The 56,727-nt window shown below is 72.8% G+C and carries 49 protein-coding genes and 1 pseudogene (1 of these 50 only partly in view); 23 read left to right on the top strand and 27 right to left on the bottom strand.

Annotated features, from left to right (window positions below):
- The 4 genes from ACFWAR_RS11190 to ACFWAR_RS11175 form a co-directional block, all read right to left on the bottom strand.
- Positions 1-1,040, bottom strand: the 5' portion of a protein-coding gene (locus tag ACFWAR_RS11190) for an IPT/TIG domain-containing protein (RefSeq protein ID WP_385775483.1). The gene continues 649 nt to the left of window position 1, outside the view; only the first 1,040 of its 1,689 coding nucleotides appear in the window; the start codon lies at positions 1,038-1,040; the stop codon falls past the left edge of the window.
- A gap of 291 nt (positions 1,041-1,331) precedes the next feature.
- Positions 1,332-1,913 (bottom strand): hypothetical protein, encoded by a 582-nt coding sequence (locus ACFWAR_RS11185; RefSeq protein ID WP_385775481.1) that lies wholly within the window; start codon positions 1,911-1,913, stop codon positions 1,332-1,334.
- Positions 1,914-1,954: 41 nt separating this feature from the next.
- A complete protein-coding gene (locus ACFWAR_RS11180) occupies positions 1,955-2,689 on the bottom strand; it encodes a hypothetical protein (protein WP_385775478.1) in 735 nt (244 codons plus the stop codon).
- A 79-nt stretch (positions 2,690-2,768) separates the two neighbouring features.
- Positions 2,769-4,001 (bottom strand): 2-isopropylmalate synthase, encoded by a 1,233-nt coding sequence (locus ACFWAR_RS11175; RefSeq protein ID WP_385775476.1) that lies wholly within the window; start codon positions 3,999-4,001, stop codon positions 2,769-2,771.
- Between the two features lie 481 nt (positions 4,002-4,482).
- On the opposite strand from ACFWAR_RS11175, the gene ACFWAR_RS11170 reads away from it, so the two are divergent.
- The 3 genes from ACFWAR_RS11170 (at position 4,483) to ACFWAR_RS11160 (ending at position 6,946) form a co-directional block, all read left to right on the top strand.
- A complete protein-coding gene (locus tag ACFWAR_RS11170) occupies positions 4,483-5,586 on the top strand; it encodes a hypothetical protein (protein WP_385775474.1) in 1,104 nt (367 codons plus the stop codon).
- Between the two features lie 87 nt (positions 5,587-5,673).
- On the top strand, positions 5,674-6,105 hold the full coding sequence (locus ACFWAR_RS11165; protein ID WP_385775472.1) for a DUF4440 domain-containing protein: 432 nt from the start codon (positions 5,674-5,676) through the stop codon (positions 6,103-6,105).
- Positions 6,098-6,946, top strand: a complete 849-nt coding sequence (locus ACFWAR_RS11160; protein WP_385775470.1) for a hypothetical protein — start codon at positions 6,098-6,100, stop codon at positions 6,944-6,946. Before ACFWAR_RS11165 ends, ACFWAR_RS11160 begins: the two co-directional genes overlap by 8 nt.
- On the opposite strand, the gene ACFWAR_RS11155 is transcribed toward ACFWAR_RS11160, so the two are convergent.
- Together ACFWAR_RS11155 and ACFWAR_RS11150 are read right to left on the bottom strand one after the other, a co-directional pair.
- Complete coding sequence (locus ACFWAR_RS11155; protein WP_385775467.1) at positions 6,943-7,308, bottom strand: hypothetical protein; 366 nt, start codon at positions 7,306-7,308, stop codon at positions 6,943-6,945. The genes ACFWAR_RS11160 and ACFWAR_RS11155 overlap by 4 nt on opposite strands.
- Positions 7,309-7,501: 193 nt before the next feature.
- Entirely contained in the window at positions 7,502-8,584 is a 1,083-nt protein-coding gene (locus ACFWAR_RS11150) for a cation diffusion facilitator family transporter (protein WP_385775465.1), read from the bottom strand.
- A gap of 204 nt (positions 8,585-8,788) precedes the next feature.
- Between ACFWAR_RS11150 and ACFWAR_RS11145 the strand changes: the two genes are divergently transcribed.
- The 4 genes from ACFWAR_RS11145 to ACFWAR_RS11130 all read left to right on the top strand — a co-directional run bounded on the left by ACFWAR_RS11145 (position 8,789) and on the right by ACFWAR_RS11130 (position 13,505).
- Positions 8,789-9,463 (top strand): 2-phosphosulfolactate phosphatase, encoded by a 675-nt coding sequence (locus ACFWAR_RS11145; RefSeq protein ID WP_385775463.1) that lies wholly within the window; start codon positions 8,789-8,791, stop codon positions 9,461-9,463.
- 157 nt (positions 9,464-9,620) lie between these two features.
- Positions 9,621-9,863 (top strand): hypothetical protein, encoded by a 243-nt coding sequence (locus ACFWAR_RS11140; protein ID WP_385775461.1) that lies wholly within the window; start codon positions 9,621-9,623, stop codon positions 9,861-9,863.
- Positions 9,864-10,108: 245 nt separating this feature from the next.
- The gene (locus ACFWAR_RS11135) at positions 10,109-12,451 is read left to right on the top strand and encodes a collagenase (RefSeq protein WP_385775459.1); all 2,343 of its coding nucleotides are present in this window, start codon (positions 10,109-10,111) and stop codon (positions 12,449-12,451) included.
- 460 nt (positions 12,452-12,911) lie between these two features.
- Positions 12,912-13,505, top strand: coding sequence for a helix-turn-helix domain-containing protein (locus ACFWAR_RS11130; protein ID WP_385775457.1), 594 nt, complete (start codon positions 12,912-12,914; stop codon positions 13,503-13,505).
- A gap of 33 nt (positions 13,506-13,538) precedes the next feature.
- On the opposite strand, the gene ACFWAR_RS11125 is transcribed toward ACFWAR_RS11130, so the two are convergent.
- Positions 13,539-14,543, bottom strand: coding sequence for a hypothetical protein (locus ACFWAR_RS11125; RefSeq protein WP_385775455.1), 1,005 nt, complete (start codon positions 14,541-14,543; stop codon positions 13,539-13,541).
- 390 nt (positions 14,544-14,933) lie between these two features.
- Between ACFWAR_RS11125 and ACFWAR_RS11120 the strand changes: the two genes are divergently transcribed.
- A complete protein-coding gene (locus ACFWAR_RS11120) occupies positions 14,934-15,518 on the top strand; it encodes an ImmA/IrrE family metallo-endopeptidase (RefSeq protein ID WP_385775453.1) in 585 nt (194 codons plus the stop codon).
- Positions 15,511-16,731, top strand: coding sequence for a DUF6545 domain-containing protein (locus ACFWAR_RS11115; RefSeq protein WP_385775451.1), 1,221 nt, complete (start codon positions 15,511-15,513; stop codon positions 16,729-16,731). The genes ACFWAR_RS11120 and ACFWAR_RS11115 overlap by 8 nt, the downstream gene beginning before the upstream one ends.
- 30 nt (positions 16,732-16,761) lie before the next feature.
- Here the strand turns inward: ACFWAR_RS11115 and ACFWAR_RS11110 are convergent, their stop codons facing one another.
- The 3 genes from ACFWAR_RS11110 to ACFWAR_RS11100 all read right to left on the bottom strand — a co-directional run bounded on the left by ACFWAR_RS11110 (position 16,762) and on the right by ACFWAR_RS11100 (position 20,318).
- Positions 16,762-18,090, bottom strand: a complete 1,329-nt coding sequence (locus ACFWAR_RS11110; RefSeq protein WP_385775449.1) for an FAD-dependent oxidoreductase — start codon at positions 18,088-18,090, stop codon at positions 16,762-16,764.
- 143 nt (positions 18,091-18,233) lie between these two features.
- Positions 18,234-18,950, bottom strand: a complete 717-nt coding sequence (locus ACFWAR_RS11105) for a hypothetical protein (protein WP_385775447.1) — start codon at positions 18,948-18,950, stop codon at positions 18,234-18,236.
- Positions 18,951-19,013: 63 nt separating this feature from the next.
- Positions 19,014-20,318 (bottom strand): FAD-dependent monooxygenase, encoded by a 1,305-nt coding sequence (locus ACFWAR_RS11100; protein ID WP_385775445.1) that lies wholly within the window; start codon positions 20,316-20,318, stop codon positions 19,014-19,016.
- A gap of 178 nt (positions 20,319-20,496) precedes the next feature.
- Here ACFWAR_RS11100 and ACFWAR_RS11095 point away from each other — a divergent pair, with 178 nt between their 5' ends.
- A complete protein-coding gene (locus tag ACFWAR_RS11095; RefSeq protein ID WP_385775443.1) occupies positions 20,497-21,507 on the top strand; it encodes a TetR/AcrR family transcriptional regulator C-terminal domain-containing protein in 1,011 nt (336 codons plus the stop codon).
- A 39-nt stretch (positions 21,508-21,546) separates the two neighbouring features.
- A pseudogene (locus ACFWAR_RS11090) lies at positions 21,547-22,113 on the top strand (transposase).
- Here ACFWAR_RS11090 and ACFWAR_RS11085 read toward each other — a convergent pair.
- The 5 genes from ACFWAR_RS11085 to ACFWAR_RS11065 form a co-directional block, all read right to left on the bottom strand.
- Positions 22,105-22,587 carry a hypothetical protein gene (locus tag ACFWAR_RS11085; RefSeq protein ID WP_385775441.1) on the bottom strand — a complete coding sequence of 161 codons (483 nt, stop codon included), beginning with the start codon at positions 22,585-22,587 and terminating at the stop codon, positions 22,105-22,107. The pseudogene ACFWAR_RS11090 and the gene ACFWAR_RS11085 sit on opposite strands and share 9 nt — an antisense overlap.
- 126 nt (positions 22,588-22,713) lie before the next feature.
- On the bottom strand, positions 22,714-23,277 hold the full coding sequence (locus tag ACFWAR_RS11080) for a dihydrofolate reductase family protein (protein ID WP_385775439.1): 564 nt from the start codon (positions 23,275-23,277) through the stop codon (positions 22,714-22,716).
- Positions 23,278-23,350: 73 nt separating this feature from the next.
- The gene (locus ACFWAR_RS11075) at positions 23,351-24,646 is read right to left on the bottom strand and encodes a hypothetical protein (RefSeq protein ID WP_385775437.1); all 1,296 of its coding nucleotides are present in this window, start codon (positions 24,644-24,646) and stop codon (positions 23,351-23,353) included.
- A complete protein-coding gene (locus ACFWAR_RS11070; RefSeq protein ID WP_385775435.1) occupies positions 24,646-25,968 on the bottom strand; it encodes an MFS transporter in 1,323 nt (440 codons plus the stop codon). Before ACFWAR_RS11070 ends, ACFWAR_RS11075 begins: the two co-directional genes overlap by 1 nt.
- A 45-nt stretch (positions 25,969-26,013) precedes the next feature.
- Complete coding sequence (locus ACFWAR_RS11065) at positions 26,014-27,282, bottom strand: B12-binding domain-containing radical SAM protein (protein WP_385775433.1); 1,269 nt, start codon at positions 27,280-27,282, stop codon at positions 26,014-26,016.
- A gap of 608 nt (positions 27,283-27,890) precedes the next feature.
- Between ACFWAR_RS11065 and ACFWAR_RS11060 the strand changes: the two genes are divergently transcribed.
- From ACFWAR_RS11060 to ACFWAR_RS11045, 4 genes are all read left to right on the top strand, one after another.
- Positions 27,891-29,552 carry a hypothetical protein gene (locus ACFWAR_RS11060; protein WP_385775431.1) on the top strand — a complete coding sequence of 554 codons (1,662 nt, stop codon included), beginning with the start codon at positions 27,891-27,893 and terminating at the stop codon, positions 29,550-29,552.
- On the top strand, positions 29,549-30,664 hold the full coding sequence (locus ACFWAR_RS11055; RefSeq protein ID WP_385775429.1) for a Gfo/Idh/MocA family oxidoreductase: 1,116 nt from the start codon (positions 29,549-29,551) through the stop codon (positions 30,662-30,664). Before ACFWAR_RS11060 ends, ACFWAR_RS11055 begins: the two co-directional genes overlap by 4 nt.
- A 138-nt stretch (positions 30,665-30,802) precedes the next feature.
- On the top strand, positions 30,803-31,918 hold the full coding sequence (locus tag ACFWAR_RS11050; protein ID WP_385775427.1) for a Gfo/Idh/MocA family protein: 1,116 nt from the start codon (positions 30,803-30,805) through the stop codon (positions 31,916-31,918).
- A 216-nt stretch (positions 31,919-32,134) separates the two neighbouring features.
- Positions 32,135-34,918 (top strand): LuxR C-terminal-related transcriptional regulator, encoded by a 2,784-nt coding sequence (locus ACFWAR_RS11045; RefSeq protein WP_385775425.1) that lies wholly within the window; start codon positions 32,135-32,137, stop codon positions 34,916-34,918.
- A gap of 78 nt (positions 34,919-34,996) precedes the next feature.
- Here ACFWAR_RS11045 and ACFWAR_RS11040 read toward each other — a convergent pair whose 3' ends face one another.
- On the bottom strand, positions 34,997-35,506 hold the full coding sequence (locus ACFWAR_RS11040; protein WP_385775423.1) for a DUF2199 domain-containing protein: 510 nt from the start codon (positions 35,504-35,506) through the stop codon (positions 34,997-34,999).
- Positions 35,507-35,615: 109 nt separating this feature from the next.
- On the bottom strand, positions 35,616-37,715 hold the full coding sequence (gene ligA / locus ACFWAR_RS11035) for an NAD-dependent DNA ligase LigA (protein ID WP_385775545.1): 2,100 nt from the start codon (positions 37,713-37,715) through the stop codon (positions 35,616-35,618).
- A 178-nt stretch (positions 37,716-37,893) separates the two neighbouring features.
- On the opposite strand from ligA, the gene ACFWAR_RS11030 reads away from it, so the two are divergent.
- The gene (locus ACFWAR_RS11030; RefSeq protein WP_385775421.1) at positions 37,894-38,235 is read left to right on the top strand and encodes a HopJ type III effector protein; all 342 of its coding nucleotides are present in this window, start codon (positions 37,894-37,896) and stop codon (positions 38,233-38,235) included.
- 102 nt (positions 38,236-38,337) lie between these two features.
- Here the strand turns inward: ACFWAR_RS11030 and ACFWAR_RS11025 are convergent, their stop codons facing one another.
- From ACFWAR_RS11025 to aspT (ACFWAR_RS11010), 4 genes are all read right to left on the bottom strand, one after another.
- A complete protein-coding gene (locus ACFWAR_RS11025; protein WP_385775418.1) occupies positions 38,338-38,751 on the bottom strand; it encodes a GNAT family N-acetyltransferase in 414 nt (137 codons plus the stop codon).
- A complete protein-coding gene (gene purB / locus ACFWAR_RS11020) occupies positions 38,738-40,075 on the bottom strand; it encodes an adenylosuccinate lyase (RefSeq protein ID WP_385775416.1) in 1,338 nt (445 codons plus the stop codon). The genes ACFWAR_RS11025 and purB overlap by 14 nt, the downstream gene beginning before the upstream one ends.
- A 41-nt stretch (positions 40,076-40,116) precedes the next feature.
- The gene (locus ACFWAR_RS11015) at positions 40,117-41,781 is read right to left on the bottom strand and encodes a bifunctional aspartate transaminase/aspartate 4-decarboxylase (protein ID WP_385775413.1); all 1,665 of its coding nucleotides are present in this window, start codon (positions 41,779-41,781) and stop codon (positions 40,117-40,119) included.
- A 70-nt stretch (positions 41,782-41,851) separates the two neighbouring features.
- On the bottom strand, positions 41,852-43,555 hold the full coding sequence (aspT, locus tag ACFWAR_RS11010; RefSeq protein WP_385775410.1) for an aspartate-alanine antiporter: 1,704 nt from the start codon (positions 43,553-43,555) through the stop codon (positions 41,852-41,854).
- Positions 43,556-43,827: 272 nt separating this feature from the next.
- On the opposite strand from aspT (ACFWAR_RS11010), the gene aspT (ACFWAR_RS11005) reads away from it, so the two are divergent.
- Together aspT (ACFWAR_RS11005) and ACFWAR_RS11000 are read left to right on the top strand one after the other, a co-directional pair.
- Positions 43,828-45,519 (top strand): aspartate-alanine antiporter, encoded by a 1,692-nt coding sequence (gene aspT, locus ACFWAR_RS11005; protein WP_385775408.1) that lies wholly within the window; start codon positions 43,828-43,830, stop codon positions 45,517-45,519.
- Between the two features lie 270 nt (positions 45,520-45,789).
- Positions 45,790-47,115, top strand: coding sequence for a peptide MFS transporter (locus ACFWAR_RS11000; protein WP_385775406.1), 1,326 nt, complete (start codon positions 45,790-45,792; stop codon positions 47,113-47,115).
- 34 nt (positions 47,116-47,149) lie between these two features.
- Here ACFWAR_RS11000 and ACFWAR_RS10995 read toward each other — a convergent pair whose 3' ends face one another.
- Positions 47,150-47,905: a GntR family transcriptional regulator gene (locus ACFWAR_RS10995; protein WP_385775404.1), complete on the bottom strand. Its 756-nt coding sequence runs from the start codon at positions 47,903-47,905 to the stop codon at positions 47,150-47,152.
- A gap of 189 nt (positions 47,906-48,094) precedes the next feature.
- Here ACFWAR_RS10995 and ACFWAR_RS10990 point away from each other — a divergent pair, with 189 nt between their 5' ends.
- From ACFWAR_RS10990 to ACFWAR_RS10980, 3 genes are all read left to right on the top strand, one after another.
- Positions 48,095-49,942, top strand: coding sequence for an FUSC family protein (locus ACFWAR_RS10990; RefSeq protein WP_385775402.1), 1,848 nt, complete (start codon positions 48,095-48,097; stop codon positions 49,940-49,942).
- Positions 49,943-50,041: 99 nt separating this feature from the next.
- Positions 50,042-50,167, top strand: coding sequence for a hypothetical protein (locus ACFWAR_RS10985; protein ID WP_385775401.1), 126 nt, complete (start codon positions 50,042-50,044; stop codon positions 50,165-50,167).
- The gene (locus ACFWAR_RS10980; protein ID WP_385775399.1) at positions 50,164-50,607 is read left to right on the top strand and encodes a pyridoxamine 5'-phosphate oxidase family protein; all 444 of its coding nucleotides are present in this window, start codon (positions 50,164-50,166) and stop codon (positions 50,605-50,607) included. The genes ACFWAR_RS10985 and ACFWAR_RS10980 overlap by 4 nt, the downstream gene beginning before the upstream one ends.
- Before the next feature lie 19 nt (positions 50,608-50,626).
- Here ACFWAR_RS10980 and ACFWAR_RS10975 read toward each other — a convergent pair whose 3' ends face one another.
- The 3 genes from ACFWAR_RS10975 to ACFWAR_RS10965 form a co-directional block, all read right to left on the bottom strand.
- Positions 50,627-51,832 carry a hypothetical protein gene (locus tag ACFWAR_RS10975; RefSeq protein WP_385775397.1) on the bottom strand — a complete coding sequence of 402 codons (1,206 nt, stop codon included), beginning with the start codon at positions 51,830-51,832 and terminating at the stop codon, positions 50,627-50,629.
- Entirely contained in the window at positions 51,829-53,268 is a 1,440-nt protein-coding gene (locus ACFWAR_RS10970) for a hypothetical protein (protein WP_385775543.1), read from the bottom strand. Before ACFWAR_RS10970 ends, ACFWAR_RS10975 begins: the two co-directional genes overlap by 4 nt.
- Positions 53,269-53,460: 192 nt before the next feature.
- Positions 53,461-54,081, bottom strand: a complete 621-nt coding sequence (locus ACFWAR_RS10965) for a TetR/AcrR family transcriptional regulator (protein ID WP_385775394.1) — start codon at positions 54,079-54,081, stop codon at positions 53,461-53,463.
- Positions 54,082-54,145: 64 nt separating this feature from the next.
- Between ACFWAR_RS10965 and ACFWAR_RS10960 the strand changes: the two genes are divergently transcribed.
- The gene (locus ACFWAR_RS10960) at positions 54,146-54,631 is read left to right on the top strand and encodes an SRPBCC family protein (protein ID WP_385775392.1); all 486 of its coding nucleotides are present in this window, start codon (positions 54,146-54,148) and stop codon (positions 54,629-54,631) included.
- Between the two features lie 45 nt (positions 54,632-54,676).
- Here the strand turns inward: ACFWAR_RS10960 and ACFWAR_RS10955 are convergent, their stop codons facing one another.
- Both ACFWAR_RS10955 and ACFWAR_RS10950 read right to left on the bottom strand, forming a co-directional pair.
- Complete coding sequence (locus tag ACFWAR_RS10955; protein ID WP_385775390.1) at positions 54,677-54,943, bottom strand: hypothetical protein; 267 nt, start codon at positions 54,941-54,943, stop codon at positions 54,677-54,679.
- A gap of 187 nt (positions 54,944-55,130) precedes the next feature.
- A complete protein-coding gene (locus ACFWAR_RS10950) occupies positions 55,131-55,637 on the bottom strand; it encodes a hypothetical protein (protein ID WP_385775388.1) in 507 nt (168 codons plus the stop codon).
- Between the two features lie 238 nt (positions 55,638-55,875).
- On the opposite strand from ACFWAR_RS10950, the gene ACFWAR_RS10945 reads away from it, so the two are divergent.
- Positions 55,876-56,616: a class I SAM-dependent methyltransferase gene (locus tag ACFWAR_RS10945; protein WP_385775386.1), complete on the top strand. Its 741-nt coding sequence runs from the start codon at positions 55,876-55,878 to the stop codon at positions 56,614-56,616.
- The last annotated feature ends 111 nt before the right edge of the window (positions 56,617-56,727 follow it).

Raw genomic sequence — 56,727 nt, 5'->3', positions numbered from 1 at the left:
GCCGTGCCCACGCTCAGCACCTCGAGGGTTTCGCTGCCGTTGTTGACGACGTAGACCAGGTTGCCGTCCGGGCTCACCCCGGCGTCGACGGGGCCGCCGCCGACCGACGCGTTCTTGGTGACGGTGTTCGTCGCGGTGTCGATCAGCGACAGGGTGTTGCTGCCGATGTTGGGCACGTACGCGGTCGCGCCGTCCGGACTGACGGCCGCGCCGCCCGGGTTGCCGCCGGTGGTGATCGTCGCGGTGACGGCGAGCGTGGCCGGGTCGACCACGGACACGGAGTCGCCGGCGCCGTGGCTGGCGTACACCGCTCCGCTCACGGGGTTGACCGTGAGCGCGTACGGCTGCGCGCCGAGCGCGACGTTACCGGTCACGGTGAGGCTCGCGGTGTCGATGACGCCCAGCGTGCTGTTGCCGACGTTGGAGACGTAGGCACGGGCGCCGTCGGGGCTGAAGGCGACGTCGCGCGGGAACGGACCGACCGGGACCGTCGCCGCGACGGTGTTGGTGGCGGTGTCGATGACGCGGACCGACCCGTTGGAGCCGCTGGAATCGACGACGTAGGCCCGGGTTCCGGCCGGGTTGACCGCGACCGACTTCGGGTCGCCGATCCCGCCGATGGTGGCCGTCACCGTGTTGGTGGCGGCGTCGACGACGCTGACCGTGCCCGCGCCGCGGTTGACGACGTAGAGGTGCGCGCTGTCGGGGGTGACCGCGAGCGCGGTCGGGCCGTTGCCGACGGGGATGGTGGCGCCGACGGTGTTGGTGGCGGTGTCCACCACCATGACGGTGTTGCCGGGGTTGCCCCCGAAGACACCGGCGTTGCTGACGTAGACGTGCTTGCCGTCCGGTGCCACCGAGAGGTTCTCGGGGCTCGCGCCCAGGGGGACGGTGGCGATCGGGGTCGGCCCGTCCACCGCCGCCGCCGGTGTGGCGCCCAGGGCGGACAGGCCGGTCGCGGCGAGGGCGAAGGCGGCGACCAGCGCCGTGCGGCGTCGGCCGCGGAGGCGGTGCGGGCGTAACAGGGTGCTCGTGGACACGATGGTTCCCCCCTCGAAGGCCGCGGCACGACGGCGGGAAGCGGAGGCCCCCGGGAACCGGCTGTGGCGCGGTCACACAAGACGCGTCCGGCCGTCGGCGTCAACCACCCCGGCAGACGACGGGCGCGTCCCTCGCATGCTCACCGAAATCCAGCCACGGCGAGTCGCCGACATCGTGCCAGCGGGGGATCACGTACCGGGCAGAACTTTCGCAGTTGTCCATTTCAGATCAGGTGATGACCGATTCAGTGAGCGGGTTGTCTGCTTGGACCACCCGCTCCCGGAGCGACATCAGACGTAACGCACGGGGCGGGTGTAGCGGATCGCATGCTCGGCCGCCCCCAGGTACAGCGCCGTGCAGAAGGCCGCGTCCACGGCCCGCGCCCAGGGGCCGGGGTGGGTGGCGGCCGCGTCGGCGACCGCCGGGCCGTCGAACCAGTTGGTGAGGGCGAGGTTGCCGCCGTGCAGGGGGACCTGCGGGGGCAACGCGATCCGGTCGGCCAGGCGCCGGGCCGCCGCGCGCGCGGCGTGCGCACCGCGGACGGTGGTGACGTCGTCGTACGGCGACGCGACCGGCAGTTCGAGGGCGCCCTCGAAGGCGACCGGGACGAGCAGGTCCCAGCCCAGGAGCGCGTCGTAGCACTCCTCACCGGCCGGGTCCTGCCGGCACAGCTCCTCGAAGGAGCCCAGCGGCCTGTTCAGCTTCTCTTCGAACGGCGCTCCGGAGCGCGCACGCGGATCCCGCGGGGACGGCTGCGGGCAGGGGTCGAGCCCCCGTCGGCGCAGCTCGGCGGCGAGGGCCCGCGCGGTCGGCCCGAGCACCTCTTCGTCCGCCCAATCGTCGGGGCCGACGTCGCACACGTAGATTCCCATGCGGAGAACCTACGATCCAGCACTGACATCCGGCGGGCCGCTCAGGCCCCCGCGGCGCGCAGTCGTTCGAGGTAGAGCGCCGGATCGGGGCCGTGGGCCCGGTCCTGCGCACCACCGCGTACGTGGGCCAACTCGCCCTCGCGGGAGATGCGCAGCATGGTGGTGGCGGCATGGGGCGCACCCGACTCCCGCAGGGCGTCCGCGTCGACGACCGCCACGCCCGGCCCGAACATGGCCGTCGCCTCCGCGGCGGTGGCGGCCGGTGGCCCGCCGGTGCGGTTGGCGCTGCTCACGTACAGCCGGGGGAAACCTTCCAGCAAGGGGGCCAAGGGCTGCCAACGGGCGCCGAAGAGCAGCAGGTGGCCGTCCCGCAGCGCGGGCCCGGCCCAGGCCGGACAGGGGGCGTCGGCGCTCACGGGCACCAGCAGGGTGACGCGTTCGCCGCGCAGCAGGTCCAGCGCACCGCGCCGGGCCGCCGGTGAAAGGGACAGGGCCGGGGCCAGGTCCTGCCAGACGGCGTCGGCGTGCACCCACAGGGCGACCTCCTGGTCGGCCGGTCTGCCCTTGGCCCGGTTGACGGCGCCGGGCGTGGTGGCGGCGACGACGTAGGTGAGCGGGCTGGGGTTGGGCAGGACCGCGGCGCGCCCGTCCCCCAGGGCCTCGGAGGCGGCGGCGATGTCCAACGGCGCCTCGGGCGCCGCGTCCGACGAGGCGTCCGGCGCGGCGTCCGGAAGGGCATCCGACGGGGCGTCCAGCGGGGCGGAGTCGTTCGGCATGGTCCTGTCCGTTCGAAGGGCGTACTCGGTGCGCGGGGGGGGTGCGACGGCGACGATACGTGCCTGCGCGCGGGGCGTTTCAGAGCGGCTGCGCGGTGGCGGTGAGGCCGTCGAGGTAGGCGGCGAAGTCGGCGTCGGCGATGACGGCCCGGCCGTCGCGGTAGGCGCGGTCCTTCACCCAGTCGAGCGCGGTGCGCGTCTGTGCGGGATCCAGCCGGTGCCCGAGCCGTTCGGCGACGGCGCGCAGCACGCGACGGCTCGCCAGGTGGGTCAGGACCACGGTCGGGGCCAGGCCGAGGTGCCGCTGGGGATCGTAGGGCTGGAAGGTCTGCGGGTGCGTGAAGGGCGTGCCCGTGGAGATCGTGGCGACGCCCGTACCCACGACGGGGGTGGTGACCGTCAGCGGAACCCCGGTCTGCTCCGACACCATCCGGGCGATCCCCGGCAACCGGGTCAGGTCGGGCGCGGTCCACCACGGCTCGGCTCCGCGCCCCAGGACCTGCTCCGCCTTGGCCGGATCGTGGCCGAGCAGGAAGAGCAGCTGTTCGGTGGCCACCATGCCGCTGCGCTCGGCCATGCCCAGCCAGGAGCAGGCCGCCACCCGGACCCCGCTCGCCAGCGCCGCCAGGGTGTTGGCCAGCGCGAGACCGAGGTCGTTGTGCAGGTGCGAGACCAGGACGGTGTCCGGTCCCGCGCCCGCGGCGACGCGCTCGAACAGGGCCCGCGTACGGTCGGGCAGGAGGTCGCCGACCGTGTCCGCGAGGACGACCGTACCCGCGCCCTGGGCCGTCATCGCCCCGGCGTACTCGGCCAGCAGGGCGGGGTCGGCGCGGGGGGCGTCCACCAGGCACACGTCCACGGCGACGCCGTCGGCCCGGTGCACCGCTTCCTTGACCACCGTCAGGCCCTGTTCGAGCGCCTGGCGGGCGTCGGTGTGCACCAGGGCGTGTGCGGTCGCCTCCGAAGCCGCCACGATCACCATCACCCGGGCGTGCAGCGCACCGCGCACCGCGCTCAGGGCCAGCCGCACGTCGGCCTGCGTGCCGCGGCAGATCGCGGCCGGACTGACCGACTCCTGTGCTTCCAGGGCGACCTGCCGCGTCGCTTCGAACTCCTGCGCGCACACCGAGGGGAAGCCCGCCGCGAAGACCACGTGGCGCGGGCCGTCCGCCCCGAACACCGCCCCCTGTTCCCTGGCCAACCGGACCCGGAAGGGTGCGCTCATCAGCGTCTTGGCCTGCGCCCCGTCCCGCGCCGACTCCTCGAAGAAGACCACCCGGCCCGCGCCGGCCGACTCGCGTACCACGTCCACTGCGGACACCCTTGCAACCCTCTTCCTCCGTGCGGCACTTGTTCGCCACGCCGTGCGACGACCTTCTCACGCGGAGTGCCGCCGGGAGGGGTGATCGACAAGGGCGGACAACCCTCGACCCGTATCGACTCGTATCGACGCCTCTCGCGTTCCGTCGGCCGCGGGCGTCGAAGGAGCCGGGACGGGGGTGCGCGGGGGTGGTTTCGGGACGGGCTGGAACAGTCGATGATCTTGCCGCTCGCACCGCCGGTCCGGATCCCGCCGGATGCGCGCGGACACCACCGCAGGCCGCCGCATGGACAACTCCCCCGATCGCCGCGCGCCGACAGCGGAAGCGGTCGCTCACACAATGGCCGAAACCGCACCTCTGCACATCTCTCGGGCATGTGACCCCATTGACCCCACAGCGCCGCCACGGTTGCATGCTCGTGTTCCTCCGGTAGGGAACCGGGGGAGAAAACCTGTCCTACTTGGGGGGAAAATGAGGGGAAAGACGAACGGGAGCACCACCAGACGATTACGGGCCGTCCTGAGCACGGCGGTCGCGGTCTGCGCCGTCACGGCGGTCATGCCCGCAGCCACGGCGGGGGCCTCGGGCAGTCTCACCAGCACCGTCGAGAGGATCAGCGTCGCGCCCGACGGCACCCAGGGCAACGGGAGTTCCACCGGCGCCTCGATCACGCCCGGCGGCCGGCACGTCGCCTTCACCTCGTCGGCGACCAACCTGGGGACCGGCGCCGCGTCGGCCGCGGACCGGCCGTACCTGCGCGACCTGCAGACGGGACAGACCAAGCGGGTCTCGGACTACACGCCGCTGGGCCCCGTCGCGGTCAGCGGCAACGGAGGGTACGTCACCTACCCGGTGCAGTGGATGCGCAACGTACGGGTCCGCATGGAGCAGATCTCCTCGGGAGCGGCGATCCAGGCCAACTGCTCCGCATGGAGCTGCAACCAGTCCTCGTTCAGCACGGACGGACGGTACCTGGCCCTCGCCATCCTCCACACCCAGCGCGGGTACGAGTACCAGACCATCGAGGTCCAGGACGCGCAGACCAACACCACGCGGGTGGTCATCAACCTGCCCCACCTCGCCGCGTCCCGCCCGTCCATGAGCGGTGACGCCCGGTACGTCGCCTTCCAGGACGGCGAGTCGAAGGACGTCTTCCTCCGGGACCTGATCGGCGACACCATGGTCGGCCCGATCGAGGGCCCGTCCGTGGCGGCCTCCCTGGTCCAGTTGAGCGACGACGGCAGCAAGGTCGTCTACCTCGCGGGCTCGAACACCTACGTCTACGACGTGGCCACGGCCACGTCCCAACTGGTGGCGAACGTACGGGGCGTGGCCATCGATCCCACGGGCCGCCACCTCCTGTACGCCCCGGCCGGCTCGACCGGCGCGTCCACGCTCACGCTCCGCGACCTGCAGACGGGGACCGACGAGATCGTCTCCACCCAGCCCGCCTCGGCCGGGACCAACGCGGTCAGCACCGGTGGGCACGACGTGGTCTTCCAGTCCACGGCGTCCGACATCGTCCCCGACGACACCAACGGCACCTCGGACCTGTTCGTCCGCCACTTCTCCTGACCGTCCCCGCCCCACCGCCGGAGCCCCGGCCCACCAGCGGGTGGGCCGGGGCTCCGGTGCGTCGACGGCGTGGGTCAAGATGGCTCCATGACATCGAGGACGGACGACGTGACCGGGACGGTGGCCGAGGTCGTGGCACGGGAGCTGGAACTGATGGCCCCCGAGGTCCGCACGTCGAGGGAACGGGCCCGCCGGCTCCTGGACCCCGCGTTCGTCGAGGTGGGGGCCTCGGGGCGGACGTGGGACCGGGAGGCGATGCTCGCCGCGCTGCCGGAGATGGAGGGCGGCGGCGAGGACGGGCCGCGCTACGAGCCCGTCGGCATGACGGGGACCGTGTTGGCCCCGGGCGTGGTGCACCTGACGTACGAGACGACGATCGACGGTCGACGGGCCCGCCGCAGTTCGATCTGGCGGACGTCCCAGGACCCGCTGGACGCTGCCGCGCCTTCCGCGTGGCGGATGTACTACCACCAGGCCACGCCCGTGCCCTCCGATCCGCCCGGCCCGACGCATGGCTGAGGTTCCGGTGGAGACGCGGGACGTGCGGGGGCCGGGCGAGCCGACCGACGCGGACCTGGCGACCGCGCGATGGCCGATCGCCGACTCCCCGGACGTCGATTGGCTGCGGGAGCTGACCGACGACGACGGGCTCACCGGATTCATGCCGCCGCCGCTGCCGGACGCGGCCTGGGTGCTCCATCCCCTGTACGCCCACGAACTCGGGCCGTTCGACATGACGTACACCGAGTACCACCGGGCCGTGCTGATGGGCGGCGGCCCCGAGATCGTCCCGGGCCTCGACCCGGCGGAGGTGGTGGGCCGCGACCCGGGCGAGCGGCCGGGACCCCGTTGGCACCGGGTGCGCTGGCAGGAGCTGGCCCGCCGCAGCGGGGATCCCGTGGTGCCCGAGGGCTCGCCGCCGTACCTCACCTCGTTCCCGCCGACCGGACAGCGCCACTGGCCCGTCGGCGTCACCTCACCGCGCGAGGGCAGCATGGACCGGACCTCCTGGAACCGGCTGGCCGAGATCCTCTCCGCGCACAGCGTGACGGGTCCGGCGGCCCGCTGCCTGGCCTACTACAACCCGCTGCTGCTCGCGGCCGAGGACTTCGACAACCTGCACGTGCGGGCCGGCGCCCTCGCGGACGCGAAGGTGCTGTACGAGCACCCCGAAGAAGACGGGTGGAGTCCCTCCAACTTCTGGGCCGAGGACCGCTCGTGGGTCGTGTGCACGGACTACGACCTGATGGCCACCAAGGTGGCGGGCCCCGCTGCGCTCATCGAGGCCCTCCTCGCCGACGAGGAGATCGAGGCCGTACGACTGCCCTGGCCGCCTGACGCCGCCTCTGCCTCTGCCTAGGAGGACCTGCTGCGCAGCGCGCGGCGGACCCCGTAGAGGATCACGAGCAGCACGATCACGACCACCAGGCCGATCAGGAGCTTCTTGAAGAGTCCGCCCTTCTTCTTGCTCTTCTTGCTCTTCTTCGTGCCGGTGACGGCCTCGACCCGGGTGGGCACCGACGCGCGCACGCCGGTCGTCGCACCGGTGCCGCTCGCCGGGGCGGTGTGCGGGAGGGCCGCCACGGCGGAGGCCTGCCGGGCGGTCGGCACGGCCGCGGTGGCCGTTGCGGCCGGACCGAGCAGGAGCCCGGCGATCACGAAGAGCGGTACGCATGCGGCGGCCCGTGCGGGGCGCTTCCCTGGCCTGCTGTTCCTCGTCACTGTCTCCCCTGTTCCCTGTGTTTCTCGGTGTTTCTCGGTGTGCTCGGTGTTCTCGGTGGCGTTCTCCGAGACTTCCGGGTTCCCCCGGTTCCCCGGCCGAACCGCTGTGTTCCGGCCAGACGGGGCTGCGGAGCATCGTCGACGAGGGGGGCCTCCCTGGCAAGGGCACGGGGCGCACGGAGTCCGGCGCCCCCTACGCCCCGGCGCCGGAGACGGAGACGGAGACGGGGGAGGTACGTACGGACACGGCGGTCAGCCGGGGGATCGCGCGCACGAGGACGCCCTCGGCAGCGGCGGTCACCTCGTGGGCCTGCGCGACGGTCAGGCGGCCGTCGACGACCACCTCGGCCTCGGCCCGCAGCGCGTGGCCGATCCACCGCATGCGCACCTGACCGACGTCCAGCACTCCGCCCACACCGCGCAGGGCCCGCTCGGCCGTGTCGACCAGGGCGGGATCGACCCCGTCCATCAGACGTCGGCAGACCTCGCGGGCGGCGTCCCGCAGGACCAGCAGGATCGCGGCGGTGATCAGCAGGCCGATGACGGGGTCGGCCGCCCGCCAGCCGAGCGCCGCGCCCCCGGCGCCCAGCAGGACGGCCAGGGAGGCGAAGCCGTCGGTGCGCGCGTGCAGGCCGTCGGCGACCAGGGCGGCGGAACCGATCCTCCTCCCGGTGCGGATGCGGTAGCGGGCGACCCACTCGTTGCCGACGAATCCGGTCAGCGCGGCCGCGGAAACGGCCCGCAGGTGGGTGACGTCGCGCGGTTCGAACAGCCGGTCCACGGCGACCCAGGCGGCGAGTACCGCGGACGCCGCGATGGTCAGCACGACGAGGATCCCCGCCAGGTCCTCGGCGCGGCCGTAGCCGTAGGTGTAGCGGCGGTTCGCGGCCCTGCGCCCGAGCACGAAGGCGATCCCGAGCTGGACGGCGGTCAGGGCGTCGGCGGCGTTGTGGATCGCGTCGCCGAGCAGGGACACCGAGCCCGACAGGACGACGACCCCCGCCTGGACGGCGGTGGTCACCCCCAGGACGACGAGGGACACCCAGAGCGTGCGCATCCCCTCGCGGGAGGCCTCCATCGCCGTGTCGACCCGGTCGGCGCCGTCGTGCCGGTGGGGCCGCACCAGGTGCCGGAGCCGGCTTCGGTGCGGGTGCGGGTGCGGGTGCGGGTGCGGGTGTCCGTGCGGGTACGGGCGGTCGTGGACATGATCCTGATCGTGGACATGATCGTGATCGTGGGCGTGGACGTGCGCACGAGGTTGCGGCTTCGCCTCCATACGGCCCACCGTGGCACACGGATCCCCTTGCGGCTACGGCCGACGTACACGCCCTGACCAGGTGCGACGCACTGGCAATTGGGGCCCCTGGGCAACTGCTCCGCACGCCCTGGAGCGCCGGGCACCGCCGCCCGTCCGGCCGGGTCCGTGTGATGCGCGACACGGGACGGGCGTTCCGGGGCGGGCGTCCGTGATCATGGCCGGATGGATTCCCTCTTCCTCGGCATCGACGAGTTGACCGATACCCCGTCCGTGGCCGTCGTGGTCGACGTCATGCGTGCCTTCACGGTGGCCGCGTGGGCCTTCGGCCAGGGTGCGGAACGGATCGTTCTGGCCGGTTCGTTGGACGAGGCCCTGGCGCACAAGGAACGCCACCCGGATTGGGTGGCGCTCAAGGACGGCGCGCCCGCACCGGGGTTCGACACCGTCAACTCGCCCGGCCTGCTGAGGTCCATGGACCTCGACGGACGCACCGTCGTGCAGAAGACCACGGCGGGGACGGTCGGCGCCCTCGCGGTCCAGGACGCGTCGCTGGTGCTGTGCGCCGGTTTCGTGGTGGCCGAGGCGACGGCGCGGCTCCTGCGCACGCGGGGGTGCGACCGCGTGACGTTCGTGGTCACCGGTGAGGACGGGCGGGCCGAGGAGGACCTCGCCTGCGCCCAGTACATCGCCCGGCGGGCGGGCGGGGCCGAAACGGACGCGGCCGGTTTCCTGCGCCGCGCCGCCGACTCGCGGGCCGCCACCGAGCTGGCGGAGGGCATACGCGAGGGCGCACACCCCGATGACGTCCAACTCTGCCTGGAAATGGACCGGTTCCCCTTCGCGATGGTCGCCCGCCGGGAGGGCCCGCTCATGACCTTGCGCCCCTGCGCGGTGTGATCCGGTAGCGCCCCGATCACCGGGCGCGCGCTCCCTGCGCCCCCCATGCTCCCCCGCCAATGGGGTGAGCTGCCGTTTCCCGTGATCGTTCCCCGGCGTTGAACGGCCCGACGCGACCGCTTCCCGGCGCGTTGTCCAGAAATCCTTGGGAGTATCCATGCGTATGCGCTCTGCCCTCACCGCCTCGGTCCTCGCCGCCGGAATCCTGCTCGGTGGCGCCGGCGCCGCTCTCGCGAACGACGGTGGCGGGCTCGTCCAGGGCACCGGTTCGCAGGGCGCCGGCCGCACCAGCGACTCGTCGTTCGCCGGTGTCGTCGACCACGTCGGCCCGATCTACACCAACACCTCGTCCACCGAGTTCGAGTGGGACCGCGGCACGTTCCTGGGCATCCACTTCTAGTACGACGCCCCGGCGCCACGACGTACGGCTTCCACTGGGAGCGGCGGTTCCACCGCCGCTCCCAGTGGCATGTCCGGGCCCGTTGATTGACAACGTTTCAGTTGCGGCGGCCGATGAATCTGGCCGAAACCCTTCCGGCGGGATGCGACATGTGAAATTTTACATGTCACATGCCAACCAGCATGCCTACTGCCTGGCCCGTGCCACCCAGCACGTGGCCTCAACGGCCCCGGAGGCCCCCGCAGATGCATCCCTTCCGGATATCCAAGGCCAACGCGCGCAGGCTTCCTGCGCTCGGCGCGGCCGTCTTCATCACGCTCGGTCTGTTCACACCGCCGAGCCAGGCCGCCGTCTCCGTCGGCGCCACCCCGGCCGGCACCACCGCGCGCGGCGCCGCGGCCCCGGCGCCCCGGTCGATCCCGGTGCCCAGGTCGCCCGACGCGACGAACAAGAACGCGCGGTTCCGGATCTCCGCACAGGACAGCGCCCTGGTGTCCGCCCCGCAGCCCGCCCCCGCCGTCGAGTCGGCCGCCCCCGCCACGTCGCCGCGGCCCGGCGCGCGGCCCTCCGCCGCGGCGGCGGACGCCTGCGGCGACCTCTCCGGCGTGATCAACTCCACGGGCGGCGCACTGGTCCAGCAGCTCAGGACCCTCCCCCGGATCGACTGCACCTACCCGCTGTTCAACCTCACCGGGGAGAACGCGCGCAAGGCCTTCGGCGAAGCCCAGATGGTGACCGTGGCCAACGCGCTGCGCGACGCCTCCGCCGGTTACTCGGGCAACAACAACGCCTCCGTGGGCCAGTTGGTGCTGTTCCTGCGCGCCGGCTACTACGTGCAGGAGAACAACGCCGACGCCGTGGGCCCTTACGGTTCGGCGCTCGACGGCGCGGCGCGCGGCGCGCTGGACGCCTTCTTCGCGGCGCCGCACAGCAAGGACGTCACCGACGCCAACGGTGAGATCCTCAACGAGGTCGTCACGCTGATCGACAGCAGCCACACGGCCGGCCGCTACGCCGGCGTCGTCAAGTGGATGCTCGGCGCCTTCGACGCCACCTGGCCCGGCCAGATGAACCTCGCCATGCAGCACGTGGAGTGGGTCGTCCAGAACGGCTTCAAGGCCAAGAACGACGACCGCGGTTGGCGGGCCGCCCTCAAGGCCGACCCCGGCATCCTGAACACCTGGGCCGGTTTCATCACGCGCAACGGCGCGCAGCTGAACCGCTTGGACGTCGTCAGCAACGTCGGCCGCTACCTCGGCTACGCCCTGGACGTCCCCGAGCTCAGGGACCGGGTCCGGCCGCTGCTGAAGGACCTGATCAACCGTTACCCGAACGTCGGCCCCACCGCGCCGATCACCATGAACCTGGGCTGGTACACGCGCCAGTACGACAGGAACAACTGCGCGGCCTACTCCATCTGCGACCTGGGCGACCGCGTGCTTCCCGCGATCCTGCCGATCCGGCACACCTGTACCCCGGGGCTGAAGATCCGCGCCCAGGACATGTCCCCCGGGCAGTTGGAGGGCACCTGTACCAGCCTGGTCAACGAGGACGCCTACTTCCACCGGGTCATCGGTGACAAGGGCCCGATCCCGGGTGACGTGAACACCGACCTGGAGGTCGTCGTCTTCGACGACTACACCCAGTACTCCCTGTACGCCTGGGCCATCTACAACATCGACGTCGACAACGGCGGCATGTACGAGGAGGGCAACCCGGCCCTTCCCGGCAACCAGGCGCGCTTCATCGCCCACGAGGCCGACTGGCTGCGCCCGGACTTCCAGATCTGGAACCTCAACCACGAGTACACCCACTACCTCGACGGCCGCTACAACATGGCCGGCGACTTCGACGCCGGCATCACCACGCCGACCATCTGGTGGGTGGAGGGCATCGCCGAGAACATCTCCTTCGGCTACCGGGGCGAGCGCAACGCCGCCGCGATCGCCGAGGCCGCCAAGAAGACGTACAAGCTCAGCGACCTGTTCGACACCGTCTACAACCAGGACGCCGACCCCGACGTCAACGCGAACCGGGTCTACCGCTGGGGCTTCCTCGCGGTCCGCTACATGCTCCAGGCCCACCCGGCCGACGTCGAGACCGTGCTGGCCAAGTACCGCGCGGGCGACTGGAACGGCGCCCGCGCCTTCCTGAAGCAGACCATCGGCACCCGCTACGACGCCGGTTTCGAGACCTGGCTCACCACGACGTGCGCGACCGACGACTGCGGCGCCCTTCCGCAGGCCCGGACCACGCCGCTCTGCACGATCGCCGACGCCCGCCAGTTCGACAAGAACTGCCGCCGCGACAACCTCGCGGCCGCCGCCGGCAACTACAGCTACCACTTCGTGTACCTGCCGGCCGGCGTCAAGCAGCTGACCATCACGAGCAGCGGGGGCGCCGGCAACGCCGACCTCTACTACAACGGCCCCACCTGGGCGACCACCAACGGCTACCAGGCGAAGTCCACCCGGGTCGGCAACGAGGAGACCCTGACCATCGACGACCCGCCGTCCGGCTGGGTCTACTTCAGCCTCGCCGCCGCGCAGGACTTCAGCGGGGTGAGCCTCTCCACGCAGTCCAAGTGACCGGCTCCGCCCCACCCACGGCGCCGCCCTGCCGCCCGATGCCCGGACGGCGGGGCGGCGCCGTCGCGCATCCGGTGATGCCGGTGCGCCCGAGCTGATCTTGCGCATGCAAACCGGCCCGACCGGCCGTTCGCACCGTCGGGCTCGCCGGCCGCACAGCCGTGCGCCGCCCGGTGGCTTCAGGGTTGTCACCGGATCTCACAAGGGATCCGATCCCCATGCGACCCTCCCCCGTGGGGGCCGCAACCGTCGGGCGGCGCACAGCCGTACCGGGCTCCGTTTCGCAGCAGCGAAAGCGAAGCTCCGGTGGCAATGCCAAGATCTTGCGCCACGCACCCCAACCATGTCAACAATAGTTATCACCAGCACGCACCTACACTTGCACTGCCGGAAGCGTGGCCGGGAGATCCCCGGGTAGCCGGGACTGGAGCGGCTCCAGTACGGCAGGAAGGTGGCGGCCATGAGCGACTCCGTGGACGAGCGGGCGGCGCTGCTCGCGGAACGCCTGAACTTCCTCTTCGCCCACATCCACCCGCGCGGCGGCGCCCCGCAGTCGAACGAGGCCGTCGGCCTCGCGACCGGACTGCCGACGGCCGACATCGCCGACCTGCGGGCCGGGGTCCCGCTGGATCGGCCGCCGGGGACCTGCCCGTTCGTGAGCAGGCTGGAACACCTGCTCAGGACCCGGGTGACGGAGTCCGGAGTGCCGTACCTGCTCGGGGACGTCGCCAAAACGTGCGGGAAGTCCCGGGTGTGGCTCTACAACCTGCTGGCGGGGAAGAGCAAGCCCACCCTGGAGTCGACGATGGCCATCTGCCGGATGTTCCAGGTGGACCCGTCGTTCTTCACCGACGACCCCCCGCAGGCCCTCGCCCGGCACTTCGGCGTGGCGGCCGGGGCCGCGTTCTTCAGCCTGCCGCCCGACGACGTACGGGTCCGGGACACGAAGGCGTCGGTTGAGCTCCTGGTGGAGCTGCGCGAGGCGGGCGTACCGGCCGTCATCGGCCGCTACCTCGGCGCCCTGCCCCCGACCGGCCACGCGGCACACGGCTGAGCGCCGCGGGCGGCGGGCGCCGAGGCCCCGGGCTCACCCCAGGTCCTGGTCCCGGTCGGGAGAGGTCGCCCACCATTCGCCCAACGCCATCAGGTTGTCGGTGCCCGTGGCCCGGTAGATCCGGCCGAGCAGGCTCGTCAGGCTCCGCTCGCTGGTGCCGAGCGTGCGCGCGATCTCCGAACGGGTCCTGTTCTCCCGCAGCATGCGGATGAAGTCGCGCATCTGCGGGGTCGTCGCCAGCTCTCCCGCCTCCTGGCGCCGCTCCCCCCGCCACGGCCTGGACCGCTCCCACAGCTGCTCGTAGAACGACACGACGATCGCCACGACGACCGGCTGGGTGATGAAGAACGCCTCCGTCCGCCCCTCGAACTCCGGCGGCGCCGCGATCATCACGGCCCTCCTGTCCACGACGATCGTCCTGAGGTAGTCGGGGGCCCGCGTGCGGACCGCGGCGCCCGCGTCCGTCATCGCGGCCACCCACTTGACCTCGGCGTCACGGGCCCGCGCCGTGTGCGGATAGATCGTGCGGTACTCCAGACCCCGGCGGACGATGGCCAGGTCCCGCTCCAGCGAGGCCTCCAAGCTCCACGCCGGCCGGTCGACGGGGTGCGCACTCCACAGGCACGCCTCGACCCCCGCGACCATCCGCGTGAGCACGTCGTTCGCCTCCCCCTTGTCGGCGAGCCTTTCGATGCCCCCGACGGGCTGGGCGCCCGCCTGCGCGGCGAGGCCCGACAGCACCTCGGGCACCCGGCTGAGCCGCTGCAGGCGGTCCATCAGCTCGCCTATCTCCGCCTGCACGACCGACCGTTCCACCTGAGCCAGGTCCTGCACCGCGTACCGCCCCCGGGAGAAGGGCGAATCGGCGATGAGCCCACCGGCGAGCAGCTCGGACAGGGCCCGCTCCTGGCGGTCGCGCGCGGGTCCGCTCCCGGGGTCCGACAGCGGCCTTCCGTCCGACAGGCGCAGGAAGACCTCCCGCGCCTCGGCCGACAGGTCCAGCCGATCGAGTCGCCCGCCCGCGTCCGCTGCTCGCACGAACCCTCCCCATCGGGGCTTCCGATCCGGGAAGTGCGCCGACCGGAAGCCGCTCCTACTTGATCTCCCCCGCGGGGAACGTACAGGCTGCCGAGTGTGATTATCCAGGCACGGGCGCACCGCCCCGTCGGCCCTTCTCCGGCCGACCAGACCCGTGTCGGGGACGGACCCGGTCGCGCGCGGCCCCCGCGCCCGCCGAGAGTCAGTGCCCGCGCGGCCCTCTCGCCCGCCGCCGCCCACGCCCCCGCACCGTCCGACTTACGGTTCGGCTCGCGCCTGGACTAGTCCGTCACCGTCGGCGGTCCGGCACACAGGGGATCGTCCGCGCGTGGTGCGGACGATCCGTCGCACGCTTCCGCCGACACGCAGGTCATGTGGGGAGAACGATCCATGCAGGCAGTCCGCCGGACCCTGGGTCTCGTCGCGGGCACGGTCAGGGAGATCCGCACCCTGCGCAAACTGCGCAAGGGCTTCTCCGCCCGGCTCGGGCTGTCCGCCCACCCGACCCTGGAAGAAGTCCGCGCCGCGGTCGCCCGCAGCTGCGGCACGCCGATCCGGATCGTCCACCTGCCGCTGCGGCACCCCTTCACCGGAGGGCTGCTCCACACCCCCACCGAACTGACCCTCGTGGTGGACAGGAACTCGCCGACCGTCCTGCAGCACTTCGTCATCGCCCACGAGCTCGCGCACGCCTTCCTGGGCCACGACCCGCAGACGGTGGGCCACGAGCTGCAGTCCGTACTCCTCGCCGGGCTCGCACCGGCGCTCGATCCGCGCATCGGCCGCATGATGCTGGCACGGTCCTACTTCGACGGACCGCACCCCCACCGGTCGCACGGCGGATCCCTCCCTGAACGGGAGGCGGAGACCCTCGGCCGACTCATCGTCAGCATGATCACCGACACGAGTGCGGGCGCGGGAGAGGGAGCCCCCGCCGCGTCGGCGCTGCGCCACAGGGGGACGAGCGGTGTCTGAGGGCGCGGCCGACGTGGTCTACCTGGTCATCGTCGTGGTGGCGTCGTGCACCACCCTCGGCAAGTACGCCGCCTGGCGCCGCGAACGGTCCACGGCCCTGCGCCTGATCACCACCTGCTCGGCGGTCGGCGTCGTGGCCTTCCTGGTGGCGACACCGCTCGTGTGGCGCGCCGTCGCCCGTCTCACCGGGTCCGCGAACGCGGCCGAGCCGGTGGTCTTCGCCTGCATCCTCGCCTTCTTCGCCCACACGCACGTGATGTCCCTGATGTGGTGGCCCGACCCGACCGCGAAGGCACCCGGGCGCGGGCGGCTCGTACGGCCGTTGGTCGTCTACTGCGCCGCGACCGTCGCCATGGTGGCCGGATTCGCCGCGGGCGACCTCGACGACGCGCCCCGGCCGCTGGACTTCAACATCGCCTACGGGCAGGACCCCGGAGCCCTGGTCATGTTGGCCGCGTTCCAACTCGGGCTCGCATACGCCTCGGTGTCCACGGCCGTCCGCTTCCGCCGCAACGCGCACTCCTCCCACAGCGATCCACGGCTGCGCCGGGCCCTGCGGCACATCTCCCTCGCGACCTGGTTCATCGCCGGATACGTCGCCTGCGTGATGCCGGCGACGCTCGCGGGCGCCCTGGGTTCGCACGCCCTGGACCCGCTCCACAGCCTGGGACCCGTCTCCGGCACGGTGGGGGCCCTCGTCATCAACTGGGGCTTCTCCGGGGCGGCGATCTCGCTCTGGCGCGCGGACCGGCGGGACTACCTGGCCCTCACCCCCTTGTGGGAGCTGACGCACCGGGCCGATCCCCGCATCGCCCTGGACGCACGCAACCGGGTCACCGACCTGGGCCTGCTCCACGTGCGCGACTGGCACCTGGTGACGCGGACGGCGGACATCCTGAGCGCGATCCGCGGCCTCTACCCGTACTTCGACGACGAACCGGTGGTGCGCGTCCACCTCCTGGCACGCGCGAGGGGCTGGCCCCTGGCGGACGAGCGGGCCGCGGCGGCCGCGGCCCTGGTCCTGCGGGCGGTCGCCCTCACCGGGAGCGGCGCCGAACGGGACGGCGAGAGCGGCCTGGTCCTGCCCGGCGGGAGTCTCGAACCCGCGGCGCAGCGCGCCCACCTGGTGCGCGTCGCGGGCTACCTCGACCATCCCGACGTGCTGGCCGCGGCCGGCCTCGACGGGGCGAGGCGGCCGGTCCCGGCGCCCTAGCCACCCCGGCCCGGCCCGCCCCGGCCGGGGCTACCGGACGCGCACGGGCGCCGCCTGGGCGCGCAGGGCCAGTGCCACCCGCCACCAGAACCGCGGGGTCTTCAGGTCCGCCGGCCGCCTGCGCATGTTCACCACGTCGAGGAACCGCTCCTGCACCCAGGCGTCCGTCACCGAGGCCCGGGCCATCAGCTCCGACATCCGGCGCGCCAGCGCGTATCCCGCGGGGTAGGGGCCGCTGACGTGCGGCTGGGCGAGGTCGGCGAGCGTGGAGACCTCCCAGGCCGCGTCGACCACCACCGCGACGTGGTCGAAGTACCCGCGGGCGGGGGCGTGGAGGTCCGCTCCCCCGCGCAGGTGCGCCGCGAGGCAGGAGGCGTGGAGCAGGGCGCTGGTCATGCCCTGCCCGTAGACCGGGTTGAAGGACGCCACCGCGTCCCCGACGACGAAGAGCCCGCCGGGCAGCCGCTCCACCGCCCACCACCTGCGGCGCGAGGAGTGGCCCATGGTGTACGTCCGTACCTCGCCGACCATCTCGCAGGCATCGGCGACGACCCCGAAGGGCTCGGCCATGGCACGCATCCGCCGCAGAAACTCCGCGCCGTCGCGCGTCGGACGCCTGTCCGCGTAGGCCGCGATCACGGCCATCCACAGGTCGCCCTCCACCGCCGCCATGGCACCGGTGTCGGCCCGCGGGTCCGTCAGGGACGGCAGTTGATGGGCCACGACCACCCCGGGGAGTTCGTTCCCCCGGCGCAGGAGCGCCGTGGCGTACCCCAGATCGATCCGCATCCGGTCGACCGGCGGGGCCTCCCAGCCCGCCTCGGTCAACCACGCGGAGAGTCGGCTCGACCGGCCCATCGCGTCGACCACGGCATCCGCCGTGAGCGTCCGCTCCGGCTCCTGTCCCGGCCCCGCGGGGCGCAGCCGGACGCCGGTGATCCGTGCGCCACGGGTGACGAGCCCGACGGCCCCGGCGCGCACCACGTCGACGTGGTCGTCCGCGAGGGTGCGCCGACGGGCGTGCTCCTCCAGCAACGCGCGGCTCACGCCGATCAGTTCGTTGCCGGGCACGTCGACCTTGCGCACCGTGTCCGCGAACATCCGGATCTCGTCGCCCGACCCCAGGACGGCGCCGTCGGCCAGCAGTTCCTCGCAGAGCCCGGGCCACCAGCGGTCCGCTTGGCGCCGGCCCATGTCGAGCAGTGCGTGGAGCTGACCGCTCTGCGGCACACCCGCCCTGGCGCCGCCCGCGCCCAGTGCGTCGGGTTCGACGATCGTGACCCGATGCCCCTCGCCGCGCACCGCCCGCGCGGCCGCGAGGCCCGCGATGCTTCCCCCCAGGACGACCACGTGCTTCACGCGCTTCTCCTCCATCGGCTCACGACACCCCCGCCCGGCCGCGCCGGACGCGGTGGGAGCAGCCTAGGCGTGTCGCGCAAGTCCCTCCCCGACCACCGCCGGGAGGTGCCCCGGGGCGGCGGCGGGGGGTGCGGCGGTCCGGCTCAGTGCAGGATGCTGACCGCGCGGGCGATCACCAGGAGCGAGGTCAGCAGGGCCGCCACGCTCTGGACGGCCATCATGAGCTTGGCCCGGGAGGACAGCGGCATGGTGTCCGTCGGGCTGAAGGCGGTGGAGTTCGTGACGGACACGTACAGGTAGTCGACGAGCGTGGGCACCCAGTCCGAGGACTTGCTCGCTCCGTCCGCGACCTCGCCGACGGCGTCGTCGTTCTCGTCCTGGGAGAACCGGAAGTCCGCCAAGGGCAGTTCGGAGCGGGGCAGTTGGGTCCTGCTCACCGGGCCGCCCCGGTCGAGTTCCCAATAGCCGAGTCCGAAGACGATGACGTTCGTCAGCCAGACCTGGAGGGCCGCGATCAGCAGGGAGCGGCCGTCCTCGGCCCGCGCGTGCACCAGCTGGTCGACGAGCAGGCCGAGGGCCACCAGGTTGCTCGCCGCGATGAGGAACACCAGGGACAGGGACAGTACGCGAAACGTCCTGGTCTGGCGGGTCAGCCGTCTCGGGTTGATGGCGATCAGCGGCAGCAGGAGGAGCACCTCCAGGGCCGGGAGCACGTACCGGGGCGTGACCAGCAGCTGCTGCGGCAGGGCCAGGTACAGGCCGATCGCCGCCAGGGTCGCCGCGACCGCCGGGAGCCGGGCCTCGCCGCGGCGTTCGTGGCGGGGATGGTGCGTGGGGGCGCTCGCCCGGCTGCGCGTCATGGGGGTGCCGCCTCTCGGTCTCCCGAACGGGGCACGTGTGGACGTGGGGCCCGTGCTCCCCGTCTACCCGACCCGCGGCGTTCCATGGCTGCCGGTCGGCGCCCGGTCCGCGGCGCCGGGCGATCGGTGCGGGGGCGCGGCGAGACCGTAGTGCGGCAGGGCGATGTCCCCCGCCTTGGCGAACTGCGCGGCGAGCAGGTTCCGCATCGGCCAACGGGTCATCGACCGCATCGAGAGGTCGCGCATCCGGATGCCGAGGCGGCTCGACGGCGCGTACCCGGCGGCCCCGCCGGGAGGCAGCTGGTGCGCCTGGTCGACGTAGGGGCGCATCACCTCGTCGTAGCGGCGGAAGGCGACCGCGTGGTCCCCCGCGGCCGCGGCCAGCTCACCGGCCAGTACGTACGCGCCGACCAGGGCGAGGCTGGTCCCGAGGCCGGTCAGCGGGGTCGCACAGTATCCGGCGTCGCCGAGCAGGGCCACGCGGCCGCGCGACCAGCTGTCGAGGCGCACCTGGCCCATGGAATCGAAGAAGAAGTCCGGGGCGGTGCGCATCGACCGCAGCAGGGCGGGGGTCTTCCAACCGACCCGGGCGAAGCGGCGGGCCACGAGATCCTGCTGGGCGGCGACGTCACGGCGGTCGTAGGAGAGCGCCGGCGAGCGGAAGCTGAAGCCCGCCTTGATCTCTCCGGGCAGGCGACCGGGCCGGGCGGAGACGACCAGGCCGCCGGGCGCGTTGTGCATGAGGAACCAGCCGTCGAGGTCGATGTGGTTCAGGTCCGGGCCGTCGAAGGCGGTGAACCAGGCGGTGTAGACGTCGATGGGGCGGACGAAGTCCCGCTCCGGGCCGAAGGCCAGCGCGCGCACCACGGAGTGCGGGCCGTCGGCGCCGATGACCAGCGCGAACCGGCGCGGCGCGGCGCGCTCGAAGGTGACGGTGACCCCGTCCGCCCGACCGTCGCCGCCCGCTCCCTGGTCGATGCCGGTGACGGTGTCGTCGAAGAGGTACTCCGTGTCCGCCGCGGTGGCGTCGTACAGGAGGCGGGCCAGGTCGCCGCGGAGGATCTCGATCTCGGAGACGATCCCCTCACCGCCGAAGCTGTCGGCGCCGACCCTCGCGGTGACGCGGCCGGTGGTGTCGACGAGCGCGAAACCGTGTTGGTCCACGCTCTCGGCCCTGGCCCGGTCCATCAGGCCCATCCGCTCGATCACGGTGCGCCCGGCGCCCCGCAGGTCCACGGTCTGCCCGCCGGGGCGGGGCGCCGGGGTGCGTTCCACGATCGTGACCGCGAAGCCCGCCTTGCGTAGCCAGTACGCCAGCGCGGGTCCCGCGATGCCGGCGCCACAGATGAGTACCTCGTTGTTCTCCATGCCGCGAATGTACGCCGTACGCGCAGTAGTGCACAAGCGTGAAATCCCTGTCAGGTACAGTAAGTTGCACCGCACTGCACTAGTGCGGAGAAGCCAGAAACCGCCCACGACCGCCGCTCGACCGGCGTCGGCGGCTAGGATGGCGCGCGTCGTGGTGCACTAGTGCGGAGGAGTGTTGGTGAGCGAACGGGCGGTACCGCGTTACAGCCAGATCGTCGGCGAACTGCGGCGGCGGATCGAGGCCGGTGAACTGGCGCCCGGCGATCGCGTGCCGTCGACCCGCGAGATCACCCGGCAGTGGGGCGTCGCGATGGCGACCGCGAGCAAGGTGCTCGCCGAACTGCGCCGGGACGGCGCGGTCCGCGTCGTCCCGGGCGTCGGGACGGTCGTGGCGGCCCCGGCCGACCCGCCGCGGACCGGCCGCCCCACGGCCCCCGCCCGGCCCGCGCCCCCCACGCCCCCCGTACGCCCCGACGGGACGCCCGACAGCGCCCCCTCGCTCCCGACGGGACTCGCACTGGGCCCGATCGTCGCCGCCGCCGTCGCCATCGCGGACGCGGAGGGACTGGCGGCGCTCTCGATGCGCCGGGTCGCCTCCGACCTCGGGGTGGCGACCATGTCGCTGTACCGGCACGTGGCGGACAAGGACGACCTGCTCACGCGGATGATGGACGCCGTCATGGCCCGGCGCCCGCTGCCCGCCGATCGGCCGGAGGGCTGGCGGGAGGCGCTCGAACTGGCGGCCCGGCTGCTCTGGGACCTCTTCCGCCGCCACCCCTGGCTCGCACCGGCCCTCTCGGTGACGCGCCCCCAGGTGATCGTCTCGGGCCTGTCGTACAGCGAGTGGATGCTCGCGACCCTGCACGCGCACGGCCTCGACCTGCGGACCGCCTTCACCGCACACCTCACCCTCTTGAACTACGCCCGGGGCATCGCGGCCAACCTGGAGTCGGAACGGGAGGCCGAGGCCGACAGCGGGCTCGACAGCGAGCAGTGGATGGACACCCAGGAGCCCGCGCTGCTGGCGGCCATGGACAGCGGCCGGTTCCCCGCGCTCTCCCGCCTCGCCACGTCCGGGTACGACCTCGACCTCGACGCCCTCTTCGAGTTCGGCCTCCAGCGCCTCCTGGACGGCCTCGCCACCCTCCTCGACGAACCGACCCCCGAACCCCCGCGATCGGAGGCTTAGGCGTCGTTTCTTATGGCGTGATCGTTCGTTGCACCGTGCATGACGGATCTGGCTGAGCGGCTGGTGCCGGACGAGTTGTGGGTGCTGTTCCGGCGGGTGGTACCGCCGACGGAGGTCATACGTCCGCAGGGCGGCGGCCGACGCCGGGCGGGTGACCGCGAAGCTCTGGCCGCGATCATCTTCGTGGCAACCTCGGGCGGACTGCCGCTGTCGCTGGGTATCTCCGGTGCGAACATGCATGACAGCCAAGGCCTTGAACCGCTCGTGCGGGGCATCCCGCCGATCCGCTCACGCCGCGGCCCACCGCGGCGACGACCGGCGAAACTACACGGCGACAAGGGCTACGACTACGATCACCTGCGTCGATGGCTCCGCAAGCGCGGCATCCGCCACCGCATCGCCCGTAAAGGAATCGAGTCGTCACAGCGGCTCGACCGCCACCGATGGGTTGTTGAGGCGACCGTGTCCTCGCTCGCTGGCTGACGGCGGCTCCACCGCCGCTACGAGCGCGAGGCCGAACACTTCCTCGCCTTCGCCGGCATAGCCGCAGCCCTCATCTGCCACCGCAGACTCGTCCGTGTAGACGGGCAGGAACAGTCAGCGTGAGGCCCCGACACTGGCGACCCAGACACCGAACGGCATGATCTCCGGGTCGGTCCCGGTCTTCGTCGAGACGCTCTGCACGTCGTTCGGATCCGACCAGACGATGGAGCCTGGCCCGCTGTCGGCCAGAAAGCCCTCGACGACCGGAGCGAGGTCGTCGGAAGCGATATAGGTACCGCTGAACGGCAACGCATCCGGGGGCACGGAACCGGTTGAGCACCGAAGCTGCCCGGCCTGTTCGTCGTGCCACACGTAGAAGGTCGCCACGCCGGGAAAGCCCAGATCGCGAATGCGTTCCCGGATGGCAGCAGCAGTCCGCTCGAAGGCAGCCACCACCGCGGCGACGGACAACGAACTCCTGTCCTCGTCTCCCGTACTCAGCGACCAGGTGTTGGTCTCCCACTCGACCTGCCGGTCAGCCGGCTCCAGGACCAGGGGTTCGGCCGCCACCTCAGCAATCCACTTCAACAGCACCACAGCAGTATCCTGCACAGCTCGGCTCGCGAATCACCAAAAGAAACGACGTCTCAGGAACGACGGAGAAGGCGGCGTTCACGCGCCCCGGGTCACCCCCCGGACCGGGGCGCACCCGACGGCGACGGCCTAGCGGACCACGACGTGGCGGAGGTGGACGACTCCGGAGGGGAAGGTGCGGACATCGGCGAGTTCGAGGTCCACCCGGCGCTCGGCGCGGGGGAAGAAGGGGAGCCCGCCGCCCACCAGCACGGGGTGCACCCGCGACCGGTACTCGTCGATGAGGCCCGCCTCGGCCACCGCGGCGGCGAGTTCGGCGCCGCCGATCGCGATCTCGCCCTCCCCCGGCTCGGCCCGCAACCGCTCGATCTCCTCCACCACGTCGCCGGAGGCCAGCCGGGCGTTGCCCCGCACCGCCGTCAGGGTTCTGGAGAAGACCACCTTGGGGAGCGGGTTCCAGAGCACGGCCCACTCGCGCATGACGTCGTCCAGCGACGGATCCTGCTCGGCGGTTTCCCAGTACAGCATCGTCTCGTACAGCCGTCGGCCCATCAGGTGGCAACCGACCGCGCGGAACTCTTCCGTGATGAACCGGAAGAGTTCCGTGTCGGGCTCCGTCCAGTCGAAGCCGCCGTCCGGCCCGACGATGTACCCGTCGAGCGAGACGCCCATCGAATAGGTCACCTTGCGCATCAGAAGTCCTCCTCCTCGGCAACGGAATCGACCGTACGGCCGCCGGACCGTCGCCCCGGGGCTCCGACACGGCTCACCAGAACTGTCGGAGGTTGAAGCTCCGCAGGGACACGTGGCTCGCGGGCTCGGTCGTGCTCCGGGCGTAGAGCAACGGCATCGCCGTACCCGCCGATCCGTACGCGGCGTTCCACGCGAGCCACTGGTACGCGTCCCAGCCGCGCTCCATGCCGATGCCGACGCCGTCCCTGCTCAGCGTGGTCCTGGCCAGCCGGTGGTGGAAGGCGACGTCGTAGCGGGCCTTGACCTCCAGCGGGCGGCGCCGGTGCCGGTCGAACCAGCGCAGCGCCGAGGCGCCGCGCTCGCTCGGCTCCTCGGAGTCCGCGTGGACCGCCAACAGCGCGTCGAGGTCGTACGGCTCGTTCCGCATGAACCGCAGCATCGTCCCCTTCGCGGCCTCGACGGCCGCGTCCAGCGTCCCGCCCCCGAGCCACCGCGGCTGCGCGGGCGCGCCCGACCAGTCCGGACCGAAGGCCTCCGTCATGTCCCGCTCGACGCTCTCGCTGAAGGGGTCCAGCGGGGTGAAGCGGAACTCCGTGTCCGAGAGGGCGTTGTGCCGCGCCAGTAGCGCCTCCACGTCCTGCGCGTGCTGGTCGAGCGTGCGGAGCAGGTGCTCCGTGCGGCCTTCGCGCGCGTAGCGCAGGAAGACGAGGGAGTGCACCGTGCCGGCGGCCCGGTCGGTCGCCGTCTGCTGGGACACGTTGACCGTGCGCGCCTTCGCGTGCGCGTTGTCGAGGAGCGCGGCGACGAAGGCCACCATGCGGCTCGATCCCGCGGGGTCGACGTGCTCGGGGAGCCGGGGGTCGCCCACACCGGCGCGGTGCGCGCACAGCCCGATCTCCACGGTCAGGTCCGGCCGGTCCTGGAGCAGCGCCGAGAGGAAGCGCGCGCCGTCCGGGTAGCGGTTCGCCTCCGGATTGAACGCCTCGCCCTGCCGACTGAACCGGAACCCGGCGACCATGGTGGGGACCAGTGCCAGCATGCGCGGGACGGTCAGGGCGGTGCGGTCGGCCCGCGGCAGCCGGTCCAGCAGCTCCCTCGCCTTGATGATCTCCTGGCGCACGGCGACCTGGCCACTGCACGCGTAGATCGTGGCCGCGATCGCGGCCTCCCACCGGCTCGGCCGCTTGAGGGCCAGCGGATGGATCTCCGCCAGCGCGTCCGGGGACGGCAGGGGTACGTCGTCGACCGACTCGGCGTCCTTGCGCAGGGCGCACAGCTCCGCCAGCTCGCGCACGCCGATCTTCGCGCCGTTGTGGCGGCTCAGCGCCTGCGACCTCGAGTAGTCCCAGAACACCATCTCTTCTGCCATCACGCTTCTCTTCCTGTGTCGCTTCCTGCTTGCGGCGCCGGACGGGCATCCGCCGCCCCGCCCGCGTCCCGCGTGAGCACCGGACCGGCCGCGCGCCGTACGCCGGTCAGCGCCGCGGCGGCGGCCAGCGCGGCCACAGCCAGCAGCGCCCACGGCCACCCGGGGCCCAGGGCCAGGGCCGCGGTCAGGGCCAGCGGGGCGATCGCGGAGCCGATCCCCCAGGACAGCTGGTGCAGGCCGAGGTGCCGGCCGGGCGTCGCGTCCGGAGCCATCCGGACGGCCACGACGTCGCTGGTCGGGGCGTGCATCAGTTCCGCCGCGGTGAACACCAGCACCGCGAGGGCGAGCAGGGGCAGCGCGGCCGACCCCGGCAGCCCGCCCGCCGCACCGAACAGCACGGCCGCCACGGACCACACCAGAGCCGCCCGTCGAAGGGTGCGCAGGTGCTCGCGCCGCTCCAGCCACCGCACCATCGGCGACTGGCCCGCCATGACCAGTACGGTGTTCAGCGCGAAGAGCGCGCCCACGACCCAGGCGGGTTGGTGGAGTTGGCGGACGACGTAGAGCGGTACGAGCACCGGCAGCGCCGTGCAGAGGAGCACGAGCACCGTGTTGGCCGCCACCATGGCGAGGTAGGAACCGGCGGGCCGGGGGCCGGTCGTACGGTTCCCGGGCGCGGCCGGTTCGGGGCCGGTGGCCGGGCGCCGGTCGGTGGCCGGGAGCAGCGCGACGAGGACGGTGGCGAGGACGTAGCTGGCCGCGTTCGCCGCGAGGACCAGGCGCAGGCCGGTCAGGCCGTGCCCGGCCAGGACGCCTGCCGCGAGCCCGCCGACGGCCATCCCGGCGTTGCGCAGGGTGCGTTCGAGGCCGTACCAGCGCATCAGCTCGCCCGGGTGGCACCGGCGGGCCAGGAAGGCCCTGTTGGCGGGCCAGAACAGGTTGTCGCCCAGCGCCGCGAGGGTGGCCGCGACCAGCAGCGTGGTCGGGGATCCGGTGGCCAGGTAGACGCAGAAGGCGGTCGCGCGCAGCACGTGGGCCGTCTGGACCAGGGGCAGCGGGCCCCACCGGTCGATCAGCGGACCCGACAGCGGCCCCGCGGCCAGCGCGGCGGCGCCGGCCACCGTCAGCAGCGTTCCGGCGGTGGCCGCGGTCATCCGGTCCTGCCACGTCAGGTAGAGCAGCAGGAACGGCAGGGCCAGGCCGCTGCCGGTGCTGTCGATCGCCACGGCGGCGAGCAGGCGCCGCTGCCCGTCCAGTCGGGGCAGGCCGAGCGCCGTGCCGAGCCGCCCCGGCCGCGGCGGCGCGGACGGTGTCGCGCTCACCGCGGGCCGACCTCCGCGCTCGTCACGGCGCGACCTGCGTGAGCCTCACAGCTCCGCCATCGCGTTGCCGAGGTAGTTGGGCAGTCGGGACAGCTGTCCCCAGAGTTCGTCGAGGTCCACGGGGTAGCTCTCCCGGTAGCGCCGGGTCACGGCCTCCACCTCGGCCCAGGTGGTCGGCATCCGGCCGTCGTTGTACCGGGGCGCCAACTGGTCGTACAGCTTGGTGCCGGGGCGCAGGAAGAGCTGGTTGAGGCCGAAGTAGCCGGGCAGGTCCGTCGCCCATTGCAGCAGCTCGCCGTTCTCGCAGGCGGGGTCGTCGGGCAGGCCGATGAGGACGAACGCGAACGGCGTGACCCCCGCGTCCTGCAGCCTGCTCACCGCCGCGTTGGTCACCCCGGGCTTGATCCGCTTGCCGACCGGTGTGTCGGCGATGCCCGGGGACTCGGCGCCGAGCCACATGCCCTTGCAACCGGCCCGCGCCCACTCCTCCACGTCCGTGCGGAGCACGACCTCGGCCCGGCTCTGGCCCGTCCAGCCGATGTCCTGCCCGGTCAGGCCGCGGCACAGGTCCCGGTAGTAGGTGGGGTGGAGCCCGAAGACGTAGTCGAGGAAGAAGATGAAGTCCACGTCGCGCTCGCGCATCGCGGCGATCTCCGCGAGGGTGCGCTCCACGGGCTGCGGGCGCATGCGGGTGCCGAACGGGAGGTGGCAGAAGGTGCACCCGTAGGTGCAGCCGCGCACCCCGAGCACGATCCCGCACGAGCCGCGGCGCACCTGGCCGTCCATGAACACCTCGGCGGTGTAGGAGTCCATGTCGAACAGGTCGTACGCCGGCAGCGGCCACTGCTCGGGGGCGAGCTGCGGATAGCTGTCCACCAGCGGCATCACGGGGAGGGAGGGCCGACCCGCGATCAGGTCGCGCACCGCCTGGATCCCGGCGGAGTCGGTCTCGCCGCGGGCGACGAAGTCGACGCCCAGCTCGCGGCGCGTGGCGTCCGGGAGCTGGGTGGCGTGCGGTCCGCAGGCGAGCAGGGTGGCCCGCGGCCATTGCCGACGCGCCTGCTCCGCCATCTCCTTGACCGGGTCCAGCACGAGCGGGTAGCACTGCGCGCGGTCGGCGATGGCGGTGATCACGACGACGACGTCGGGGGCGCCGTCGGTGTCCGGCGGGGAATCGGTGAGGCGGTTGTCCCAGACGGACACGCGCACGCCCTCGGCGCGCAGCACCGCGCAGGCGTTGGCCACGTCGAGCGGCAACTGGAGGAATTCGCGGTCGAATTCGTCGTCGGGGATGGCGAAGAGGACATGGGTCACGAGGGGCTCCCGGGCAGGTTCATGGGCGCGTGGGGGCAGGGACGGACGGCACCGGGGTCCCCGAGGGGTGGGGAGGTGGGGGAAACGCGGTCGGGGAACCGTGCCGGACCGGGGTGCGGGAGGCCGAGCGCACCCGGGCCGCCCCGGCACGGCGACCTTACGAAGACCGCGGGCCGCTGCCACAGCCCCTACGACCCCTACGACCCCCTATCGCGCGCCGCGGCGGCGGGTGGCGCGGCCGTCCGGGGGCGCTCCGGGCCCGGACGCGCCGGGGCCCCCTCGCCCGGGGCCCGCCCCGGCCCGGTCCCGGATCCGGGCGGCGCCCCGCGCCCCGCCCGGGTCGTCGGTAGGGGGTCGTAGGGGTCGTAGGGGCTGGGGCGCCGCCCGGAGCGCTCCATAGGCTCCCGATGTGCCGGAGGGGCCCCGTGCGAAGCGACCCGGGACGGCCCACGCGGCCTCCGGCCCCGCCCCGCGGGCCGTCGCCGCGCCGCGGATCCCGCCCCCCGCTCCCGAACGTACCGCCCGGGAGGCGGCGCCGGCCGCTCCCCGCCGATGTGCCGGACGCCCCGGACCGCCGGCCAGCTCCACGACGAGAAGAGGTTGGAACGATGACGTTGACCGAAGGAGATTCCAGGGGTGTCGCGCTGGAGGACGTCGCCGTCCCGGGCCCGGGCACGGGTCGGTACGAGGTCCTCGACGGCCGGATGACGCCCCATGACGTCGACGCGACCGTCCGCTCGGTGCTGCGCGGCGAGGGCGTCCCACTCGGGGAGCGGGAGCCCGGGGCGCCGACTGCCGGGCAACCGGCCGTCGGGGAGCTGCTGTTCGACCTGGACGGCACCCGGGTGCGGCTGCGCAGTCGCCCCCTCGCGGACGCCGCACCGGACACCCTCGACGCCGTCTCTCCCCCGGCCGCCCGCACCCAGGTGCTGCTGTCGGCCGACGGGCCGCTCTCCGAGCGGGCCGGGGCCGTCTTCGACCGCGTCGTCGGGGCGCTGACCCTGCGCGGGCACTGCTACACGCCCGCGGAGGTCGAGACCATCGTGGCCGGCATGCCGCTGGTGGCCCGCTACGCCACCGGGGAACCGGCCTTCCGGGACTGGGCGTTGATCTTCCGCGACCACTACGTGGAGAACAGCGTCGGCTTCCTGTTGGGCATGGAGCGGGCCGGGATCGACCCGCAGTGGATCTTCGCGCTCTCCAAGGGCGACCGGACCCTGCACCGCGACCGCGTGCACGCCTGGTTCCTGCACCGCGGCTACCGGAGCGACACCTTGGACAACTCGGTCATCAACGGCTCGGCCGACACCTCGGCGCGCGCGTACGCCCTCGCGGTCAACGAGCAGGTCGACGACTTCGTGCGGCGCGCGCACGCGGCGGGCCGCAAGGTGCTGGTGATCGACGACGGCGGTCTGCTCGCGCAGGGCTACGGGGCCGAGGGCGTCCTGGAGGACGGCATCGACGGCGCCGTGGAGCTGACCGTCAGCGGGCTGAAGCGGATCGCGGGCGCGCCCGGCGAACTGACCATCCCGGTGCTGAACATGGCGCGCTCGCGGCTGAAGAGCATGCTCGGCTACAACGAGATAGCCGACTCGTGCGTACGGCGGCTGCGGGCGATCCTGCCCGGTGAGAAGTTCATCGGCCGACACGTGCTGCTGCTGGGCTACGGCACGCTCGGGGGCCGCGTGGCGCACGCGCTGCGCGCGCTGGGCTGCCGGGTGGCCGTGGTGGACACGGACGTCCTGGCGCTGATCACGGCGGCGGAGCACGGGTACGAGACGTACCGCAGCACGGGCGAGGCGCTCGGCGCCCACGCGCCCTTCCTGATCATCGGCAACACCGGTGAACTCGCCCTCACCCACGACGATCTGCCGCTGCTGCCCGACGGGGTCTACCTCGCCGGATTCGCCACGAAGGACTTCAGCCTGCTCAGCGAGGGGTTCGAGGGGCTGCGCTCCACGCCGGTCCCCCAGGTCGGCGTCCGCCACACCCTGCCCGGCGGCACCACGGCCACCCTGCTGGGCGACGGCCGCTCGCTCAACCTCTTCGAGTACGAGGGCATCGCGAACCGCGGTTACGACGCCTACCGCGCCGGCACCCTGATCGCGGCGAAGCTGCTGTGCCGCGAGGCGGGCGGGCTCGCCCCCGGCATCCACCTGGAGCCCGTGGACCGGGAGATCGACGAGGCCGGGCTGTTCGCCGCCTACTACGAGGAGTACCTGGCCTCCGGCGCCCGCCGCCCCGCCGCCGCGGCCGCGGTGGCCCGGTGAAGGCCCGCACGTCCGGGACCCGGGTCTGCGTGGTCGGCTACGGGGCCGCCGGTCGGTTGCACCAACGGCTCCTGGGCGAGATCGGGTTCGACGTCAGCGTGGTCGATCCCGCGCCGGGCGCCGTGCCCCCCGCGGTTCCCGTCTTCGACTCGGTCGAGTCGGCCGCCCGCCGTACCGTCGACGTCTGGTCCGTGTGCTCGCCCACCGCCACCCACGTGGCGACGGTCGCGCAGGTGCTCGCCGTGGACCCGGCGGCCCGGCTGCTGGTCGAGAAGCCGCTGTGCCGCGCGTGGGAGATCCCCGAGCTGACCTCCCTGTTGGACGCCCACCCGGACGCCCGACTGGTGGTCATGGACCAGTACCGGCACTCCCGGGCGATGTCCCTGCTGCGGAGCATGCGCCAGGAGCTGACGCCCGGGCACGCGCCGCGCGCGGTCCGCGTCGGCTTCGGCAAGGACCGGCGGGCCGACATCGCCGCGGGCCGGTTCGTCGACCACGACTACGGCGTCTTCGGCTACGAGTGGCTGCACATGCTGGCCCTGGTGCGCGGCGCGCTGGCGCCGGAGACGTACGACCGCTACATGGGCACCGAGCCGCGGGCGTGCGTCCTCCAGGTGGCGCTCGACCCCGAGTTGACCAGTACCGCCGCGCACGAGCGGGCCGAGGCCGACGGCGTGGACATCGAGCTGTACTCCACCATCGTCGGACCCGACCCCTCCGGGCAGGTCGACGTACCCGCTTGGTTCGACCTGCCCGTCGGGGCCGAGGAGAGCAGGCAGCGCCACGTCGAGGTGCTGGCCGGTCCGGTGCGCTTCGGCCTGGACCTGGACCCGGTGACGCTGCCCCGGGGCACCCGGCTGCCGCGCAACACCCACCGGCTCACCGCGCAGGGGCCGGGGCTGCGGCGCGAGTGGCTGATCCACGACTCCCCGCTGGACAACGCCCTGCGGTGGGCGGTGGCGACGCTGCTGTCCCCCGGCGGCCCGCCCGGTCTCGACCTGCGGGGCGCGGCGCGGATCGGTCTGTTGGCCGCGGCGGCCCACCCCGAGCGGCCCGCCGGGATCCCCCGGAGCACGCGCCCCGGTCTGCGACCGCCCTCCGTCCGCACCTGAGCGGCGGCCGGGCCCCTGCCCCGACGAGGAGCAGGGGCCCGGCCCGAGCCCGACGGACGCGGGCGCCGCCGCCCGGCGCCACCCGCACCACCGCACTGCCCGGGCCGACCCCACGGCCCCTACTGGAGGAGAGATCGCGTGCTCACGTTCGGAGTGATCGGCTGCGGGTCGATCGGCGGCTTCCTGGCCCGGTTGCTGACGCGGGAGGACGCGGAGCTGGCCGGCCGGGCACGGCTGGCGGCGGTCGTCGGCCGGGACCCGGTGCGGGCCGCGGCGCTCGCGGCCGAGGTCGGCTGCGAGGCGACCGACGTGGCCGCGCTGCTCGCCCGGCGGGACGTGGACGCCGTACTCGTGTGCACCCCGAGCGGAACGCATGCGGAGCTGGCCGAGGCGGCGCTGCGCGCGGGCAAGCACGTACTGGTGGAGAAGCCGGTCGACGTGACGCCGCAGGCCGCCGACCGGCTGATCGCGGTGGCCCGGGAGACGGGGCGCACCCTCGGCGTGGTGTCCCAGCACCGCTTCGACCCCGCCGCCCGGCTGGCCCGTTCGGCGATCGAGTCGGGTCGGCTGGGCCGGGTGACCTCGGTCATGACCGAGCTGTCCTGGTGGCGCGGAGCCTCGTACTACGCGTCCGGCACCTGGCGCGGCACGCGGGCCCTGGACGGTGGCGGGGCGCTGATGAACCAGGCGATCCACGCGGTGGACCTGGTGCAGTGGTTGGCCGGGCCGGTGGTGGAGGTGGCGGCGCACACCGCGCGACTGGCCCATCCCGGCATCGAGGTGGAGGACGTGGCGACGGCGAGCCTGCGCTTCGAGAACGGCGCGTTGGGCACCCTGCTCGCCTCCACGGCGGCCTACCCGGGGCGCACCGCCCGGACCGCGGTGAACGGCGACCGGGGCTCCGTGGTCATCGACGACGACAAGCTCGCCTACCTGCACCTCGCCGCGGAGGGCGAGGACGCGCCCGCTTACGGGGCCTTCGGCGCGGCGGACCAGTCCGCCGCCTACGCGGCGCAGTTGGCGGGCGACGGCGCCCGCGACGCCTCGGGCCTGCTGTACCAGCCGCACCGGGACCAGCTCCTGGACTTCTGCGAGGCCGTGCGCGAGGGGCGGCCGCCCCTCGTGGACGGGGCGGGCGGACGCCTGGCGGTGGCCGTGGTGACGGCGATCTACGCGTCGGCCCGGACCGGTCTCCCGCAGCGAGTGGACCGTGCTGTTCCGGCCAATGATGGGCACACGCGGACGAGTCCGTGAACGCGGGAGGCTTGAGCGCACGCGTCCGATTCCGTTCCTTTGTACGGACAATGGCGGAATACCGATCCCTGCTCCCCGATGCCCCACCGGTCCCGACGTAGACTCGACCACCACTGGGCCGGAGGCCGCCTGCCCTGCCGGTCGGGTCCGTTCCGTTCCGTGCTGTTCCTCGCATGAGAACGGGATGGTGGGATGCGAATGGAAAGCTACGGGATTTTGTCCTATGCCGATGAGCTCATCGAACGGGCCGAACAGCACGGCGGCGTCATCCTCCTGGAAGGGGGCCCCGGAACAGGGAAAACCTTCCTGCTGGAAGAGGTGAAAAGACGCGCCGCCGCCTCCGGTTCGGTGTGTCTGCACGCCACCGGCTTTCGCGATGAACGCGCGGTCCCCTTTTCCTTCCTCGAACAGTTCGTGCACGGATCCGGAATTCCCGGCGCCGTCCGCGCGGCCGTGCACCGACTCGTCGAAGGCGCGGCGCTCGCCGACGCGCCCGGCGCGGCGCCCCACGCTCCCCCCGTCCCCTCGCCCATGGAACAGCACGGCGCCTTATCCGCGCACGCCGTGCAGGAGCTGATCTGCGCACTGGTCGCGGCCGCCGGGCCCGCCGGCGGCTTCGTCCTCGTCGACGACGCCCACCACGTGGATCCGGCCTCGCAGTCCTGTCTGCTCCACCTGGCCCGCCGGGCCCGGGCCCACCGGATCACCCTGGTGATGGCCTATCCGCGCACCTCCCGCGACGGCATCCGCGACCACCTCGAGTTCATCGGGCTCTGCGACGCCCGGCTGATGGAAGCCGCCACCTTGCGCGAGGAGGAGGTCGCACGGCTGCTGGAGCACGAAGCGGGCGCCGCCGCCTCCCGCGAGCTGGCCGGGGCGGTCCACCGGATCAGCGGCGGCAACCCCGCGCTGGCCACCGCGCTCGTCCGCGACCTGCGCCCGGACTCGGCCGCCGGCCCCTCGTCGGCGATCCACGTCGGGGCCGCCTTCCGCACCGCCTACGCCGCCGCGCTGGTGCGCCACCCCCGGCTCGCGGAGACCGTCCAGGCCCTCGCCGTGCTGGGTGACGACGCCGACCCCCTACGGGCCGCACGCCTGCTGGAGCGTCACCCCGGGGAGATCGAGCAGCACCTCGCGGAACTCGAACGCGCGGGCCTGCTGGGCAGCGACGGCTTCCGCCACCCCGACGTCCCCGGCGCCGCCTTGAGCATGCTCGGCGCCGAACTGCCGGGCCTGCACGCGCGGGCCGCCGCGCTGCTGTTCGGCGAGGGCGCCCCGGCGCCCGCCGTCGCCCACCACCTCGTCGCGGCGGACGAACATCCCGACCCGTCCCAGGTGCGGGTGTTGCGGCTCGCCTGGCAGCAACTCCTCATGGCCGGACGGGCGGACAGGGCGCTCGCCTGTCTGCGCCTGGCCGACCGGGCCGACCTCGACCGCGCGCAGCGCGGCCGGGTCGTCGCCTCGCTGATCGGCACGCAGTGCTACGTCAATCCGCTGGCCGCGGAGCCCGACGTGAACCGGCTGTTGGCCGCGGCGCGCGCCGGGCACGCGGACTGCGGCGCGTTGCGGCTCCTGGTCCTCTGGTTCCTCTGGTTCGGCAGCCGCGACCGCGCGCGGGAGGTGATGGGCCGCCTGGTCGAGACCTGCGAACCGGCCCACGCGCACGCGGAGGTGCGGGGGTTCCACGCGCTGATCGGGTGCCTGTGGCCGGAACTGCTCGACGATCCGGTGGTGCACGGCTACTTCCGCGACGCCGGGGTCGGCGGCGTCGTGGACGTCGTGGGCGCCGCCTCCGGTCGGCACGCGGCGGGGGCCACCGCGCCCGGCGGCGACGCCCACCACACCGGCGAACAGCGGTCCGTACCGGCGGCCATCAACCCCCGGTGGTTTCGGGAGCTGGATCTCGCGGCCCTGCTGGAACTCACCAGCAAGGGTGAGATGACCCTGGCCGACCAGCTCTGCGAGGACCAGTGGAGCCGACTGACCCCGGACGAACTCCCGGCCCGCAAGGCCCTCTTGGCCGGACTGCGGGCGCACCTGCGGTGGCACCTGGGAGACCTGCGCACGGCCGCGGAGAGCGCCGCGCTGGCGCTGGAGCTGCTGCCCGACCGCAGTTGGGGCGTCGCCGTCGGCATGCCGCTGTCGGTCCTGATCGCCGCGCACACCCTCATGGGGGATGCGAACCAGGCGGTGCGCTACCTGGAACGTCCGGTCCCCGACGAGATGTGGGACTCGTCCTTCGGCCCGCTGTACCGGCTCGCCCGCGGCCGCTACCTGCTGGAATCGGGCCGTCCGCACGCGGCGCTGGACGACTTCGCGGCGTGCGCCCCGGCGGACGGGGCCCGGCAGGGGAACCCCTTCGGCCCGCTGGGTTGGCGCGCCTACGCCGCGCAGGCGTACCTGGCCCTCGACGACCCCGAGCAGGCCCGGCGGCTGGCCGTGGCGGAGATCGTGCAGGGCGACCGGCCGACCGACGCCCGCGGTCGCGCGTTGGAGGTGCTGGCCGCGGTCGACGATCCCGGGCGGCGCAGGGCCCGCCTGGAGGAGGCGGAGCGGACCCTGCGCACGACCGGCAACCGGCTCTCGCTCGCCCGGGTGCTCGCCCAACTGAGCCACGTGGACCTGGCGGACGGCGTCACGCACACGGCGCGGGCCCGCTGGAACGAGGCGCAGTGCCTGGCCGCCGCGTCCGGCGCCCCCCACCGGATCCAGGACCTCGCGCCCCCGCTGGACGCTCCCCCGGCGCCCGCTCCGGCCGGGCCGCCCGCCGCGGGGGCCGGGGCTCCCGCGCCGACGGACACGGCGGCCGTCGGCCTGACGGAGGCCGAGCGCCAGGTGGCCTCCCTGGCCGCGGCGGGCCGGTCGAACCGACAGATAGGCAGCCAGCTGTACATCACGGTGAGCACGGTGGAACAGCACCTGACCCGCGTCTACCGCAAACTCGCGGTCCGCCGCCGGTCGGAACTGACCGGCGCGCTGGGGGTCCGGGTGCCGTCGTAGAGGCGGGAAGCGCGGGCCCGCGCACCGCGACGACGCGGTGTGGTCCGCGACCTCGGACGGGGCCCGATGCGCGCCCGATCAGGCCGGGTGCAGCACCGCCGCGGCGATCTCGCGCACGCGGTCCAGCGTGATCCCGGTGCGCTGTTCGACGGCGAGCGGGTGGTCGGTGGGCTCCAGCTGGATGTAGGGCCGTCTGCCGATGGGGCGGGTGTGGGCGTTGGTCTTCAGGTCGGTGGTGCCCTCCGAGTAGAGCGCGAGCTCGGTGCTGAGCCAGCCGAAGTACGGCTTCTCGCTCTCGCGGCCCCGCGTGTCCCACATCTCCTGGGCGCGGGCGAAGTTGTCCCTGCTCAGCGAGACCCAGACACCCCAGGAGAAGACGTCCTGGCTACCGATCACCGGTATCTCGATCAGCCCCCTGATGAAGAAGTGCTGGCCCTTGATCACGCACTGGTCGGAGGACAACGTGCTGTCCGGATCGCTCTCGAAGTCGGCGTCCCAGACATCGGGGGCCGCCGTCGAGTAGCTCATGGGAAGCTCGGCGTGGTGGGCACCGCAGCAGGAGCACGTGAAACCGGGGTCGTTGGGCATGGCGTGAGCTTAGCGATCCCCCGCACCAGCACTTCCCCACCCCGGCACTTCCGCGAACCGGCCCGGGCGGGGTGGCGCCCCGTCCTGCGGGGCGCCGGGCCGGGGCGGGTCAGGAGGTGGTCGGCAGGAGGGCGGCGACGAGGGTGGCGAAGTCCTCGGGGTCGAGGATGCGGATGCCCAGCTCTTCGGCCTTGGCGCGCTTGGAGCCGGCCTTCTCGCCCGCCACCACGAGGGTGGTGCGCTTGGACACCGACGACGACGCCTTTCCGCCCGCCCGCTCGATCAGCTCGTTCATCTCGTTCCGGGACAACACCGCGAGGGGGCCGGTCATGGAGCCGGTCACCACGACCGCCTGTCCGGCGAGCGGGCCGCCCGCCGGGGCCTCGGAACCGTGCGGGTCCGCCGGGTCCCCGGCCGCGCTCGCGTCGGTCGCGTCGGTCGCCTTCGGCGTCGCGGGCCGCTGCGGCTCGGTGACCTGCGTGCCGACCTGTTGGGCCCGGAGCCGGTCCAGGAGCGGGGCGAGTTCGAGGAGCTCGGCCTCGATGACACGGGCCTTCTCGGCGCCGATGCCGTCGACGCCGGCCAGCGTCTCCGCGTCGGCGGCGCGGATCGCGGCCATCGAGCCGAAGTGCGCGGCGATCCGGCGGGACATCGTGCGTCCGGTGCCGCGGACGCCGAGGGCGCAGAACACCCGGCTCAGCGCGGCCCCGCGGGCGGTCTCGATCGCGGCCAGGAGGTTGGCGGCGCTGGTCTCGCCCATCCGCTCCAGGCCGAGGAGCTGCTCGCGGGTCAGCGTGAACAGGTCGGCGACGTCCTTGACCAGACCGGCTTCCACCAGCTGGATCGCGCGCGTGCCGCCGAGGCCTTCGATGTCGAGCTGGTCCCGACCGGCGGCGTAGATCACCGAGGCGACGGCCTGGCAACCGCGGCCGCGCACGCACCGCCAGCGCTGCTCGGAGGTGTCGATCGCATCGCCGCAGCGGGGGCACGCCTCGGGGAAGTCGATCGGTCTCTCGGCCCCGGTGCGCTGGTCGACCAGGGGTGCCTCGACCCGGGGGATCACGTCGCCGGCCCGGTACACGAACACCTGGTCGCCGATCATGAGCCCGCGGCGGGTGATGTCGGACGGATTGTGGAGCGTGGCGTAGGTGACCGTCACGCCGTCGATGACCACGGGCTCCAGGACGGCGCGCGGGGCGATGATCCCGGTCCGGCCGACGTTCCACTCCACGGCCAGGAGGCGCGTCACCTTGTGTTCGGCCGCCAGTTTCCGGGCCACCGCCCACCTCGGGGCGCGCGAGCCGTTGCCGGCCTGCCGCTGGTCCTCGGCCGTGTCGGCCTTGACGACGACGCCGTCGATCCCGAAGGGCAGGTCACCGCGCAGTCCGGCGATCACATCGATGCGTTCCTGCACCTGCTCCACGGTCTCGCACCGCGTCGGGGCGGCGGCCGTGCTGGCGGCCGTGTTCGCGCCGAGCACGGCCAGCCGCTCCAGCAGGGCGACGTGGCCGAGGCCGTCCAGGCCGATCGCGCTGTAGCCGAAGAAGGTCAACTCGATCCGGTAGGGGCGGTCCTTGGCCCGCAGCGTGCCGGCCGCCCCGCTGCGCGGGTGCGCGAAGGGCGTCGCCTCGTGGGCGAGCCGGATCCGGTTGGCCTCCTCGAACTGCTCGGTCGTCAGCAGCACCTCGCCGCGCAGCTCGACGTCGATCGGCTCGGTGAGCACCGGCGGCAGACCGAGTACGGCGTCGGCGGCGTGGGTGATGTCCTCCCCGGCCAGGCCGTCGCCGCGGGTGAGGACCTGTACGAGCCGACCTCCCCGGTACCGGGCGGCCACGGCGAGGCCGTCGAGCTTGGGCTCCACGCACCATCCGGCCACGGGGTGCCCGAGGCGCCGTTCCAGCCCCGCCGCCCACTCGGCGAGCTCGTCGGCGTCGAAGACGTTGTCGAGGGAGAGCATCGGCACCGAGTGCGGCACGTCCCCCTGCACGGCCCCGCCCGCGACCTTCCCGGTCGGCGACTCGGCGAGCGCCTCGTCCGGGTGGGCGTCCTCGTAGGCCGCGATGGCGCGCAGCAGCCCGTCGTACTCGTCGTCGCCGAGCGGGGTGGTCCCGTCGCCGTAGTACGCGGCCGACGCCGCCAGGGCTGTGGTGACGGCCTCCGCGTAGGCGGCAGGAGAGAGCAGGGCGCTGTTTTCGGTCATGGAGTTCATCATGCTGCCCACCACTGACAACGCCCCCGTTCGACCCGGCCCGCGGCCGGTCGGGGGCACCGCGGCCGCCCGTCCCCACATCGTGAGCTGCGGGGACGGCCCCGGCTGTCCTTAAGGTGGGTACCGTCGTCCGGTCCCGGACGGCGGTCGGATCGTCCGTTCAACCCAGGGAACCACCATGACCGAATTGAACTCGCTGCGGGCAAGCCTCGCGTCGGGTGAGCACGCGTTCGCCGACACCTTGGCCTTCGTCGCCGCGCACTACGCCTACGAGCCGCAGGCGTTCCGCAACGGGGAGCTGACGAACGCCGCGGGTGAGAACGAAGGGTCCTGCAAGACCCTGGGACTTGCCCTGCTGGAAGGGCTGAGCGACGAGGAGGCGCTGCTGGCCTTCGGCGAGTACTACCGCGGCGTGCTGGCGACGCCGGACGGCACCGATCACGGCAACATCCGCAACCTCATGGCCCACGGCCTGGCCGGGGTGAGCTTCGCCGGGCAGCCGTTGGCCCGCAAGAGCTGACGCACCGCCCGCGCGAAGCCGCGGGAGCGCCCGCGCAGCGACGTGCTCGGGCGCTCCGACGGCGCACGCGGGGCGGGCGGACCCGCGCCGTGCCGACCGGGCTCAGCCGGTGGGTGCGCCGACCAGGGTCCAGGCCGAATGGTGCCGCTCGAAACCGATGTGCGGGTAGTAGTCGACGGCGGCGGGCGCCGCGAGCAGGATGAGCTTCGCCTTCGGAGCGGCCTGCCGGGTGGCGCGGACGAGATCACGGCCGACCCCCTTGCCCTGCCAGGCCACGTCGACGGCGAGGTCGCTGAGGTACGTGGCGTAGGTGCCGTCCGTCAGGGAGCGGGCGATGCCGATCAACCGGCCGTCGCCGTCGCGCGCGGTGACGACGAGGCCCGCTCCGGCGAGCATGGTCGTGAAGCGGCCGGTGTCCTCGACGGGGCGCCGGTCGGCGAGGGTGGAGGCCCGGTAGAGGGCGGCCACCTCGGTCACGTCGAGCGATGCTCCGATGACCTGTTCACAGCTCCACATGGCGGGGGTCCTCCTTCGTGAGGGTGTCGGTCCTGAGGATGGAGGTCCTGAGGGCGTCGAGTCGGGACTTCAGGTGGTCGCGGTTGCCGAGGAAGCGGCGGGGGTCGAACCACGCTTCGGGGGCGTTCACGCCCCGGGCGGCCAGCGCTTCGGTCAGCGGGGACCCGGTGGTGCGCGCGTCGTCGGCGGCGGCCTGGACGAGGCGGTAGGCGCGCTCGCGGTCCATGCCGTCGGCGGCGAGGGCGAGGAACACCTCGGAGGAGTAGATGAGTCCGTGCGTGGCGCGGAGGTTGCGGGCCATCCGTTCGGCATCGACCTCGAGGCCGGCCAGGAGCGCGGCCGCGGAGACCAGCTGGTACTGGGCGATGGCGAGGCTGTCCGGCAGGACGACCCGTTCGACGCTGGAGTGGGCGAGGTCGCGTTCGTGCCAGAGCGCGATGTTCTCGTACGCGGCCCCGGCGTTCGCGCGCAGGATGCGGGCCAGGCCGCACAGTCGCTCGCTGGTGGTGGGGTTGCGCTTGTGGGGCATCGCGCTGGAGCCCTGGTAGGCGCCGCTGCGGGGTTCCTCGACCTCGCCGACCTCGGTGCGCTGGAGCATCCGCATCTCCAGGGCGAACTGCTCCACCACCGCGCCGGTGTTGGCGAGGGCGGCGAGCAGTTCGGCGTGCCGGTCGCGCGCGACGACCTGGGTGGGCACGGGTTCCACGCCCAGGCCCAGGGCGCCGCAGACGTACGCCTCGACCTGCGGGGAGATGTGGGAGTAGGTGCCGACGGGGCCGGAGAGGGTGCCGACCGCGACGGCCCGGCGGGCGGCGGTGAGCCGCTCCAGGCACCGCCCCATGGCGTGGGCGTGGACGGCCAGCTTGTGCCCGAAGGTGGTCGGCTCCGCGTGGACGCCGTGGGTGCGGGCCACGCACACGGTGTCCCAGTGGTCCACGGCCCGGTCGACCAGCAGCCCGGTCAGGGCGCGGGCCGCGTCGAGCACCAGGTCCGCGGAGCGGGCCAGCAGCAGGCCCTGCGCGGTGTCGACCAGGTCGTAGCTGGTCATGCCGTGGTGCACCCAACGGGCCGATTCCGGCGGCATGGTCTCGGTCCAGGCCGCGAGGAAGGCGAGGATCTCGTGGTCCCGCTCCCCCTCCAGCTCCCGGATCCGGGCCACGGACGGCAGCGGGGCCGCCGCGATGTCCGCCAGCGCCGCCTCGGGGACCACGCCCGAGGACGCCTGCGCCGCACTGGCCAGCAACTCGACCTGCGCCCAGGTCGCGTACTTCGTCTCGTCGCTCCACAGCGCCGCCATCTCTGGGCGCGTGTACCGCTCGATCACGGGATACCTCTCCTTCGGAATGGATGGTGGACGGCGGACCGTCAGTTCGCGGAGTCGACCGGGTGGGCCGAGTGGGCCCATTCCTCGGCGTACTGCTCGAAGATCTGGCGCAGGTGGTGGCCGATCTTGAGGTAGTCGAGGTCGTCGAGGTTGGCCAGCGACACCCGGACGGACCACTGCGGGCCCTCGAAGCCGCCGCCGTTGAGGAGGACCACCGAGGTCTGTTCGGCGAGGCGGAACAGCGGGTCGACGGGCTCGTAGTTCGCTTCGAGGAAGTCGGCGAAGTCCTTGCCGTGGACCCGCTCGGCCTCGGCCAGCAGGTCGAGTTCGATGTAGTAGGCGGCGCGGCCCGCGTCCTCGCTGATCTTCATCTGGGCGCCTTCGAGGAGCAGGTCGAGGCGCCGGTGCACGATCTGACGGAGCCTCACCTTGTACTCCTGCCCCTCCTCCAGCATGTCGAAGAGGGAGAACAGGCTCATCATGACCTGCTGGGGCAGGGAGAGACCGGCGGTGTGGTTGAGGGCCACCGAGCGGGAGTCGGCGACGAGGCGGTCGATGAAGCGGATCTTCTCGGGCTCCAGGGTGAGGGTGCCGTAGCGCTTGGCGAGGCGGTCCTTCTGGTCCTGCGGGAAGTTCGCGATCATCTCGTCGATGACGTTGTCGTCGTGCAGGCCGATGACTCCGAGGCGCCAGCCGGTGCAGCCGTAGTGCTTGGAGTACGAGTACACGAGCAGGGTGTTGCGGGGGATGTCGGCGGCGATGGAGCGGAAGTTCGGCACGAAGGTGCCGTAGACGTCGTCGGTGACGATCAGCAGGTTCGGGTTGCTGGTGTCGACGATGCTCTTGATCTGGCCCGCGACCCGCTCGCTCAGCGCCAACGACGGCGGGTTGGACGGGTTGACGATGCAGACCATCTTCACGGACGGGTCGGCCAGCTTGGCGACCTCCTCCTCGGGGTAGCGCCATTCGCGCACCCCGGCCTCCGAGAAGAGGCTGGCCTTGACGTTGACGACCTCGAACTCGAAGGTGTCGAGCTCGGGGATCTCGATGTACGGGGTGAAGACGGGCGTCATCAGGGCGATCTTGTCGCCCTTCTTCAGGATCCCGTTCTTCATCAGGGAGTCGAAGATGTAGCACATGGCGGCGGTGCCGCCCTCGGTCGCGAAGAGCGACAGGTTGTCGGCCGGCGGACGGCGGTCGAACATCTCGTCGGCCACGTAGCCCCGCACGACCTCCTCGGCGTGGACGAGCATCCGGTCCGGAACCGGGTAGTTGTCGCCGGTGATCGCGTCGGTCAACTCGTGGACGTACGCGTCGCGGTCGAAGCCGAACCTGGCCACGGCAAGGTCCACGCACCTCTGGAGCATTTCGACACCGGGCAGTTCGGGGTGGTGGCGGGCCCAGGAGTCGAAGCGTGCGGCGATGGCGCTCTTCTCCGGCATGCCGCCGAGGTTGTCGGCCGTCCACACCCGGCGGGACTCCTCCAGGGCGAAGTAGCCGAGCGCGTAGAACGCCTCGCGGGGACCGGTGGCGATCCAGTTCGGATTGCCGCGGCCCGCGTTGAGCATGGCCCGGGCGGTGGTCCCCTTCTGGCCGGGCTCGTCCTCCTGGACCGCGGTGGCGATCTGGATGAACTTGTCCTTCAACTCGAAGGGGGAGAGCTGGGCGAAGGACTGGATCTCCTCGCGGGTGAAGCTGGTCTTCATCGGTGGGCTCCTTGCGTGATGGGGCGGTGGATCCGCACTTCCCGCGCGACCGGCGCGGTCGGCGCGGGCGTCAGTGGTGCAGCAGCACGATCACGGCGCCCCAGATGGTGAGCATCACGTTCGCCATCGCGTAGGGGACGGTGTAACCGAGGGTGGGGATCTGGCTCTTGGAGGACTCGTTGATCGCGCCGATGGCCGCGGTGGTGGTCTGTCCACCGGCCAGTACGCCCATCAGGATGGGGAAGCGGATCTTCTGGATGTGATGGCCCACCAGGAACCCGATGACGAGCGGGATGACGGTGGCGATGGCGCCGAAGATCAGCAGCCCCCAACCGGCCTGGGACAGACCGGCGGTGAACGACGGACCGGCGTTGATGCCCACGACGGCCACGAACAGGCACAGGCCGAAGGTGTCCATGAACCACTGCGCACCGGGCGGCACGTTCCCGAAGGTGGGGTACTTGCCGCGGATCCAGCCGAAGACCAGGCCCATGATGAGGGCGCCGCCCGAGGTGGACAGGGAGATCGGGATGCCGCCGGCCTTGAGGGCCGGGATGCCGATGCAGCCGCCGAGGAAGATGCCGAGGCCGATCCAGATCATGTCGGTGGCGAAGGAGGTCGGCACGGGCTTGCCGATGGCCTTGCCGGCCGGGTCCACCAGCCGCTTGGGACCGGACAGGACCACGGTGTCGCCGCGCTCGATCTCGGTGGACAGGCGGAAGGGGAACTCGGCGCCCGATCGGTAGAGCTTGTCGACGTAGACACCGACCATGAAGGGTTCCTTGCGCAGGTCGGCGATGGTGCGGCCGAGCTGCTTCCCCTTCGAGGCGACCACGTGCAGGGTCTGCGTCTGATACCCGAGCAGCTCCACGTCGTCGGCCTCGACGCCGATCCGGGCACGGGGGTCGAACTCCACCAGGCAGCCGCGCAGTGCCGAGACGGCCAGCACGTCGCCTTCGGCGAGAACGGTGTCCGGGCCGTGTTCCAGGACCGCTCCGGCACGCCGGATTCCGGTGATGTAGATCCGTCGTCCGAGCTCCTGCTGTCGCTGCTCGAAGCTCTCGATGGTGCGGCCGACGAGGTCCGGTCGCTGGAGGGTGTAGGCGCGCAGGACGATCCGGTAGTAGCCCTCGTGGAGGTCGGGGTTCTCCTCGGTGGCGTCCATCTCGGCGGCGAGTTCGGCGGACTCCGCCGCCAGGTTCCGGCGGTAGAGCCGCGGGATGATCGAGGAGAGCAGGATCGCGGCGAGGATGGTGCCCAGCGGATAGGTCACGGCGTAGCCGATGGCGACCAGGTTGGACTGGTCCTTGACCGCGTCGGCGCCCAGGCCGGGGAGGCTGGAGATCGCGTCGCCGGCCACGCCGATGACGGCGGACTGGGTCAGCGCCCCACCGAGGAGGCCCGCGGAGAGCCCGGGTCCGTAGCCGAGCAGGGCCGCGAAGCCCCAGCAGACCAGTAGACCGGTGACGCAGACGACGATCGCGTTGATGACCTGGGGCAGGCCGTCCTTCTTCAGACCGCGGAAGAACTGGGGACCGACCTTGTAGCCGAGGGCGAAGAGGAACATCGTGAAGAAGAGGTTCTTCACGGTTCCCTCGATCTGGACGCCGAGTTGGGCGCCGACGACGAGGCCGATGATCAGACAGCCCGTCACCGATCCGAGGGCGATGGCCTTGTAGCGGATCTTCCCGATCAGGAAGCCCAGGGCGACGGTGATGAAGACGAGCAGTTCGGGGTGGGGGGTGAACACGTTCCGGCTGAGGAAATCGATCATGGGGTTGACCTGTGGGGTTGTTGGTGGAGGTCGTCGTCCGCAGGGGTGGTCACGTGCGGAGCCGGCGGCCTGACGGGGCCGGTGGGAGTGGGGCGCGGGCCGTGCCCGGCGCCCTTCGCATTCAAGGTATACCAAACAGAGACCAGATGTGCGTAGCTCGTGGCCTGTTTTCCATCTGGTATATGTTTGGTATATGTCAGCCGTGAACCTCACCCGGAACCGCTCCGCACGCGGGCGCGCCAGAACTGCTCGCACGGACGCGAGGGGGACCCATGGGCGTCCTGCGTGACCATCCCGAACTGGCCCTGTTCCTGTGCCTCTCCCTGGGACACCTCGCGGGAAGGCTGAGGGTCGGCCCGATCGCCTTGGGCGGGATCTGCGGGACGCTGATCGTCTCGCTGCTGCTCGGCGCCTGGGCCGGGATCGAGGTCGACGGCGACGTGAAGACCGTGTTCTTCGCCCTGTTCATCTTCGCCCTGGGCTACCAGGCCGGTCCGCAGTTCTTCGCGAGCCTGGGCCGGCGCAGCCTGCGCTTCCTCGTCCTCTGCCTGATCGAGTTGGCGTCCGTCCTCGGCATCGCGTGGCTGCTGGCGCGCGCCTTCCACCTGGACGTGGGAACCGCGTCCGGGATCCTGGCGGGAGCCGCGACGGAGTCGGCCGTGGTCGGGACCGCGAGCGAAGCCATCGGCAAGCTGCCCGGACTGTCGGCGGAGCAGATCGGCGCCTACCAGGGGCACGTGGCCACCGCCTACACCGTCTGCTACCTCTTCGGCCTCATCACCATCGTCGTCTACACCAGCCAGATCATGCCGATGCTGCTCCGCATCGACCTGCGCGAAGCCTCGCGGGGGCTGTGGGAGCGGATGAGCGGCGGCGGCAGTGGCGGTGGTGCGGGCCCGGGGGACGACGAACGGGAGTCCCTGCCCGGCCTGGTGGGCCGCACCCACCTCGTCACCCGGGCCGACGGGTGCGCCGTCGGGAGCCTGGAGGCCTCCTTCGAGGGACGGATCACGGTCGAGGCCGTCAGGCGCGGCTCGAAGGACCTCCCGCCGACCCCCGGGCTCACCCTGCTCCTGTCCGACCTCGTGCTGATCGTCGGACGGCGCGCGGCCGTGATCGGGGCGGGTCGTGCCATCGGTCCGGAGACGCCCGCGATCCCCGGTGTCGACCGGCCGCTCGTCACGGCGCGGGTCGCCGTCACCGGCGCGACCGGCGCCGGTACCCGCGCCCCCGGCGCGCACGCGGCCCGGACGAACACCACCGGCCGCGGCGTCCACGTCACCGAGGTGCTGCGCGGCGAGCGGCGCCTGCCCGCGGGCCCGGACACCGTACTGGCGCGCGGCGACGTGGTCACGATGGTCGGTGCCCGCGCCGCGGTCGGCGCGGCCGCGGCCAAGGTCGGCGCCATCACCCGCAACGACGTCACCGACTTCGCGTACCTGGGGCTCGGCATCGTCGCCGGCTCCCTGCTGGGCCAGCTCGTGGTCCGCCTCGGCGGCGCGCCCCTCTCGCTGGGCACGGGTGGCGGCTGCCTGGTCTCGGGGCTGCTCTTCGGCTGGTTCCGCTCCCGTCGGCAGACCTTCGGCGCCTTCCCGGCCCAGGCGGCCACCACCATCAAGGACATGGGCCTGGCCCTCTTCATCGCGTGCACGGGGCTGACCGCCGGGCCCATGGCCTGGCCGCTGCTGAAGGAGTACGGGGCCCTGCTGCCGGTGGCGGGCGTCGCGATGGTCCTCGTACCCGCCACCCTCTCCCTGCTCGTCGGTCGCAGGTTGCTGGGGATCGAGGGGCCCTTGCTCATCGGCGCCATCGCCGGACAGCAGTGCTCCACCCCGGCGATCACCGCCATCACGCAGACGGCCGACAGCTCCGTGCCGATGCTCGGCTACACGATCACCTACGCCCTGTCCAACTTCCTGCTCCCGCTGACGGGCCCGCTCCTCGTGGGCCTGCTCGGCACGTGAGCCACGGCCGGGCACAAAGCGTCGACAACCTGGCCAAAAGGCCCTTTTTCCGTTTGGTCCCCATCTGGTACATCTAGGGAGGCGGGCCGCGTGCGAACCGTGACCGCCCCACCCCCGTACGGAAGACCCCGAGAAGCTGGAGCACCACCATGTCCACGTCCACCGAGCCCCGGACGGAGGTGATCGCAGAGAACCGAACCCGCAAGGGTCTGCTGCCGCTGTGCCTGAGCGAGGCGGCGGAGCGGTTCTCCTTAGCGGTCCTTCTACGGAATGCGGGCGGTCCTCGCGCTCTTCCTGATCGACCCCGCCAACGGTCTCGGCATGCCGAAGACGACGGCGGTGGGTCTGGTCGGGGCCTATCTGTCCGCCTGCTACCTCACCGCGCTCCCGGGCGGCTGGATCGCCGACCGGCTGATCGGCGCCCGTAGGGCCGCCCTGGCCGGCGGAGTCGCGATCCTCGCGGGTCACGTCGCCCTCGCCCTGGAGACGGGCGCGACCGGCGTCTACGCGGGCCTCCTGCTGATCGCGATCGGTACGGGGCTGCAGAAGCCCAACATGACCGCGATGGTGGGCACGTTGTACGCGGACGAATCCGACGGGGAACGGGACGCGGCGTACAGCCGGTTCTACGCCAGCGTCAACGCCGGTGGTCTGGCCGCCACCCTGCTGGTCGGCTGGCTCGGGCTGCACTACGGCTGGAACACGGCCTTCGGCGTCGCCGCCGTCGCCATGGCCTTCAGCCTGGTCGTGTTCAAGCTGTCCGGCAGCCTGCGGGACACCGCGGGCGCGCCCGACCGTCCGCTGACCCGCGCCGAGGCGCACGCGGTGACCGTCCGGGTGCTGTGGGCAGTCGCCGCCGTCCTGGTCGTGGGCGCCGCGGTCCTGGCGACAGGCGCGCTGACCCTGACCCGCGCGCTCACCGCCTTCGCGGCCCTGACCGTGATCGTGCCCGTCGTCTGCATCGGCAGGCTGCTGCGCCGCCGGGACCTCGACGATCGGGGGCGCGCGGGCATCCGTGCGTACGCGGGGCTCTTCGCGGCGGCCGTGGCCTTCTTCTGCATCCTCGACCTGGCCGCTTCCAGCGTGCAGCTGTTCGCCGCCGATCACGTCGACATGATGGGGCTCCCGGTCACCTGGCAGGCCGCGCTGAACCCGATCATGACCATCGCCTTCGCCGGTGTCCTGGCCGCCGTGTGGCGCAAGGTGAAGGTCTCCGCCCCCGCCAAGTTCTCCACGGGGCTCGTCCTGGGCGGGTCGTCCTTCCTCCTGCTCGCCCTCGCCGCCACCCGGGCCACGGAGGGGACGCACATCTCCATCCTCTGGCTGGTGGGGCTCTACGTGCTGCTCAGCACGGGCGAGCTGTTCCTCGCCCCGACCGGACTGTCCATCAGCCACAAACTGGCGCCCGCCGGTACGGGGTCCCAGCTCGTGGGCGTGTTCTTCCTGGCCGTGGCGGCGGGCGACGCGATCGGCAGCCAGGTGGCCACCCACCTGACCGGCGCCGCGCTGTACGTGACGCTCGGCGGTTTCGCCGTCCTCGCGGGCCTCGCGATGTGCGCGGCCACGCCGCGGATGCGGCTGCTGACCAGGGAATGACCGCGGGCGCCCCGGGCGCCGCACCCGGTACGGCTCAGCCGAGCGTCAGCCGCACCTCGTAGCGGTCGGCCCGGTAGGTCTCCCGGGTGTCGGCGCACGGGACGCCCTCGGCGTCGAGCGAGAGGCGGCTCGTGTTCAGGACGGGCGCGGCCTCCTGCGGCGCGAGGTCCAGCAGTTCCTTCTGCTCGGCGTCGGCGAGGGCGGCGCGGGCCGTGTACCGGGCTCCCGCCGGGATGTGGCCAGCGGCGGCCAGGATGCCGAAGAGCGAGGCGGTGGTGAAGTCCGCCCCCACCACGGCCGGGGCCACGCCGAGCGGTACCAGGTCGTACGTCACGCACACGGGCAGGCCGTCCAGGAAGCGCACCCTGCGCAGCTCGAAGAGCTCGTCCTTGGTGGCGACCTGGAGGCGGTCGGCCTCCCTCGACGTGGCCGGCCGGGTACGGGCGCTCAGCACGCGGGCGGTGACCGCGCGGCCCAGATCGCGGTTCACCTCGCCGAAGTCGGCCAGTGCGGTGGTGTCCGCGGAGCGGCTGAAGCCGACCCGCCGCACCCGCCAGCCGCGCCGCTCGGACGACTCGACCAGGCCGTCCTCCTCCAGGGCCTTGAGGGTCCGGCGCAGGGTGGAGCGGCTGATGCCGAGCTGCTCGCACAGGTGCCGCTCCGAGGGCAGCCGCTGGTCGGGGGCGAGGGTGCCGGCGGCGATGGCGTGTGCCAGCGCCTGCTGGGCCAGGACGTAGGGCGGCTGGGCGCCGGTGGGGGACACGGGGGTGAAGCTGGGCTCTACGGGCACGGGTGGCTCCCACTCTCGCTGACCAAGAAAATCATCGTACATCTGGTATGGATCTGGCATTAAGGGCGTGATCGCCACGGCGGCGCGGTGTCGCACGTCCCAATCCACGCCCATCTGGTATGCATCTGGTTTAATCGAGGGTGAGGGGTCCCCCTCGATCCGAGCCCCACCCTCTCGGGAGGAACGTCCGTGACCAGCGCGCCCGACCCACTGCGCCCGGCAACCGGCACCGCCGCCACGGCCACCCCGTCGCCCTGGTGGCGCCAGGTGCTGGCGGTGCGCCGCGTGCCCGTCGACCGGGCGCTCGTCGTACGGGGCGCACTGGGGATCCTCGTCCCCCTCGCGGCCGGACAGCTCGCGGGGGAACCCGCCCTCGGCGCGGCCGCCGCCCTCGGCGCCTACGGAGCCGCCGTCGACGACAGTTCCGCGCCCTGGCGGGTCCGGGCCCAGATGCTGCTCCTCCCCCAGTTCGGCGGCGCCGCCGGGCTGGCCCTGGGCCACGCGACCGCCGGATCCCCCGTGGCGCAGGTGGCGCTCCTGCTGGTCACGGCCTTGATCTCGGGGCTCCTGTCGACCACCGGCCGCGTGGCCAACACGGCCACCCTCGTCCTGCTCCTGGCCACCGCCATGGGGATCGGACTGCCGCCCGGCGGTCCCTGGTGGCGCACGCCCCTGCTCTTCGTCCTCGGCGGCCTCCCCCTGATCCTCTGGTCCGTGGCCGTCGGCATGAAGCGCTCCGCCCACGACGAACGGGCCTCCGTGGCCGCCGCGTTCCGCGCCGTCGCGGCCCTGCTGGACCTCCCCGCCGGAGCGACCGCGTCCGCGCGGTCCGCCGCGCGGCGCGCGGTGACCGCCTCGATGGACACCGCCCACGAGACGCTCCTGGGCCGACGCCCGACCCGCCCGCGCCCCGGTAGCCCCACCCTGCGTCTGGGCGCGGCCCTGGACGCCCTGATCGAGGTCATCGCCGCGGTCCCGGGCGCGCACCGCGGCCCGCGGCCGGTCCCCGTGGACTACGGGCTGCGCCTCGCCGACATCGCCGCCTACCTGGAGCGCGACGCCCGCCCCGGCCTCGCGCCGCCGACCGCCGTCCACCCCCTGCCCGCGGTGCCCGTCGACCCGGAACTGCGCGCCCTGCACGAGGCGGTCGTCCACGCCGGGGCCCCGGTGCCCGCCGACTACGGCCCGCCGAGCCGGTTGCCCGCCTGGACGCCGCCGGGCAGCCGCCTGCTGCGCACCCTGGGCGAGCGGTTCGCGGACCGCGACGCCTGGGCCTTCGCCCTGCGGCTGACCGCCTGCATGACCGTCGCGCAGGCGATCGCCTCCTTCACCGACCTGCCCCGCTCGGGCTGGATCGTGCTGACCGTGGCCCTCCTGGTCCGGCCGGGGCTGGGCACCGTCCCCGCCCGCCTCATCACCCGGCTCATCGGCACCTTCGCCGGAGTCCTGCTGGGCCTCCTGCTGATCGCCGTCCTGCCGACCGGCTGGCCGCGCATCGCCGCCCTCGTCGTCCTGACCGGCCTGCTCCAGGCCTACGCCCGCCGCACGTACCTGTTCCAGACCTTCTTCCTCACCCCGGTCATGCTCCTGCTCGCCGACCCGCTCGGCCTCGCCGGCGCGGACGTCCCCCGGGCCCGCCTCCTGGACACCCTCATCGGCGCCGCCGTCGCGCTGGTCGTCGGGTATCTGCTGTGGCCCGAGAACGACGCGGCCCGCCTCACCCGCCACCTGGCCCGGGCGCACGACCGGATCGCCGACTACATCGACGCCCTGGCCGACGAGAACGCCGACCGGTACGTCCTGCACGCCGCCCGCCGCACGGCCCACCACGACCTGGCCGCCCTGCACGCCGAACTCGACCGGCTGCGGACCGATCCGCGCCACCGCGCCGCGCTGCCCGCCTGGCGCGAACACCTCGGCCATGCCGAACGGGTTCTGGCGGAACTCTCGTTCACCCCCTCCGCGGGGCTCACCCGTGGCCGCGCCAACGACCTGGCGACCGAACAGCGCCACCGCGCCCGCCGCATCCGCTCATGATCTGGAACATGTTCGGGAGAACCTCTAGGCTCACACCGTTCCACGAGGCCCAGCAGCCCTTCGGGCACCTTCTCCCCGCTCCTGCGCAGGAGTTAGGACATGCACGCGATCGGCGACGAGGTCGGGGTCGAGCGGGACCTCGACACCGAGCCGCGCGTCGCCGACCGACCGGCCCGGCGGACCTCCGCCGACCCCCGCATCCGCACGAGGAGACCGACGCCATGACCACCCCGCCCCGACCGCTCGCGCAGCGCGTACAGGACACCCGGCGGCGACTCGACGAGGACGTCGACGCCTGGGTGGCCACCGCCGACGGCGCGGGTACGCCGTATCTGGTACCGCTGTCGTTCCTCCTGGACGGCGAGACGCTCCTGATCTCGACGGCGGCCGGCAACCCCACGGCCCGCAACATCCGCGCCGGCGGCCAGGTACGGCTCACGATCGGGCAGACCCGTGACGTGGTCCTGATCGAGGGGTCCGCGGTCGTCGCCGAGAAGATCACCGACGACGTGGCCGACGCGTTCGCGGCCAAGACCGGCTTCGACCCCCGCGACCAGCGCGACTACCCGTACTTCCGCATCCGCCCGCACCTGATCCAGGCCTGGCGCGAGGTCGACGAGATCGTCGGCCGGGATCTGATGGTCGACGGCAAGTGGCTGACCTAGTAAGTCGCCTGATCCGACATCAGGTGCGGGGCGGGGTTCCGGTCCGGGCCCGGACCCGGGCCTGCTTGCGGTAGCCGTCCAGGACGTCCTGGCGGAGCAGGAGGCCGAAGCCCGCGGACTCCAGGCGCAGGCCGAGCTGCGCCTCGTCGATGCCGAGAGCGGCCGCCGTGTCCGCCGGGTTCCAGTCGTTCGCGGCGAGCCTGCTCAACAGGTGACCGCGGCGGACCTGGCTCTCCGACAGGCGGAAGGTCTTGAGGTAGGAGATCCGGCCCCGTTCGTCGGTGATGGCCTCACCGATGTGGTTCTCCTGCTTGGGACGGAACTCCGGCAGGAAACGCGCGAGGGTGAAGCGGCCCATCCGGTAGACCGTCCGCCAGGCGTGGGCGTGGTCGAGCAGACCGGCGGCCATGGTCGCGTCGTGGAAGTGCGCCCAGTCGCGCTCCTGCTCGGCGACCGCCGTGCGCAGCTGGGCCAGGGAGCGGATCCCGGCGTCGGGGATGCGGGCCCGGAAGTCCTGGACCGGCGGCATCAAGGTGGCGTAGTGGTGGATCAGTTCGCCGTACAGGTCCTGCAGGAGCGTCGCGTGCAGAGCGCGGTAGTCGTCGGGATGCGGGACCACGAAGGCGGCCGCGAGGGCGTCGGCGACGTACACCAGCACGCCGCACTGGCCGGGGTGGATCTCGAAGATGCGCAGCGCGTCGCCGAGTCCGCGCACCTCGGCGCCCACGTAGGCCTCCTCGACGCGCGGGGAGAGTCCTTGGCCGATCGCGCGCTGCGACCACTCCTCCCAGGCGATGGAGGGGCCGCCGAAGTGCAGCGCCAGATAGCCTTCGAGGGCCAGGTGCATGGGGAGGAAGCGCAGCCGGTCCTTGGCCTGGCGGCGGGCCATGCGGCGGTGGAAGCGCAGGCCCATCGTGGCGGCCGGGGGCGCGTCGCCGCCGTCGGCGAACTGGGTTCCGTAGGCGGCCGCGGGCGCGCCGTCCCCCGTCCACGTGGCGACGAAGCCGTGCGGGACGTAGGAGACGTAGGCACCGCGGGGGCCGACCTCGACGAGACCGGGCCCGTCGCCGTAGAGCCGCGCGTGCAGGCGCAGGTCGTGGACGGGCTCGTCGCGGACGAGGGGCACCAGACGCACCGCGCCCCAGACCTGTGCGGGGCGGGTGGTCAGGCCGGTCAGGTCGAGTGCGCTCGGTTCCGGGGCGGTCGTCCGGTCCTGTGCGGTCATCGCGGCCGCTCCTCGTCGGGGCCGCCCATCAGCAGGGCCGCACGGGTGTCCATGTAGGTGGTCAACTCGGCCAGGCCGGTGCGGCCTTCGGCGAACTGGGCGAGTTCGACGAGTGCGGGAAGGTCCTCGGCGTCGCGGATGCCCGTGGTGGGCACCGCCGTCGACAGTCGGCGCACGTCGAAGGCCGCCGCGTCGTAGACCGGGTTGAGGTGCACGATGCTGGTGCGGCGCTCGGGGTCGAGCCGGGTGCGCCAGACGCGCAGCACCTCGGCGGCCAGGCCGGGAGGCGCGTTGTCCCATCCGTCGGAGACGATCACCAGCCTGGACGGGTCGGTGTCCAGCGCGTCCAGGATCCGTCGGCCCACCGGCGTCGGCCCGTACGGGTAGGTCAGCAGGGGGTCCGTGCGCCCGGACGTCCACAGTGCGCGGTAGTCGTCGGCGAGGGCCGCGAGGAGGTGGTGGCAGGCCAGGGTCACGGCCAGCGGTCGACGGCGCTTGTGGACCGAACCGAAGGTGGAGAAGCTGTCGTCCAGGACGGCGGTGACCTTGCCCCAGCTCCCCCGGTGCACCCCGGCCACCCGGCCGGCGGCCGATTCCAGGGCGTGGGTCAGCTCGGCGCGCCGGTCCGCGCGGTCCTGGAGGGACAGCGACAGTACGTAGGTCGCCAACCGGGTCAGCGGCATCCTGGACAGGTCCGCGGCTACCGCCGTGACCCCGGCCCTGCGCGCGGACTCCTGGAGCCGCAGGGTCTCCAGACGGGTCATCCGCGGGGCCATCCGCTCCAGGAAGACGTTCCGGGGGATGCGGTGCTTGGCGGCGAAGCCCTCGGCCGTCGTGTAGGGCAGCTCGTACAGCGCGGCCTGCTCGTAGTGGGCGCGGCGCCAGGTCTCCAGGAGGGGGGTCGTGTACTGCTTGCGGGTCAGCGGCGCGAAGACGAACGTCCCCAACTCCCGGGTGGCGGGCGCCAGGTGTGCGTGGCGCAGGGCCCGCTTGAGGGCGCTGCGGTACTTCACCGCGTCGAACGCCGGGTCGGGGCGGGCGGACAGCCAGTCGCGCATGATGGCGCGGGTGCGCCGGTTGTTCACCCCCGCCCGACGCAGGGCGTCGAACAGCCCGTACACGCGCTGCGGCGGCAGTTTCGCCAGTCGGCGCGCGATCAGTCGGCCCTCGCTGCGGCGTTGGTCGGCGGTGGCCTCGGCCGCGGTCTCCAGCAGCCGCCGGACGATGAGGGCCACGTTGTGGTCGTTGATGTCGAGCGCGAGGACACCGGCGTACAGGTCGCGGTAGTTCCCCAGGATGTACGCGTGGAGGAAGTCCAGGGACAGTGACTGCTCGCCCGCGTCGCTGTGGAACTCGCGCTGACCGGTGGAGGTGATCGCCGCGTTGACGAAGAGCAGCACGTCTTCGGCCGCGACGAGGTCCCCGTACGAATCCATCCGCTTCATTTCCCGTAGGTGGCTGCGCAGGTGTGGGCGCCGGCCGGGGAATGGGGGCACGAGCTGCGAATCATTGCTTCAGAGGCAGGTTCCGGAAGTCGCACCGGAGTCCCGCGGCCGGCCCATGGACCGTAACAGAGCGGTCCACGGGCCTTCCAGCGACTTCTGCCGGATCGCGCCGACTCCCGGCGACTACTCGCTCGACGGGCGGGTTGCGGTCTCGCCGGGCGGGGCGCTCAGCAGGGCCGAGGCGCACTGCTCGGCCAGGTCCTCCGCGTGCGGGGGCAGCGGCCCACCGGCGCGCAGGTGGCGGCGCACCACGGACAACGGCAGGTCGATCAGGGCCAGGGTGACGCGTTCGTGGTCCTGGGGTCCTGCCGCGCCGAGGACTTCGGCGAGCAGGTGGAGGGATTCGTACACGCGCCGGTTGCCCAGGTCCGCACGCTCCTGGTGCTCCTCGGACCAGTCGGCCCGGCCGAACTCCGCGGCGCCGTAGAGGAGCAGCGCCGCTTCGCCCGGGTGGGCGCGGCTCCAGGAGACGACGTGCCGGGCCGCCGCGCGGGCGGCCCCGTGGGGATCGGGGGCGCTGCCAAGCGCGATGAAGTAGCCCTCCTGGAAGCGCTCCACGCTGCGCAGCCACACCTCGGCCAGGAGCGCCGCGCGGCCAGGGAAGCGGTGGTAGACGGATCCGCTCGGCGCGCCGATCGCCTGGGCGACGGCGGTCATGGTCACGCCCGTCGGTCCGGCGGAGGCGGCCAGTCGGACGGCGGCGTCGAGGATCTGGTCGGTGTCGAAGCGGGGTGGTCTCGCCATGAATCAGAGAGTACCCTCCACATTATTAGAGACGAGTCTCCAATAGCGGAGGAGCGGAGGACGCATGGCCGTCTACAACGTGCACGAGCGCCTGCTGACCACCGGGGCGAAGGAGGTGGGCGCGCTCATCGACAGCCTGTCGGCAGGCGCGGCGGACGGGCTCTGGCCACACGCGAACTGGCCCGCCATGGAGTTCGACCGCCCACTGGCGGTCGGCGCGACAGGCGGCCACGGCCCGGTCCGGTACACGGTCACCGCGTACGTGCCCGGGACCTGGGTCCGCTTCGCCTTCAGCGGGCCGCGCGGATTCGACGGCTTCCACGAGTTCACGGCGCTGCCCGTCGACGGCGAGCGCACGATGCTGCGGCACACCCTTGCGATGGGTGTCAGCGGCCCGGCGCGCCTGACCTGGCCGCTGGCCTACCGGTGGATGCACGACGCCTGCCTGGAGGACGCCCTGGACCGCGCCGAAAGCGCCCGCACGGGCACGGTGGCCCGCCCGGCCCGCTGGAGCCCGTACGTACGCCTGCTCCGCGCGCTCGCGCGCTAGTGCCGTGACCGGAAAGTTCACCGTGTCACGGCGCCCGGCACGACACTAGGGCGTGTCGCCCTCCCAGCGGAACGGGCCGCCCGGGTCGGCCTCGGACGGGCTGTACAGGGTGCGGCCGCCGGGTCCGTACAGCCCGCGATCGGTGATCAGGAGGACGCCCTCCGCCCACTCGCGCAGGGACAGGCCGCTCACGTCGAGGAGCTGACCGTCCAGCGGGCCGCCGGCCAGCCTGACGTACACCCGGCCCGGGGTGGGCCGCACGAGGTGGCCCTCGTCGCCGCAGTACACCCGGTCGTCGTCCGACGCGCTCATCCCGCCACCCGCACAGGCTCCCGCGGCGACGCGCCGATCCGCTCGTTGACGCCCATCCTGCCTCACCCTCCGCGATCTTCGAGGCCGAGCCTACGAGGTGTCGAGCAAGATCAACAATCGAGCCGCGGTGCGGACGCGCACGGGGCGGCCGCGGCGGTGGACGCGGGGCCTGGACCGGCGCCCGCGGTCAGGCGTCGGCCGCGCCGCCTCGGGACGGGGCGGGCGCGACGGCCGTGAGGTGATAGGTGGTGTCCACCCAGAAGCCGCCCGTCTTCGCCTCGGCCTTGACGGACAGGACGTAGTCGCCCGCCAGGAGGGGGTCGACCGTGCTCCACAACCCCCAGGCGACCCGCGGCCCGTAGGACCAGAAGCGCTTCGAGGACGCCTCGCGAAGGGGCAGCGGGATGCCGTTCAGGTGGGCCTCCGCACGCGCGGTCTCGATGCGCCAGGGCCGCGCCGAGAAACCCGGCGACAGACGCTGGGTGTTGAGGACGGGGAAGAACAGCGGCCGGTCGGTCGGCACGGTGCACCGCCGCACCACGCGGCCGCCGTAGGTGCCCGCGAGGAACCAGACGTCCGCCGGCTGGCGCCAGTGCGCGTGCTCTCCGGTGGTGTCCTCCACGGGGCTGCGCCCGCTCGGGGCCGAGAGGGCCCATTTCCACCAACGCGCCGCCAGTTCACCCGAATCCAGCACGCCCACAGTCGCTCTCCCCCACCCACGCACCCGCTGACCAGCCCTTCTCCCGCATGCTATCGCGCACCAGAGCGAACGTCCGGAGCCCGGTCGCGCCGTTTGGATCCAACTCCGCCTCGACTCGGCCAGGTTCGTAGTTTCAGCCAGTACGGACTCCCGCCGCCCGGCGGCAAGACTCCGAGGGAGGGCCGCGGCTCGTTATGAGAGCCGACGCCACAAATCGAGGGGAACCGCCACGATGAGTGGTCAGTTGTACGACGGCATCGGTGAAGCGTTCGAAGGCTTCAAGACCCTGCCCGTCATTCGTTACGCCGAGGTACCGGGCTTCCTCGCCCTGATCGGCGACGTCACCGGCAAATCCGTACTGGACGTCGCCTGCGGGACCGGCTTCTACAGCCGCGAGCTCAAGCGACGAGGAGCGTCCCGCGTCCTCGGGTTCGACATCTCCGGCGCGATGATCGACGCGGCCCACGCCCTGGAGCGGTCAGAGCCCCTCGGGATCGACTACGAGGTCGGGGACACGGCCACCCTGCGGGACTTCGAGGAGCCCTTCGACGTCGCCGTGGCGGTGCAGGCGTTCAACTACGCGAGCGACGTCGCCGAGATCGAGCGGATGATGCACCGCGTCCGGGCCGGCCTCGTCGACGGCGGCGCGTTCTACCTGTTCGCCCAGAACCCGGACTTCGACTTCGACGGGCCTTCGCTGGCCAAGTACGGGTTCCTGTGCGAGTCGACCGGCCGGGACAACGAGATCGGCCGCGGGATCCGGCTCACGGCCCTGCTGGACCCGCCGGTGTCCTTCGAGGCCACCACGCCGTCGCAGGAGACGTTCGAGACGACGCTGAAGGCGGCCGGGTTCACCGGGATCGAGTGGGTGACGCTGGAGGTCTCCGACGCCGGTGTCCAGGAGTTCGGCGAGGAGTTCTGGGCGGACTACGCCGGGAACAAGCCGCTCATCATGATCCGCTGCACCGCCTGATCCTCCCGGTCCATCCGATCCGTACGACGTCGCCCCGGCCCCCCCCGGCCCCGCGGCCCGGGTCCCCCCCCCGCGCGCCCCGGTGCCCCCCGCCCGCGCCGCAGTGCTCGG

Source organism: Streptomyces sp. NPDC059917, from assembly GCF_042730635.1.
Lineage (GTDB): Bacteria > Actinomycetota > Actinomycetes > Streptomycetales > Streptomycetaceae > Streptomyces.
Note: the sequence above shows the minus strand (reverse complement) of the source record. Positions and strands in the feature narration are given on the sequence as shown.

Excerpts from the sequence above, each read along its gene's own strand:
- ACFWAR_RS10945 (WP_385775386.1), top strand. The coding sequence starts at position 55,876 with ATGAGTGGTCAGTTGTACGACGGCATCGGTGAAGCGTTCGAAGGCTTC.
- ACFWAR_RS11135 (WP_385775459.1), top strand. The coding sequence starts at position 10,109 with ATGCATCCCTTCCGGATATCCAAGGCCAACGCGCGCAGGCTTCCTGCG.
- ACFWAR_RS11000 (WP_385775406.1), top strand. The coding sequence starts at position 45,790 with ATGCGGGCGGTCCTCGCGCTCTTCCTGATCGACCCCGCCAACGGTCTC.
- ACFWAR_RS10975 (WP_385775397.1), bottom strand. The coding sequence starts at position 51,832 with ATGACCGCACAGGACCGGACGACCGCCCCGGAACCGAGCGCACTCGAC.
- ACFWAR_RS11100 (WP_385775445.1), bottom strand. The coding sequence starts at position 20,318 with ATGGAGAACAACGAGGTACTCATCTGTGGCGCCGGCATCGCGGGACCC.
- aspT (WP_385775410.1), bottom strand. The coding sequence starts at position 43,555 with ATGATCGATTTCCTCAGCCGGAACGTGTTCACCCCCCACCCCGAACTG.
- ACFWAR_RS11160 (WP_385775470.1), top strand. The coding sequence starts at position 6,098 with ATGGCTGAGGTTCCGGTGGAGACGCGGGACGTGCGGGGGCCGGGCGAG.
- ACFWAR_RS11075 (WP_385775437.1), bottom strand. The coding sequence starts at position 24,646 with ATGGCAGAAGAGATGGTGTTCTGGGACTACTCGAGGTCGCAGGCGCTG.
- ACFWAR_RS11185 (WP_385775481.1), bottom strand. The coding sequence starts at position 1,913 with ATGGGAATCTACGTGTGCGACGTCGGCCCCGACGATTGGGCGGACGAA.
- ACFWAR_RS11025 (WP_385775418.1), bottom strand. The coding sequence starts at position 38,751 with ATGTGGAGCTGTGAACAGGTCATCGGAGCATCGCTCGACGTGACCGAG.
- ACFWAR_RS10960 (WP_385775392.1), top strand. The coding sequence starts at position 54,146 with ATGGCCGTCTACAACGTGCACGAGCGCCTGCTGACCACCGGGGCGAAG.
- ligA (WP_385775545.1), bottom strand. The coding sequence starts at position 37,715 with ATGAACTCCATGACCGAAAACAGCGCCCTGCTCTCTCCTGCCGCCTAC.
- ACFWAR_RS10955 (WP_385775390.1), bottom strand. The coding sequence starts at position 54,943 with ATGAGCGCGTCGGACGACGACCGGGTGTACTGCGGCGACGAGGGCCAC.
- ACFWAR_RS10985 (WP_385775401.1), top strand. The coding sequence starts at position 50,042 with ATGCACGCGATCGGCGACGAGGTCGGGGTCGAGCGGGACCTCGACACC.
- ACFWAR_RS11040 (WP_385775423.1), bottom strand. The coding sequence starts at position 35,506 with ATGCCCAACGACCCCGGTTTCACGTGCTCCTGCTGCGGTGCCCACCAC.
- aspT (WP_385775408.1), top strand. The coding sequence starts at position 43,828 with ATGGGCGTCCTGCGTGACCATCCCGAACTGGCCCTGTTCCTGTGCCTC.
- ACFWAR_RS11060 (WP_385775431.1), top strand. The coding sequence starts at position 27,891 with ATGACGTTGACCGAAGGAGATTCCAGGGGTGTCGCGCTGGAGGACGTC.
- ACFWAR_RS10965 (WP_385775394.1), bottom strand. The coding sequence starts at position 54,081 with ATGGCGAGACCACCCCGCTTCGACACCGACCAGATCCTCGACGCCGCC.
- ACFWAR_RS11145 (WP_385775463.1), top strand. The coding sequence starts at position 8,789 with ATGGATTCCCTCTTCCTCGGCATCGACGAGTTGACCGATACCCCGTCC.
- ACFWAR_RS10970 (WP_385775543.1), bottom strand. The coding sequence starts at position 53,268 with ATGGATTCGTACGGGGACCTCGTCGCGGCCGAAGACGTGCTGCTCTTC.
- ACFWAR_RS11170 (WP_385775474.1), top strand. The coding sequence starts at position 4,483 with ATGAGGGGAAAGACGAACGGGAGCACCACCAGACGATTACGGGCCGTC.
- ACFWAR_RS10980 (WP_385775399.1), top strand. The coding sequence starts at position 50,164 with ATGACCACCCCGCCCCGACCGCTCGCGCAGCGCGTACAGGACACCCGG.
- ACFWAR_RS11140 (WP_385775461.1), top strand. The coding sequence starts at position 9,621 with ATGCGTATGCGCTCTGCCCTCACCGCCTCGGTCCTCGCCGCCGGAATC.
- ACFWAR_RS11105 (WP_385775447.1), bottom strand. The coding sequence starts at position 18,950 with ATGACGCGCAGCCGGGCGAGCGCCCCCACGCACCATCCCCGCCACGAA.
- ACFWAR_RS11030 (WP_385775421.1), top strand. The coding sequence starts at position 37,894 with ATGACCGAATTGAACTCGCTGCGGGCAAGCCTCGCGTCGGGTGAGCAC.
- ACFWAR_RS11165 (WP_385775472.1), top strand. The coding sequence starts at position 5,674 with ATGACATCGAGGACGGACGACGTGACCGGGACGGTGGCCGAGGTCGTG.
- ACFWAR_RS11180 (WP_385775478.1), bottom strand. The coding sequence starts at position 2,689 with ATGCCGAACGACTCCGCCCCGCTGGACGCCCCGTCGGATGCCCTTCCG.
- ACFWAR_RS11015 (WP_385775413.1), bottom strand. The coding sequence starts at position 41,781 with ATGAAGACCAGCTTCACCCGCGAGGAGATCCAGTCCTTCGCCCAGCTC.
- ACFWAR_RS11130 (WP_385775457.1), top strand. The coding sequence starts at position 12,912 with ATGAGCGACTCCGTGGACGAGCGGGCGGCGCTGCTCGCGGAACGCCTG.
- ACFWAR_RS11120 (WP_385775453.1), top strand. The coding sequence starts at position 14,934 with ATGCAGGCAGTCCGCCGGACCCTGGGTCTCGTCGCGGGCACGGTCAGG.
- ACFWAR_RS11150 (WP_385775465.1), bottom strand. The coding sequence starts at position 8,584 with ATGGAGGCGAAGCCGCAACCTCGTGCGCACGTCCACGCCCACGATCAC.
- ACFWAR_RS11080 (WP_385775439.1), bottom strand. The coding sequence starts at position 23,277 with ATGCGCAAGGTGACCTATTCGATGGGCGTCTCGCTCGACGGGTACATC.